Annotated in this window: 55 protein-coding genes, 1 tRNA gene, 3 pseudogenes and 1 other annotated feature (2 of these 60 only partly in view); of the genes and pseudogenes, 19 read left to right on the top strand and 40 right to left on the bottom strand. The window is 67.1% G+C overall.

Annotated features, from left to right (window positions below; genetic code table 11):
* The 5 genes in view from MRB58_RS10860 to MRB58_RS10840 are tightly spaced (at most 11 nt apart) and all read right to left on the bottom strand, a layout consistent with a single transcriptional unit that may run on beyond the window.
* Positions 1–260, bottom strand: the beginning of a protein-coding gene (locus MRB58_RS10860; RefSeq protein ID WP_244781722.1) for a major capsid protein. It extends 754 nt beyond the left edge of the window; the window shows 260 of its 1014 coding nt (coding positions 1–260); it begins with the start codon at positions 258–260; the stop codon falls past the left edge of the window.
* A gap of 11 nt (positions 261–271) precedes the next feature.
* Complete coding sequence (locus tag MRB58_RS10855) at positions 272–637, bottom strand: head decoration protein (RefSeq protein WP_244781721.1); 366 nt, start codon at positions 635–637, stop codon at positions 272–274.
* Positions 638–641: 4 nt separating this feature from the next.
* A complete protein-coding gene (locus tag MRB58_RS10850; RefSeq protein ID WP_244781720.1) occupies positions 642–1646 on the bottom strand; it encodes a head maturation protease, ClpP-related in 1005 nt (334 codons plus the stop codon).
* Between the two features lie 4 nt (positions 1647–1650).
* Positions 1651–3117, bottom strand: coding sequence for a phage portal protein (locus MRB58_RS10845; protein ID WP_244781719.1), 1467 nt, complete (start codon positions 3115–3117; stop codon positions 1651–1653).
* 2 nt (positions 3118–3119) lie between these two features.
* Positions 3120–3335, bottom strand: coding sequence for a phage head-tail joining protein (locus MRB58_RS10840; RefSeq protein WP_371747264.1), 216 nt, complete (start codon positions 3333–3335; stop codon positions 3120–3122).
* A gap of 87 nt (positions 3336–3422) precedes the next feature.
* Between MRB58_RS10840 and MRB58_RS10835 the strand changes: the two genes are divergently transcribed.
* On the top strand, positions 3423–3695 hold the full coding sequence (locus MRB58_RS10835; RefSeq protein ID WP_244781717.1) for a GlsB/YeaQ/YmgE family stress response membrane protein: 273 nt from the start codon (positions 3423–3425) through the stop codon (positions 3693–3695).
* 3 nt (positions 3696–3698) lie between these two features.
* Here MRB58_RS10835 and MRB58_RS10830 read toward each other — a convergent pair whose 3' ends face one another.
* A complete protein-coding gene (locus MRB58_RS10830; protein ID WP_256461721.1) occupies positions 3699–5678 on the bottom strand; it encodes a phage terminase large subunit family protein in 1980 nt (659 codons plus the stop codon).
* Positions 5626–6204: a hypothetical protein gene (locus MRB58_RS10825; RefSeq protein WP_244781715.1), complete on the bottom strand. Its 579-nt coding sequence runs from the start codon at positions 6202–6204 to the stop codon at positions 5626–5628. The genes MRB58_RS10830 and MRB58_RS10825 overlap by 53 nt, the downstream gene beginning before the upstream one ends.
* A gap of 99 nt (positions 6205–6303) precedes the next feature.
* Here MRB58_RS10825 and MRB58_RS10820 point away from each other — a divergent pair, with 99 nt between their 5' ends.
* Both MRB58_RS10820 and MRB58_RS10815 read left to right on the top strand, forming a co-directional pair.
* The gene (locus tag MRB58_RS10820; RefSeq protein ID WP_244781714.1) at positions 6304–6681 is read left to right on the top strand and encodes a hypothetical protein; all 378 of its coding nucleotides are present in this window, start codon (positions 6304–6306) and stop codon (positions 6679–6681) included.
* A 98-nt stretch (positions 6682–6779) separates the two neighbouring features.
* Positions 6780–7265, top strand: a complete 486-nt coding sequence (locus MRB58_RS10815) for a DUF3489 domain-containing protein (RefSeq protein ID WP_244781713.1) — start codon at positions 6780–6782, stop codon at positions 7263–7265.
* A 32-nt stretch (positions 7266–7297) separates the two neighbouring features.
* On the opposite strand, the gene MRB58_RS10810 is transcribed toward MRB58_RS10815, so the two are convergent.
* The 18 genes from MRB58_RS10810 to MRB58_RS10725 form a co-directional block, all read right to left on the bottom strand.
* A complete protein-coding gene (locus tag MRB58_RS10810; RefSeq protein WP_244781712.1) occupies positions 7298–7537 on the bottom strand; it encodes a hypothetical protein in 240 nt (79 codons plus the stop codon).
* A complete protein-coding gene (locus MRB58_RS10805; RefSeq protein ID WP_244781711.1) occupies positions 7534–8907 on the bottom strand; it encodes a site-specific DNA-methyltransferase in 1374 nt (457 codons plus the stop codon). The genes MRB58_RS10810 and MRB58_RS10805 overlap by 4 nt, the downstream gene beginning before the upstream one ends.
* Before the next feature lie 43 nt (positions 8908–8950).
* The gene (locus tag MRB58_RS10800; RefSeq protein ID WP_244781710.1) at positions 8951–9196 is read right to left on the bottom strand and encodes a hypothetical protein; all 246 of its coding nucleotides are present in this window, start codon (positions 9194–9196) and stop codon (positions 8951–8953) included.
* A gap of 549 nt (positions 9197–9745) precedes the next feature.
* Positions 9746–10174 carry a DUF6362 family protein gene (locus MRB58_RS10795; protein WP_244781709.1) on the bottom strand — a complete coding sequence of 143 codons (429 nt, stop codon included), beginning with the start codon at positions 10172–10174 and terminating at the stop codon, positions 9746–9748.
* Positions 10167–10370, bottom strand: coding sequence for a hypothetical protein (locus MRB58_RS10790; RefSeq protein ID WP_244781708.1), 204 nt, complete (start codon positions 10368–10370; stop codon positions 10167–10169). The genes MRB58_RS10795 and MRB58_RS10790 overlap by 8 nt, the downstream gene beginning before the upstream one ends.
* Positions 10367–10900: a crossover junction endodeoxyribonuclease RuvC gene (locus tag MRB58_RS10785; protein ID WP_244781707.1), complete on the bottom strand. Its 534-nt coding sequence runs from the start codon at positions 10898–10900 to the stop codon at positions 10367–10369. The genes MRB58_RS10790 and MRB58_RS10785 overlap by 4 nt, the downstream gene beginning before the upstream one ends.
* Before the next feature lie 323 nt (positions 10901–11223).
* Positions 11224–13608, bottom strand: a complete 2385-nt coding sequence (locus MRB58_RS10780; protein WP_244781706.1) for an AAA family ATPase — start codon at positions 13606–13608, stop codon at positions 11224–11226.
* Positions 13605–14366, bottom strand: a complete 762-nt coding sequence (locus tag MRB58_RS10775; protein ID WP_244781705.1) for a hypothetical protein — start codon at positions 14364–14366, stop codon at positions 13605–13607. The genes MRB58_RS10780 and MRB58_RS10775 overlap by 4 nt, the downstream gene beginning before the upstream one ends.
* Complete coding sequence (locus MRB58_RS10770) at positions 14366–14569, bottom strand: DUF6511 domain-containing protein (RefSeq protein WP_244781704.1); 204 nt, start codon at positions 14567–14569, stop codon at positions 14366–14368. The genes MRB58_RS10775 and MRB58_RS10770 overlap by 1 nt, the downstream gene beginning before the upstream one ends.
* A gap of 198 nt (positions 14570–14767) precedes the next feature.
* Entirely contained in the window at positions 14768–16477 is a 1710-nt protein-coding gene (locus MRB58_RS10765) for a DEAD/DEAH box helicase (RefSeq protein ID WP_244781703.1), read from the bottom strand.
* Between the two features lie 12 nt (positions 16478–16489).
* Complete coding sequence (locus tag MRB58_RS10760; protein ID WP_244781702.1) at positions 16490–17074, bottom strand: hypothetical protein; 585 nt, start codon at positions 17072–17074, stop codon at positions 16490–16492.
* The gene (locus MRB58_RS10755) at positions 17071–17934 is read right to left on the bottom strand and encodes an ATP-binding protein (protein WP_244781701.1); all 864 of its coding nucleotides are present in this window, start codon (positions 17932–17934) and stop codon (positions 17071–17073) included. The genes MRB58_RS10760 and MRB58_RS10755 overlap by 4 nt, the downstream gene beginning before the upstream one ends.
* On the bottom strand, positions 17934–18215 hold the full coding sequence (locus MRB58_RS10750; protein ID WP_244781700.1) for a hypothetical protein: 282 nt from the start codon (positions 18213–18215) through the stop codon (positions 17934–17936). Before MRB58_RS10750 ends, MRB58_RS10755 begins: the two co-directional genes overlap by 1 nt.
* Positions 18212–18733, bottom strand: a complete 522-nt coding sequence (locus tag MRB58_RS10745; RefSeq protein WP_244781699.1) for a hypothetical protein — start codon at positions 18731–18733, stop codon at positions 18212–18214. The genes MRB58_RS10750 and MRB58_RS10745 overlap by 4 nt, the downstream gene beginning before the upstream one ends.
* The gene (locus MRB58_RS10740) at positions 18733–19077 is read right to left on the bottom strand and encodes a hypothetical protein (RefSeq protein ID WP_244781698.1); all 345 of its coding nucleotides are present in this window, start codon (positions 19075–19077) and stop codon (positions 18733–18735) included. The genes MRB58_RS10745 and MRB58_RS10740 overlap by 1 nt, the downstream gene beginning before the upstream one ends.
* A 13-nt stretch (positions 19078–19090) precedes the next feature.
* The gene (locus tag MRB58_RS10735) at positions 19091–19687 is read right to left on the bottom strand and encodes a sigma factor (protein WP_244781697.1); all 597 of its coding nucleotides are present in this window, start codon (positions 19685–19687) and stop codon (positions 19091–19093) included.
* A 115-nt stretch (positions 19688–19802) separates the two neighbouring features.
* Entirely contained in the window at positions 19803–20798 is a 996-nt protein-coding gene (locus MRB58_RS10730) for a hypothetical protein (RefSeq protein WP_244781696.1), read from the bottom strand.
* On the bottom strand, positions 20746–21936 hold the full coding sequence (locus MRB58_RS10725) for a hypothetical protein (RefSeq protein WP_244781695.1): 1191 nt from the start codon (positions 21934–21936) through the stop codon (positions 20746–20748). The genes MRB58_RS10730 and MRB58_RS10725 overlap by 53 nt, the downstream gene beginning before the upstream one ends.
* A gap of 524 nt (positions 21937–22460) precedes the next feature.
* On the opposite strand from MRB58_RS10725, the gene MRB58_RS10720 reads away from it, so the two are divergent.
* The 5 genes from MRB58_RS10720 to MRB58_RS10700 all read left to right on the top strand — a co-directional run bounded on the left by MRB58_RS10720 (position 22461) and on the right by MRB58_RS10700 (position 31053).
* The gene (locus MRB58_RS10720) at positions 22461–22919 is read left to right on the top strand and encodes a DUF2924 domain-containing protein (RefSeq protein ID WP_244781694.1); all 459 of its coding nucleotides are present in this window, start codon (positions 22461–22463) and stop codon (positions 22917–22919) included.
* Positions 22916–24226 (top strand): recombinase family protein, encoded by a 1311-nt coding sequence (locus MRB58_RS10715; RefSeq protein WP_244781693.1) that lies wholly within the window; start codon positions 22916–22918, stop codon positions 24224–24226. The genes MRB58_RS10720 and MRB58_RS10715 overlap by 4 nt, the downstream gene beginning before the upstream one ends.
* Entirely contained in the window at positions 24223–24606 is a 384-nt protein-coding gene (locus MRB58_RS10710; protein ID WP_244781692.1) for a hypothetical protein, read from the top strand. The genes MRB58_RS10715 and MRB58_RS10710 overlap by 4 nt, the downstream gene beginning before the upstream one ends.
* A gap of 141 nt (positions 24607–24747) precedes the next feature.
* Positions 24748–26811, top strand: coding sequence for a hypothetical protein (locus MRB58_RS10705; protein ID WP_244781691.1), 2064 nt, complete (start codon positions 24748–24750; stop codon positions 26809–26811).
* Positions 26812–26967: 156 nt separating this feature from the next.
* On the top strand, positions 26968–31053 hold the full coding sequence (locus MRB58_RS10700) for a DEAD/DEAH box helicase (RefSeq protein WP_244781690.1): 4086 nt from the start codon (positions 26968–26970) through the stop codon (positions 31051–31053).
* 503 nt (positions 31054–31556) lie between these two features.
* On the opposite strand, the gene MRB58_RS10695 is transcribed toward MRB58_RS10700, so the two are convergent.
* Positions 31557–31646 (bottom strand) — tRNA-Ser (locus MRB58_RS10695).
* A 173-nt stretch (positions 31647–31819) separates the two neighbouring features.
* On the opposite strand from MRB58_RS10695, the gene MRB58_RS10690 reads away from it, so the two are divergent.
* Positions 31820–33048, top strand: a protein-coding gene (locus tag MRB58_RS10690; RefSeq protein ID WP_244777129.1) for an IS3 family transposase whose coding sequence is annotated in 2 segments (ribosomal slippage) — positions 31820–32114 and positions 32114–33048 — 1230 coding nt in all. Because the reading frame shifts where the segments join, the coding sequence is not laid out codon by codon here.
* Positions 32101–32217 (top strand) — a sequence feature (AL1L pseudoknot). It overlaps the preceding gene by 117 nt.
* Positions 33049–33091: 43 nt before the next feature.
* On the opposite strand, the pseudogene MRB58_RS10685 reads toward MRB58_RS10690, so the two are convergent.
* Both MRB58_RS10685 and MRB58_RS10680 read right to left on the bottom strand, forming a co-directional pair.
* Positions 33092–33615 (bottom strand): annotated as a pseudogene (locus MRB58_RS10685) (alpha/beta fold hydrolase); the annotation flags it as partial.
* Between the two features lie 209 nt (positions 33616–33824).
* The gene (locus MRB58_RS10680; protein ID WP_244781689.1) at positions 33825–34574 is read right to left on the bottom strand and encodes an SDR family NAD(P)-dependent oxidoreductase; all 750 of its coding nucleotides are present in this window, start codon (positions 34572–34574) and stop codon (positions 33825–33827) included.
* Between the two features lie 498 nt (positions 34575–35072).
* Between MRB58_RS10680 and MRB58_RS10675 the strand changes: the two genes are divergently transcribed.
* From MRB58_RS10675 to MRB58_RS10640, 8 genes are all read left to right on the top strand, one after another.
* A complete protein-coding gene (locus MRB58_RS10675; protein WP_244781688.1) occupies positions 35073–38831 on the top strand; it encodes a PAS domain-containing protein in 3759 nt (1252 codons plus the stop codon).
* Complete coding sequence (locus MRB58_RS10670; RefSeq protein ID WP_244781687.1) at positions 38828–39466, top strand: response regulator transcription factor; 639 nt, start codon at positions 38828–38830, stop codon at positions 39464–39466. Before MRB58_RS10675 ends, MRB58_RS10670 begins: the two co-directional genes overlap by 4 nt.
* Positions 39463–39840 carry a response regulator transcription factor gene (locus MRB58_RS10665; protein WP_244781686.1) on the top strand — a complete coding sequence of 126 codons (378 nt, stop codon included), beginning with the start codon at positions 39463–39465 and terminating at the stop codon, positions 39838–39840. Before MRB58_RS10670 ends, MRB58_RS10665 begins: the two co-directional genes overlap by 4 nt.
* A 2-nt stretch (positions 39841–39842) precedes the next feature.
* Positions 39843–40526: a response regulator transcription factor gene (locus MRB58_RS10660; protein WP_244781685.1), complete on the top strand. Its 684-nt coding sequence runs from the start codon at positions 39843–39845 to the stop codon at positions 40524–40526.
* Between the two features lie 267 nt (positions 40527–40793).
* Positions 40794–41591: an SDR family oxidoreductase gene (locus MRB58_RS10655; protein WP_244781684.1), complete on the top strand. Its 798-nt coding sequence runs from the start codon at positions 40794–40796 to the stop codon at positions 41589–41591.
* Positions 41592–41612: 21 nt separating this feature from the next.
* Entirely contained in the window at positions 41613–42020 is a 408-nt protein-coding gene (locus tag MRB58_RS10650; protein ID WP_244781683.1) for a cupin domain-containing protein, read from the top strand.
* Positions 42021–42042: 22 nt separating this feature from the next.
* Positions 42043–42570, top strand: a complete 528-nt coding sequence (locus MRB58_RS10645) for a carboxymuconolactone decarboxylase family protein (RefSeq protein ID WP_244781682.1) — start codon at positions 42043–42045, stop codon at positions 42568–42570.
* 12 nt (positions 42571–42582) lie between these two features.
* A complete protein-coding gene (locus tag MRB58_RS10640) occupies positions 42583–43089 on the top strand; it encodes a CBS domain-containing protein (protein WP_244781681.1) in 507 nt (168 codons plus the stop codon).
* 785 nt (positions 43090–43874) lie between these two features.
* Here MRB58_RS10640 and MRB58_RS10635 read toward each other — a convergent pair.
* Both MRB58_RS10635 and MRB58_RS10630 read right to left on the bottom strand, forming a co-directional pair.
* Positions 43875–44051, bottom strand: a complete 177-nt coding sequence (locus tag MRB58_RS10635; RefSeq protein WP_244781680.1) for a biotin/lipoyl-binding protein — start codon at positions 44049–44051, stop codon at positions 43875–43877.
* Positions 44052–44270: 219 nt separating this feature from the next.
* On the bottom strand, positions 44271–45185 hold the full coding sequence (locus MRB58_RS10630; protein ID WP_244781679.1) for an MBL fold metallo-hydrolase: 915 nt from the start codon (positions 45183–45185) through the stop codon (positions 44271–44273).
* A 188-nt stretch (positions 45186–45373) separates the two neighbouring features.
* Between MRB58_RS10630 and MRB58_RS10625 the strand changes: the two are divergent.
* Positions 45374–45914, top strand: a pseudogene (locus MRB58_RS10625) (transposase); the annotation flags it as partial.
* Between the two features lie 2 nt (positions 45915–45916).
* On the opposite strand, the gene MRB58_RS10620 reads toward MRB58_RS10625, so the two are convergent.
* Positions 45917–46863, bottom strand: a protein-coding gene (locus MRB58_RS10620; RefSeq protein ID WP_244781858.1) for an IS630 family transposase whose coding sequence is annotated in 2 segments (ribosomal slippage) — positions 45917–46527 and positions 46527–46863 — 948 coding nt in all. Because the reading frame shifts where the segments join, the coding sequence is not laid out codon by codon here.
* Between the two features lie 88 nt (positions 46864–46951).
* Here MRB58_RS10620 and MRB58_RS10615 point away from each other — a divergent pair.
* Positions 46952–47599: pseudogene (locus MRB58_RS10615) on the top strand (IS3 family transposase); the annotation flags it as partial.
* 229 nt (positions 47600–47828) lie between these two features.
* Here MRB58_RS10615 and MRB58_RS10610 read toward each other — a convergent pair.
* From MRB58_RS10610 to MRB58_RS10570, 9 genes are all read right to left on the bottom strand, one after another.
* On the bottom strand, positions 47829–48245 hold the full coding sequence (locus tag MRB58_RS10610) for a DUF302 domain-containing protein (RefSeq protein WP_244781678.1): 417 nt from the start codon (positions 48243–48245) through the stop codon (positions 47829–47831).
* 252 nt (positions 48246–48497) lie between these two features.
* Entirely contained in the window at positions 48498–48836 is a 339-nt protein-coding gene (locus MRB58_RS10605; protein WP_244781677.1) for an SH3-like domain-containing protein, read from the bottom strand.
* On the bottom strand, positions 48833–49483 hold the full coding sequence (nthA, locus tag MRB58_RS10600; protein ID WP_244781676.1) for a nitrile hydratase subunit alpha: 651 nt from the start codon (positions 49481–49483) through the stop codon (positions 48833–48835). The genes MRB58_RS10605 and nthA overlap by 4 nt, the downstream gene beginning before the upstream one ends.
* 2 nt (positions 49484–49485) lie before the next feature.
* Positions 49486–49827 (bottom strand): SH3-like domain-containing protein, encoded by a 342-nt coding sequence (locus tag MRB58_RS10595; RefSeq protein ID WP_244781675.1) that lies wholly within the window; start codon positions 49825–49827, stop codon positions 49486–49488.
* An 18-nt stretch (positions 49828–49845) separates the two neighbouring features.
* Positions 49846–50799, bottom strand: coding sequence for an MBL fold metallo-hydrolase (locus MRB58_RS10590; RefSeq protein ID WP_244781674.1), 954 nt, complete (start codon positions 50797–50799; stop codon positions 49846–49848).
* A gap of 14 nt (positions 50800–50813) precedes the next feature.
* Entirely contained in the window at positions 50814–51197 is a 384-nt protein-coding gene (locus MRB58_RS10585; protein WP_244781673.1) for a cytochrome c family protein, read from the bottom strand.
* A gap of 69 nt (positions 51198–51266) precedes the next feature.
* Positions 51267–53489: a molybdopterin cofactor-binding domain-containing protein gene (locus MRB58_RS10580; RefSeq protein WP_244781672.1), complete on the bottom strand. Its 2223-nt coding sequence runs from the start codon at positions 53487–53489 to the stop codon at positions 51267–51269.
* A gap of 8 nt (positions 53490–53497) precedes the next feature.
* Positions 53498–53947 carry a (2Fe-2S)-binding protein gene (locus tag MRB58_RS10575; RefSeq protein WP_244781671.1) on the bottom strand — a complete coding sequence of 150 codons (450 nt, stop codon included), beginning with the start codon at positions 53945–53947 and terminating at the stop codon, positions 53498–53500.
* 88 nt (positions 53948–54035) lie between these two features.
* On the bottom strand, positions 54036–54805 hold the 3' portion of the coding sequence (locus MRB58_RS10570; RefSeq protein ID WP_244781670.1) for a GlxA family transcriptional regulator. Its footprint extends 175 nt past the window's final position; the window shows 770 of its 945 coding nt (coding positions 176–945); its start codon lies beyond the right edge, outside the window; its stop codon occupies positions 54036–54038.

Below are 54805 nucleotides of genomic sequence, written 5' to 3'. Positions count from 1 at the left end.
TTGAACTGCCGGCAGACGAAGGCGCGCACGTCACGGCGCTCGGGGACCTGCTGCTCGTAGGCCGATCCGCGCTCGGAGAACGGGATCAGCGAGAGCGTGCCATCGCGGCTTTCGATGACGACTGTGCGGGAGCGCACGCCGCGGTCCGCGAAAAGCCCCGATCCGGACAGCGTCGCCGGCTTGAATGGAATGTTGTCGAGCGCGCGGGTGAGCTCGATGATGGAGAAGGCATCGCCTTCGAAGATGTCCATGGCGGCCATCAGGGGCTCCTTCAGCGCACGATGATGCCGGCCGCGGCGAGCGCGGTGTAAGCGGCGGCGATCTCGCCGGCCGACGGCGTGCCGGCGAAGACGAGATCGTGCTGGTTGACGATGGCGGGGCCACGGACGAGCGCCACGGCGAGCGTGTCGCCGCCGCTGGCGTCGGCATGGCCCCAGAGGACGGCAACGGCAGTTTCGGTGCCGTCGGAGGCGTCGGGATCATGGGCGGCGTATTTGCCCGACGCGGTGATCTTGCCGAGCACGGTGCCGGGCTCGAGCGTGCCGGAGGCCACCGTCACCACCTCGTGGCAGTAGTCGCGGAACGCCTCCCAGACGAGAAAGCCGCCGGGATGGCGGCCTTCGGTCAGTACGGTCATCGGTTCATCCTTTGGGCTTGAAGGTGGAGGCGATCACCTCGCCCCAGGGTCGTGCGCCGACCGTGCGGCCGGGCTGGGTGTGGTGCGCATCGATCTCCACTCCAGCGTCGGCGCGGGCGGCAAGCAACGCGGCGCGAACCTCGTCGATGGGCACGCCGTCGGCAAGAAAGCGGCTCGCCATCTGCGGCAGACCGGCGAGCGTGCAGAGGTCAACGACGGCACGGGCTTGCGCCATCGCCTCCGAACGGATGGCCGCAGCGGATGGATGTGGGGACGGCATCGGCGGATCGGGCTCGGTCGGCGCCGCTGCGGACTCCGGCTCGGTCTCGGCCTTCGCACGGGCGGTATCGCCGTCTTCCTCATCTGACGCCGCCGCGCCATCATCGTCGGACGCTTCGATGGCCTCCACTTGCCCCACCTCCTCAACCAGCTCGGGCGGCGCATTGCGGAAGCGGCCAACGTCGAACCGCGCCGCGATTCGAACCGGCTCGGCCACACGGTCCACGAACCCCAGCGCGACCGCCTCCTCGGCGTCGAACCAAGTCTCCCTGCGCATGAGCTCGGCAATGTCCGCGTCGGTCCCGCCAGACTTTGCGGCGTAGCCCGCCACCAGGCTCGTCTTGATCTTGTCCAGCGCCTCGGCCATCGCGCGCATGTCGCCGGCGGTGCCGAGCACCATGCCACTCGGATCGTGGATCATCAGGAACGCGTTCGCCGGCATGACGACCTCGTCGCCGGCCATGGCGATGTACGACGCGGCCGAAGCGGCGATGCCGTCGATCCAGACGGTCACGCCGGCCGGGTGCCGCTTCAGCGCGTTGTGGATCGCGACCGCGTCGAAGACCGAGCCGCCGGGGCTGTTGATGCGCAGCGTGATGCGCTGCTCATCGGGCAGTCCGCCGAGCTCGTCCAGGAATGCCTTCGCCGAGACGCCGAAGGCGCCGATCTCGTCATAGATCGCGACCTCCGCGCTCTCGGCGAGGGCGCGGATCGTGTACCAAGACCGCATGCGGTCACTCCTCGTTGGGGTCCGGGGTCTGCTGGGGCGTCGCCCGCGCCCCCTGCGTCTCGCCGGGGCTGGTGCGGTAGGCGAGGCCGAGATCCGCGGCGCGAGTGGCGTCGGCCGCGTTCTCCCGGTCGATCTCTTCGATGTCGTAGCCGGTCGCCTCGACCGCCTTGCGGCGCGACAGCAGGCCGGACTCGATGGCGAGCACCTGCGCCTGGATGTCCTTCAGCGGATCGACCCAGTCCCACCTTGGCGGGATCCACTGCACCGGGCGAAGCTCGGCCGGCGTCTCGGTCGACCTCAACGCGCCGGCGAGCACCGCGGTGTCGAGCCATCGCTGCCAGACGGGGCGACACAGCTGGAAGGCGATGACGCCGTGCTGCAGCTGCTCGACTCGCCGACGGAACTCGACCAGCTCCGCGCGCAGACTTGAGTAGTTTGCCTGCCGGACGTCGCCGGTGACCAGGTGGTACGGCAGACCGAGCGAGGCCGAGACCGCCAGCAGTGTCCGGTACTGGAACGCCTCGAAACCGCCGCCGACGTCTGCGGGCGACGAGAACTTCACGTCCTCGCCGGGGAGCAGCACTTGCAGCGTGCCCGGCTCCAGGCTGACCGTACCAGTGCCGTCCTCCGCGACCTCGACACCGCCGAGCAGTGCCTCTTCCGGCGCGGTCTTCGTGATGAAGCCGGCGAACATCGCCGCCGTCTTTTTCCGGTCGAGCTCGGCGTCGTCGTACTGGTCGAGCAGGAACAGCCGCACCATCGCAGGCGCAACGTGCGGAAGGCCGCGCAACTGGCCCGCGTCGATCGGCCGGTAGATGTGCAGCACATCGGACGCCGGCACCCGCACCGTCTCGAACGTGCCGACACGGTGATCGGTGCTGTCGCCGGGGTGGCTCCGGCGGAAGTGGTAGGCCGTTCTCCGTCCGATGGCATCGAACTCGATCCCGCAGCGAATGCGCCGCCCGCCCTCCAGCGCCTCAGTCATCTCGAACGGCAGCATCTCCGATTGAAGTAGCTGCAGTTGCAGCGGGACCGACAGTTCGTCCTCGAGCCGGCGCGGCCGGATCCGGACGAAGCACTCACCGGCCACGAACATCTCGCGAGCGACCATCGCCTGCAGGCCGTAGAAGTCGGTCAGGCCGTCGACGTCCGCCTCGTCGGTCCAAGCGAGCCACAGCCGCTGGACCTCGTCGCGAAGCGCCGGATCGGTGATCAGCGATGATGGTTTGATGCCGTCGCCGACGAGGTTGGAGGCGAATGCCTCACACGCGTTGGCCGCGTAGCCGTTCGTCACAACCAGCTCGCGGGCTCGCGCGAGCAAACGCGGACCGCCCGACGCGACCAGCGAGTTGATGTTCTCCAGCGGCGGCTGCCATCCGCGGAGCCGTCGCTGCGCCATGGCACCTTCAAGGCGTGACCGCGCAGTCGTCGGCCCGCCGAGCCGGCGCCGAAGCCCATCCAGCAGCGGCAAGCTCAGAGCCCCTTGTCGCTCACGACGCGGAGGTGGCGCAGGATCCTCCGCCCCTCGGCCGCCGCGATCTCGCGATCCAGCGCCTCGATGGCGCGGTCGATCTCGGCGAGGCTGCGATAGTCTACGGTCTTGCCGTCGTAGCTGACGCGCGCGACGCCGCTCGCACGCGAGGCCAACAGAGCCTCGCGGCGCGTCCTCAATTCTTCAAGAGTGGCCATGGTGGTCCATTCGTCCGGAGCCTGTGCAGCGAGGTCAGCCCGTGCGACGGTCAGCTGGATTAAGACCTCAAGCTGACGGAGTCGGGATTGGAAGAGTTCTTTCAGGCGCTGGGAACGATCGGGCTGATCTTCCTCGTTGTGGTCGGCGTGCTCGCGGGGTTCCTCGCATCGGCAGTCCAAGGCGGCCGCAACAAGGTCCGCAACATCGTGGTCGGCGTGGTCGGCGCGCTGCTGCTCCCCTTGATCGTGGCGGTGCTAGCGACCGGCGTGCTCGCCGCGGGCGGGCTGGTCCTGATCCTGCTCGTTGCTCTCGTCGGAGCCGTGGCGGTGCTTGCCATCGTCCGCCTGATCTTTCGCTGAGCCTCACCGCATGTAGCTCGATTGGACCGTTCGCCGCCGCGCCATGGGACGCGGGATCGTGTTCGCGGGCGCCGCCTGCTCATCGCCTTCGGGTGCCGCGACGTGCCGCTCCAGCTCACGCCAATGCGCGTCCGACCATCGATCCGCGCCCGCGATCCATGCGGCGGCGCGGGCGTAGACACGGCAGTCCAGCGCCTCGTTGCGCTCGCGCAGCTTTTGCCATTCGAGCCGGGCGAAACCGCGCTTGTTCCTCACCGTGACGAGCTGCTCGGCGACGAGCTGCTTCAGCCACTCGCTGTCCGCCCAGCGCGGGAGGTGGACGGTGCCCGGCGCGAACGATGCACTGCCCTCGACGTCATCGGCCGCGGGGCGATCGAGCCGCAGGAAGCGGTAGGTCTCCGCCTTGAAGGTCGAAGAGGCGACGGTCCAGAGACGTGCGCCTCTGCGCAGCCGCTTGCCACCGACGGTCGCATCGACGAACGTCGGTCCCGTGACGGGGCTCGCCCTGTTGAACCCCTCGACGCCCTTCACCGGCGCCACCTGTGCGAAGCCAACCTGCCGCGCCCACGCGTACACCGCCGGCGTCTCGTAGCCCGTGTCGATGGCGAGCCGGACGATCGTCAGCGACGATCCGTTCTCGTGCGGCCAGGCCCGGCCGAGCAGCTCGTTCAGACCGTGCCAACACGCTTCCGAGCCGGGGCCGCCCTCGATCACAACGTGCTCGACGAGCCAGCTCTCTAGCCCGCGCCCCCACGCCCAGACGTCGACCTCGATGCGGTCCTTCTGGACGTCCGCGCCGGCCGTCAGGAACAGGCCGCCGGCGGGCACGATCCCCGCAGTCCCGTGCTCCCGCCGGTCGGCGAGCCGCTGCCAATCGGGCGCGTCCCCGGTCTCGACCCACGTCTCGCCGAGCACGGTGTTGCGGAACACGCGCTCTGCCTCGTCCGACCCGGCGACCATCTCTTTGTCCCGCGCGATGTCCGCCCAGGACTTCCATCCCGGCGGCGAATAAAGCGCCGACAGGTGGAAGCCGATCGTCCGCGGATCCTGGCTCGTGCCCGTTGCCCGCCATTCGCCAGCGCCGAGCATCGCCGCCTTGTGATGCTCGGCGAACGCCTGCTCGCAGTCCTCGCAGTGGTACGCCGCCGTCTCCGGCCGACCCTTCTCCCACCGCAGACGCTCGAAGCGCAGCCACTGCATGTGGCCGCACAGCGGGCACGGCATAAAGAACCGCCGCTGGTCGCTCGCCTCGTACTCCCGCTCGATCCGGCTGACGCCGCGAATGGTCGGCGTCGACACCAGGAACACCTTGCGCCGGTGCGCGAAGGTCAGCGAACGGGCCTCGGCAAGGGCCACGGGATCGCCTTCCTCATCGGCGGACGCCGGGTAGGCGTCGACCTCGTCGAGGACGACGTACCGCGCCGGCATCGAGCGCAGGCCGACCGCCGAGTTCGCGCCGGTCATCACAAGCACGCCGCCCGGAAAGTCCTTCGAAAGCTGCGTGTTGCCAGCGTCCCGCGATCGCGCCGGCTGCACCCGCTCGCGCAGCGCCGGGCTCTCCTCGATTAGCGCGTCGATCCGCTGCCGCGAATTGCGCTTCGCCAGCTCAACCGTCGGCTGCACCGCCAGCATCGGGCCGGGCGCGTGATGCATCACGAACCCGATGAAGCAGTTGCCGGCCTCCGTCGCGCCGACTTGCGCCGCCTTCATGAACACGACCCGCTGCGCCGGGTGGCTCGGGCTCAGCGCGTCCATGATGGCGCGCATGTATGGCGTCCGGTCGGTCCGATAGCGACCCGGCTCCGCCGATGCTCGCGACGAGAGCCAACGATGCCGGTCCGCCCATTCGGAGACCGTGAATGCCGGATCCGGTGTGAGACCCTGGCGCCAGGCCTTCGCGAGATCTTCCGCGCCATCAAAGGTCTCGATCTCAACGGAAAGCGACGCGGAGCTCCGCAAGCTCCTCGAGGTGGGCGCGGACATGGCTCTCCAGAACCCTCTGCGTGGCGCCGACGTCGGTTCCCAGCTCGGCCGCCATCAGCGCCGCCACGCGTGCCGGCCACGTCACCCAGGCATCGCGCTCCTCCCGCGCCAGCTTGAACACCATCGCCTTCGCCCGGTCCCGGTCAACCAGGTCGCCCTTGAGCTTCGACAGCCGGATCCGGCGCTCCTGGGCCTTCAGCACCTCGTGCGCCGTCTTCGCCTGCAGGAACGTCGTGCCGCCCGTGGACGGTGGCGCCGCCAGCCCGTTCTCCTTCAGCGTCTCGCTCACGCCCGACAGCGCGGCCTCCGGGACCGCTCGCATGCCGGCCGGGCGCTTCATCGTCGACCGCTCCGCCGGCCGGCTCTTCGACACGTCCGTGGTGTCAGCGCGGAGCGCGTCCGACCGATCCGGGTCAATCGAGCCATCGTCGTGCAGGACGAGCCGGCCGGCCGACTTCGCCTTCTGCACGGCTCCGCGCGAGAGCCCGATCCGGGCTGCGTACTGACGCTCGCTCAATCCCTTCATCGGATCAGAAAGAGCAATGATCTGATCGGGTTATCCGCTTGGCTTCGACGGCAATCAGAGCGTGTATAGCGCTCACGAGCCGCGCTGGAGCCGACGCCGATGACCATCGAAACGACCCTTTCGACCAACAACGAAGCGTGGGGCTTCTGGGGCACGATCGAACGCTGTGAGCACGCGACCGACACCGCCGCCGCATGGACGATCGCCTCCGAGACGATCGCCAGGGCCACCACGTGCTCGCCCGAGGGCGTGCGGGACTTCCTCGACTCCCGCCACGGCCGGCACTTCGCCGATGACGTCGTCAGCGAGCTGGTCCGCGGGCTTCCGCTCGGCGAAGCGATCAACGCTGCGACCCAGCGCTGGATGGGTTGGCGCATCGGCCGCCGTATGAGCCGCGAGACCGGGATCCCGCATGGGTTGCCGTATTTGACGGGCCTCGTGGCCGACTACGCCATCATGGCCGAGCTTCCCTACTGACCGCGGCGCCTCGCGCCGCCGGCTGCGCTCCCACCCGGGACGCGCGGCTCGCGGTCGTAGGAGCGCCCGATCGTCCGGGCGCGGAAGGAGACCCGACCATGACCGAACTCACCAATACCCAGCGCGCCGTCCTCACCGCCGCCGCTGAGCGGCCCGGCCTTCAGATCCTGCCCCTGCCGGAGCACATCAAGGGCGGTGCCGCGAAGAAGGTCACGACCGCGCTCCTCGCGCGAGGCCTCGTCCGCGAGGACGGCGAAACACTCGTCGCGACGGACGCGGGGCTCCGCGCGATCGGCATCGCCCCGACGCCGAAAGAGCCGAGCGCCAGCATCGCCGGCCCGGAGGAACCGGGCGCGCCCAAGAACACCACTCCGAAGACCCGGCCCGGCACCAAGCAGGCCGCGCTGATCGCTATGCTCGAAGCGCGGGAGGGTGCCACCATTCCCGAGATCGCCGAGGCGACCGGCTGGCAGCATCACACCGTTCGAGGCGCCATCGCTGGCGCGCTCAAGAAGCGGCTTGGGCTCGACGTCACGTCCGAGAAGGACGAGCGCCGGGGTCGGGTCTACCGCCTGGCTCGCTGAAAGACGTCCACCATCACTCAACGCCGCTGGGGTCAGCCTCCGGCGGCGTTGCTCGTTCGCCGGATACGGATCGCCTCGAACAGGCGGCGCAGCGCGAAGCTGCGCGCGAGGCTCACGAGGGTGAAGATCGCTCCGATCCCGAGAGCGTCGGCGACGCGCGCGGGCAACCCGAACCAAGGGAAGACGGCGAGCTGCGCGGCCACCGCGACGCCGTAGCCGACCACGACATTCGTGATCGCCTCGACCAGCGACATCAGGCGAGACTGCTTCAAGCCGCCTTCCTTCGCCGGCGCCCGATGCGCGGCTCCTCACCGGCGTCGTCGACAGGCGCATCGGCCGCTTCGCCGAGTCGTTCCTTCCGCACTTCCGCGAACGTCCGGCCGTCGTCATCGAGAACGGCGTCCCGGCCGGTCTCGGCCTGCCAGCGCTCCACAGCAACGTCGACATAGGCCGGGCTTATCTCCATCGCGAAGACGCGCCGGCCGTTGGCCTCGCCCGCCATGATCTGCGAGCCGGACCCTGAGAACGGCTCGTAGCAGAGACCGCCGCGGGCGACATGCTGGCGCATCGGGATCCCGAACGCGTCGAGCGGCTTCGGGGTCGGATGATCCGGCCGCTCGTCCTTCGCAAAGCTCGGCATCACCCACGTCGACGGCAGCGTCTCCTCCGCCACTTTCGGCGGGCGGTTCGGACGACGCCAGCCCATGAAGCACGGCTCGTGCTTCCAGAGGTAGTGCGATCGCGTGAGGACCCCGCGATCCTTCACCCAGATGATCTGCTGGTGGACGAAAGCGCCCACTTTCTCCCAGCACGCCTCGAGCATCGCCTGACGGCGGGAGGCGTGCCAGCAATACCAGGCGGCGTCCTCCGTGATCGCCTCTGCGACGGCGGCGCTGATGAAGCCGTCGTAGAGCTCGGCTCCCTGCGAGCTGTCGTCCCAGGTCGTGCCGTAGGAGGCGGACCAATCCTTGTTGCGCGTCGGGTGGTTCGAGCCGTCATAGTCGACCAGATACGGCGGATCGGTCGCAAAGAGCACCGCCCGCTCGCCGTTCATGAGCCGGCGCACGTCGGCGGCGCTGGTGCTGTCGCCGCACAGCAGCCGGTGGTCGCCGAGGATCCAGAGATCGCCGGTGCGCGACGCCGGATTGCGCGGCGGCTCCGGGACCGTGACCGGCGGCGTGGAGCCTTCGCCACTCCCACCCGCTGCGCCGTCCTCGTCCGGGACCGCGGCCAGCAGCTTGTCGAGCTCGCCGTCGGAGAAGCCGATGAGCGAGAGGTCGAACTCGTCCGCGAGCAGATCCTTCAGCTCGGCGGAGAGGAGCGCATCATCCCAGGCTCCGAGTTCAGTTAGCCTATTGTCCGCAATCCGGTAGGCGCGCCGCTGCTCGTCCGTGAGATGGCCCAGCACGATCACCGGCGCTTCGCTCAGCCCGAGCTTCTGCGCCGCGAGAATGCGGCCATGCCCGGCGATCACTTCGCCGTCCTCGCCGACGAGCACCGGCACCGTCCAGCCGAACTCGGCGATGCTCGCGGCGATCTTCGCAACTTGGTCCTCGCCGTGCAGCTTGGCGTTCTTCGCGTACGGCTGCAGCCGCTCGAGCGGCCACAGCTCGATCGTCTCCGGCGCGAAGCCGAGGGTCATGCGGTTCGTCCTGTTGTCGGATGATGGCGGCGCGCGGTCCGCGCTACCAGAGCGCGATGATGTTTGTCGCTGTCGTGTCCGTCGCCCGGACCCGTAGCGGCGACACCGGGAGGATCTGGCCGCCGACGACGGACCAGACGGCGATCGATCCAGTGCGGTCTTCCAGAGCGACGTTGCCGGTGCCGCCGACGAACAGCGCACGCGGCATCGGGTCGAACGTCTCCACGTCGTCGGGCGTCACCGCGCTCCAGCGGATCGCTGGCGCGGTCGCTTCGGCGAAGACGGACATGGCTTCCTCGCTTGCGAGCGGCGCGGATGGTGCGTGGTGGATGCGGAGTCGGGTGGACTCCGCCGAGATGGTTCGAGCTGGACCCCGCGAGGGTGGATCCCTACCGGATCCAGGTGGACTACAGATCCACCGTCGGATCCACCTGCCGGGGGTCAGACCGCCCGGAAACTCTGGCGTTTCGGCTCGTCAGGTGGATCCCGGCTTCCGGGTGGCTTCCCAAAAAATCGCGGCTGTCGCTAGCGGACCGTCGCGCCACGCCCTCCCGTATACGTTTGCGGGCAGAAGGGACCCGTACAACTGCGGGCGAGCACAGTATCGCTCAAGGATCGTCGGCGGGGATAACTTTCTCCGTTGCCGCTGTTTCTGCCCGCTTTTCGGCGAAGAGCGCTTCGGGCTAAGCCATTACGCTCACGTCTCGCGAGCATGCTCGGAACATAGCCGCCAGCCCGGCCAATGTCACCACGTTGCGGCGTCTCACCGAAAAGTGTCTCACGATGGAAAGAATACTTGACAGCGGGGCCGGAAGTTTTCCCGCCGGCCCCATGCCTGCTACTCCGCCTGGGCCCCGTCGATCACGTACTGCTTCGACCGCTTCGTCGGCACGCGCCGCCCGTTGAGTCGCCACACGATCACGCTGAGCGCGTAGAGGTGCCGTCGCACCGCCGTCGCCCGGCTGATCCCGTGCTGCCAGCAGATGGGCTTCCAAGCCGTCCGCTCGGCCCGCGCCCAGACGATCCGCGCATCGTCGACGTCAAGCCAGCGCAGCCACAGCATCGCCTCCTCAGCCTCGCTGATCGCCCGCGGAGACGGCGTGGGCCTTCGCGTTTCGGGCTTCTGACCGACCTTGTCGGCGAAGTCGTGGAAGTACGCCGGCCACGCGTTGAACGTGCCCCTGGGGCCATCGGACGGCTGCGACCGCATCACCCGTGCGGCGCTTTCCAGACGCGCCTCGACATCGGCCCTGGTCCACTCAGCCATGGCGCGCCTCCACCGTCCGCTTGCCGTAGAGCTTCTCGCCGAGCTGGCGGACGAGCTCTCGCTCGGGCCACGTGAGCCGCTCGTCGTCGGCCGCAACGGCGAGGATGCCCTGCTCGCGCCAGCCGTCCCGCTTGACCGCGTCAGGGCTGCGACGACGCCCGCCAAACCCTCTCGGCGTGAACCGCATGCCGCTCATGCGACGCCTCCCGCGGTCTCAAGTGCCCAGTGCAGGATCGCGATGGCGTCAGCCTCATTGTCGTCGGCGGGCTCGAACCCGCGGGCGCGGGCCGCTGCGATCATCGCGTCCTTGCTGGCGTTGCCCTTCCCGGTGGCGTGCCGTTTGATCGTGCCGACGGGGACGCCCTGATACGGCACCCCCGCGGTCTCCGCCCAAGCGGTCAGCGTGGCGAGGAGCCCGCCGAAGACGTGGGCGGCGTCCGTGCCGACATGCCGGCGCACTTCCTCGAAGTGGATGGCGCCGATCGGACCGGCGTCGGCCGCCAGCCGCTCCAGCCAGGCGCGGAAGCGGACGTAGCGCATGCCGCCGCCGTCGTAGCGGCTCGGGCGGAACGACACCGTCCCGCTCGTGATGAGCCCGTCCGTATTCCGCAGCGCCCAGCCCGTCGTGGTGCCGAGGTCGAGTGCGAGGACCACATAGGCTTCGCCGCGGATCGGATCGGCCGATGCGGAGGTGTGCGGTTCACGCGCACGATTGATCACGGGCATGGAATGCTCCCGATGGACATGGTGGGTGAGTGGCGACCCAGTCCCGAGGGGGAGCGCGGCGCCCCATGGGCGCGCTCCCCCTTTAGGGGGGATCTGTCTAGCAACTGGCAACTGGACTAAGCGATTGAAAACAGGGCGCTTTTGCAGATGCCAAAATTTCAGCAACTGAGTTGTCATTGGCAACTGGAAAACTGTGCCTAAGGCTATGTTCCGACGGGCGTTTTGCAGATGCCAATCCAGTTGCCAGCCGGCAGTTGCCAATGACAACTGGCCAGTTGCCAACGCGATTTGGCAACTGGAATGGTGGGCGTTGGGCGCTCCGATCACGCGGCGTCCTCCTCGCGGTGAACCCAAACGGACGGGTTCTCGACCGGTAGCGCGGCGCCGGTCTGTGCGCATTTATGGTGGCTCGGGAGGACCGGGCGGCCACCCCGAAAGACTTCGCCGGTTTCCTCATCGACGGCGTCCTCCAGGGGACCCAAGACCATCCCTTCGGCGCACAGGAAGCCGAACTTCAGTCGCGCGCTGTCGAGACCGAGCGCTCGCGCAGCCTCGTCTTTCACGAACTTCACGTAGCCCTTCGTGGCGAGCACGCTGAGGCGCTCGCGGATCGTCGAGAGGCCACCGAGCCCGGCCTTGTTCTCGAAGGTCTCCGCGAACTGATAGGCGCTGTACATGCGCCCCTCGGCGGCCTCGCTGAGCAGCAGCTCCAGGATGGCGTCGCGCTTCCGGAGACGTTCGGCATCGAGTTGCGCTCCATACTCGGCGCGAACCAGACGCTCTCCCTGCTGGCGGATCTCCACCCATCGCCCGCCGCGCTTGTCGACGAGCATGGCCGGCATTGCTGGACCGTTGCGCAGCTCAATCTCAAGCCGCCGCTCGGTTCGCTCCTCGTCCGGCCGATGCATGATGATGCCGGACGTGTAGAAGCCCCGCAGGGAGCTCGCGCCGGAGAGCGCCAGGAAGGGATCCTCCTTGACCTGTTGCTTGGCGAGCTTCTTCGTGTGGTGGGCGAGGATTACGCCGCAGTCGGGGTTCACCGCCTCGCGGAGGAGCTCGACCCGCTCCCGCAGGAAGAACATCATGGCATCGTTGTCGTTCTCGCCGCCGCCATCCGTGCCGCCGTCGAAGACGTTGCGGATGGGGTCGATGCAGAGGACGTCGACCGGTTCGTCCGGGAAGGCGTGGCGGATCGCTTCCGCGACGCCTGTCTGACCGTCCGAGTCGAGGAGGAGCCGCAGCTTCGGTGTCGCCACGAATGTCCCTCGCGCCCTCGCGATGACATCCGGATCGAGCGCAATCGACTGCAGCCGCTCACGAAGATAGTCGTATTGGATCTCCGCCTGCAGGTAGAACACGCGCAGAGGGCGCGGCGGTGCGAAGCCCAGGAATGGCTCCCCCGCGGCCATGTGGACCAGCCAGCTGATCAGGAAGTCGGACTTGCCGACCTTCGGCGCACCGCCGAGCACGAGCAGCCCGCCCGGAGTGAGCACTCGCGGCGCGATCAGATCCTCCGGCATGGGGCTGCGGTCGTCGAGTAGCGCTCCAAGCGAGAACGCGTCCACTTGGATCGGCCCGGGAGCGCGCAACGAGACGCTGAGCGCCGGCGGGCCGTTCTTCTCGACGTGCAGCGCCCAGATGCGCTCGGACTCGCGCTGAAGCCGCTCCACGGACCACGAGGGGCGCAGCATGGCGGCGTTGTACTGGCAGATGCCCTCCCAGCCCTCGTCCTTCGTCATGCGGCCCTCGTGGACCATGCGGATGAAGTGGCCGATGGCGGCGGAGGCGCCCTCGAAGCGCGACCAGCCGTCCTGCGCGCCCTCGCGGACGGGTCTGGTGAGAACGTCCTCGACGAGCGGCTTGTCGTCCTGCGCGAAGCTAGGCTCGAACGTGATGCCCGGCGCGGGCGGCATGTCCAGCACCGCCTCCTCGAGCTCGGTCAGGTCGTGGTCGAGGTACGGGTCGACTTCGACGATGCGCACGAGCGTCTTGAAGTTGTTTTTGTAGTAGACGCTGCCGGCGACGCGGATCGGCTGATGCGCCGAGCGGAAGTGCTTGTCGCCGCCGACCTTCACGGCAATCTCGCCGCGCAGACGGCAGACACGGGCGATTTCCTCGCCCTCGGCCGGCTCGCTGAGCTTCCACCAGACATGGCACTTCTGCTGGCCGTCGCCGGTCACGCCACCGCTTTCGACGATCATCGTCGGCTGACCGAGATGGCGCGCCAGGTGGGCGAGCTTGGCGTCGATGTCGCCGCAGTCGAGATCGACGACGACCGTCTGCATGCCGACGATGTCCGTGGCCTTCGCCTGGCCCTGCTCAGCCACCACGCCGGGGATGACGTAGACGGCCGCCCCCTCGCGCCACGCCCAGCGGGCGAAGGTCGTCATCTTCTCGGGCGCAGCCTCGTTGGCGTCGACCCAGATGTTGTGGGGCCGGCCGTCGAACCCCTGGCCCTTGTCGATGAAGCTGCGGACCGGGATCAGCCCCTCGCTGTAGCCGAAGACCACGCCCATGAACGTCGCGATCTGCTCGGCATCGGGCTCATCGCCGAATACGTCGATCCGGCGCGGCGCATCGCTGAAGTCGCGCCATGGGTTGAAGTGGACGAGGTTGTCGTCCGCCTGCTCGACTCGCTTCTCGACCGGCTCCTGCGTGTCCTTGTCGGCGGGGGCGTCGTGCGTCTCGGGATCGCGGTCGTCGGTCATGGGGCAAGCTCCCAGCAGCGCTCCGCCCAGGGGCAGAACCGGCACTCGAAGTGGTCGCGGGTGGTGGCCATCCGGGGCAGCAGCTCGCCGGCGTCGGTGGCCTGCAGGATCCGCACGGCTCGGTCGCTCATGCGCTGGGCGAGCGCGCCGTCGAACGGGACGAGCTCGTGGTGAAGCTCGGCCGTGTCCTTGTTGACGGCGGTGAAGAGCGCCGGTGCCTCGGAGATACCGGGGACGCTCGGCTCCATGTACGCCTGGTAGAGCGCGATCTGAGCGGCGTAGACCGGTTTGGCGATCACGACGCCCTTGGCGACCGTATCCCGCCAGTTCTTCGCGCTCATGGTCTTGCACTCCCAGAGGGCGGGGACAGCAAGACCGAGTGGCTCGGGCGCACCGGCGACGATGCCGTCCACGTGGCCCTGGATGCGCCCGTTGGCGACGGAGAAGCCGAACTGTCCGCCGTCCGGCCGGTCGCCCTTGCGCGTGTAAAGATCGACACCGGCGTCGCGCAGCCACCGGACCGCGAGATCCTCCAGCGCGTGTCCGATGGCGAAGATGCGCAGGGTGCGGCCGTCGAAGCCGGCGCCGTCGTCGACCGGCGCACGCGCGAACTCGAACTGGAGCGCGCGCTCGCACGAGACCCCGAGCCGCGAGGCGCCGAGGTAGTCCCGTGGCAGCGTAGCGGACCGCTCGGCTTCGAGCGCGTCGTCGACCAGCCCATTCAGCCGGTCGGCGAAGGATGGGTTGAAGGTGAGCATCAGAATGGGACCTCCGGCATCTCCGCAGCGGTCTCGGCCATTGCCTCGCGGAAGCCCTCGACGGACTCGGCGATGAGGGCGCGGACCTCGGCCTCGGAGAGGTCGGCGAAGCGGGTGTCCCAGCCGATCTCCCCCATCAGCGCTCCAAGGCGGCGTATGGTGACGCCGATGGCGGCGTGCTCCTGCTCGGTCAGATCAACCATGCCGAACTCCCTGAGACGCTCGCTCCAGAAGCGCTGGCACGCGTGCGAGCAGAACCAGCGAGGCGGTCGCGGGACGCGCGACGGCCAGGGGTCGGTCCAGCCGAACCCGCGGGCCGGCCGGGCGCAGACGGCGCACAGCCGCCAGCGTGGGTGCCAGAGGCGAATGCGGTCGGTGACGGTGCTGTTGGGCATGGAGCATCACGCTGCCTCCGCGATCGACGCCGGCGTCGCCTCGGACGCGGCCCTCACGAGGTCCTGGATGCCGCGCCGATTGAACCGGAACGTGAGCAGTGCGGAGGCGCGGTAGCGGGTCAGCCCGAAGTCGAGCCGATGCTCGGCGGGCAGGTATGCGAGCTGCTTTTGTGTCGCCGGCTCGTCGAGCCAGCGCCTTGTCTTGTGCGCGCTCTCGTCCGTCTCGTGCTCGTTAAGCCAGTCGTCGGCCGCCGCGACGCAGACCGCGCGCTCGCCGACGGCGAGGAGCTTCGGGCGACGCTGCGACCGTCCGCCCACGCCGTACCAGCGGCCCTCGAGGAAGAAGGCGCCGCCCCAGGCGGAGAAGCCGTTGGCTACCAGCGCGCCGTCGTCGCCGAAGAGGTCGACCCAGGCAAAGCTGGAGCGCTTCAGGAGGTCGACCTCTGACATGATGAAGTCGGAGAGCGTGCCGTCGGCGTGCTCCTCCGTCTTCCCTTCGTCCGCCCCGACCAGCACCTCGCCGCAGAGCGGGCAGTCGAGAGCGAAGAGCGGGACCGTCCCGCTGCAGCTCGGACACGTCTTCGTCGGCGCCTCGCCCTCGTCCTCGCGCTCGCGGTGCTCGAGCGTCACGTCCTGCTCCAGCGAACCGTGGATGCGCGTGGACGTGCCGAAGTCGAGGACGATGCAGTCCGTCTTCACGACGCGGGGGTGCTCCTCCGGTGAGACCGTCCGGAGCCCGCGGCCGACCATCTGGATCAGCGTCGACTTGTAGGAGCTGGGCCGCAGCAGGACGACGCAGCTCGTCGGCGGGTGGTCCCAGCCTTCCGTCAGCACAGCGACGTTGACAACGACACGTAGGCGGCCGGCTCCGTAGGCGGTCAGTACCGCTTCACGATCGGCGGTCGGCATATCGCCTTCGACGACACCCGCGGCGACGCCCTCCGCGCGAAACGCCTCAGCGACGTTCCTGCTGTGCGCGACCGTCGAGGCGAAGACGACGGTCTGACGATCGCCGGCCTTCTCCTTCCAGTGCCGAATGATCGCCTCGGTGACGGGAGCCTTGTTCATGATCGCGTCGACCGCGCTCATGTCGAAGTCCTCAGCCGTGCGGCGGACCTTGCCGAGGTCGTCCTGCACGCCGACGTCGATGACGAACGTCCGCGGCGGGACGAGATGGCCGGACGCGATCAGCTCGCGGATGCGGATTTGGTCCGCGACGTTCGAGAAGACGTCGCGGAGTCCTTTCCGGTCGCCCCGGCTCGGGGTCGCCGTGACGCCGTAGACCCGACACATCGGATTGCGGCGCAGCGCGTGGTCGATGATGCGGCGGTAGCTGGAGGCGACGGCGTGATGCGCCTCGTCGATGACGAGGAGGTCGAGCGCCGGCATTGCGTCGAGGTTCGCAGGCCGCGCGAGCGTCGGCACCATCGCGAATGTCGCCTGTCCGTCCCAGGACTTATCGGCGGCATCGACGACCGACGTTGTGATGTTCGGATTGACCCGCGCGAACTTCGACCGGTTCTGGTCCGTGAGCTCGTCGCGATGGGCGAGCACGCACGCCTTCGCGTCCGTGGCGCCGATCATGCTGCCGGCGACGGCCGACAGCATGACGGTTTTTCCGGCCCCGGTCGGGGCCACCCCGAGGGTGTTTCCGTGCTCGCCGAGCGCGCTCACGCTGCGCTCGACGAACACCTTCTGTCGCGGACGAAGCAGCATCGGGTAGCTCCGTCACTGCGCCCACTGCGGGCGACCCGTGGCCGGACGGCTCGACGAGGCCCCGGTCTGACCGCCAGCCCCGGGACGCGGCGCGGGCACGCGCCCCATCAGCTCCGCGTAGTCGCGGTGGTCCGGCGTGATGGGCGTACGGATCTCGTTCTTGTCCTGGCCCTCGGTGTCGGTGCCGACTTCGATGCGCGCGATGAACTCGAGCCCATCGAGATCGTGGAAGCCGGCGATGTGCAGCGCCTTGTTCGCGGCCGGCGTCTTGTCCTTCGCGGACACGCCGCGGGCCGAGCACAGCATGTTGCGCACGAAGCTGCGGCCCATTTCCGACCACGTGGGGCCCTTCTCGCTGTGGAGCCCGATCAGCGACCAGATCTTCCGGCCGGCGTACTCGCCTTCGAGCACGGTGTACTCGGCGTTGAGGTAGACAGACCCCGTCGAGCCCATCGTGGCATAGCCGCCGGTCCAGCCCTTCTCGGCATTGTCGTGGCCGCCGGGACGGATGGTGAGGCGTACCTTCGCCAGCGTGCCCTTCGGGATGATGTTCACGTTGGACGGGGCGTCGGAAAAATCGAACCAGGACCCGGTCATCGGGGAGCTCCTTCGTTGGCGTCGGTGATGGGGCGGTCGTAGGAGAGGCGTTCGGGCGCGGGCGGTGCCGGCGCGCGGATCTTGTCCATGAGCCGGCCGAGGTGCGGTTCCTCGCTGACGTCGAGGCGGCCGGAGCGATCCTTCGCAGGGAAGCCCCATGGGTTGAGCGTGTGGCAGACGAAGGCGCGGGTCGGCCGGTCCTCGGCATCCTTCAGCTCGGCCATCGTGATGACCTCGTCGACGATGCCGGGGAGCTCGAGCCCGGTCTTCGAGCCGTCGATCTGCGGCTGGAAGACCTTGCGGTTGAAGTCGTCGAGCCGCTCGTCGAGGATCCCGACGAACCAGACATTCTTCGCCCGCGTGTGCTGGAGGTGCGTGAGCCAGCCGATCATCTCGCGGCCGTGAAGGCCGTAGGCACCGCGCACGTCCGGCTTGCCGGTCCGCTCGGAGACCGCGTCCGGCTGGCCCTTGCACCACTGGAAGCAGAGCCGGCCGGCAACGGTGATCGAGTCGACGAACACCGTCGTGTAGCGGTCGAGCGCGGCGGGATCGCCGAACTCCTCGCAGACAGCATCGTAGTGCGCCGGGCCGTAGACCTGGTCGTCTCGCAGCGCCGGGTTCGGGCCGCCGATGAAGACGGCGAAGTCCCGGCACTCAGTCCAGGTGCGCGGCCGGATGGTGTCGCCCGGCCAGCCCTCGATGGCGAGATCGCCCGCTTCGAGGTCCATGAACAGCGTCTCGGCGGGGTCGAGCGTCCACAAGAGGCTCGTCTTGCCGATGCCGGACTTGCCGAAGATGCAGCCCTTGATGCCGCGCGGCTCCGCGAGGCGCTGGTCGGCGGTGATGATCGGGAGACTCATCAGCGGTCACCCGTCACGATGTCGGCCGGGCGGTCCGTGCCAATCGCACCGGCCTCGCGGGCGAGCCGCAGCAGCCGGCGCAGCGCGTAGAGGCGATCGCTGGCGGCGTTCAGCTCGTCCTCGGCGACGGTCAGGCTGAAGGCGAGCTCGTCGACCGTGGCATCGACCAGTGGCTTGGCGGCCGGCTCGGCGCGCGCCGGCGGCTGCACCGGCACACGGATGGTCTCGGGCAGCGACTGGAGCGCGTAGTTCGACGCGCGCAGCTTGGCGAGATCGGTCATCGGGACACCTCGGTGTTCAGGAAAAGGCGGAAGGTTTGCTTGCCCGTGCGCACGGTGCGGGCAGGCTCGAAGGTCTCGGCGATCGCGGGCGGCCACGCGCCGTAGCGGCGCTCGGGGACTTTCAAGGTTGTTTCGACGTAGTCGGCGGGCTCATCGCCGGCCTCGCGGATCCGCTCCACGATCCCGGCGAGCGCGTCCTGGTCCCAATCGATGCGCTTCGGGAGATCGGCGACGACCGTCACCTGACCCTCCTCGAAGCGGACGGTGCCGGTGTCCTTGCCGTCGGAGAGGCGGGCGACGTTGGCCCGCTCGGCGAAGCGCATCGCGATGGCGCTCTCGAGCCACTCCTTCGTGCGCTTCGCGGCCTCGAAGGCGGTCGTCGCCTCGTCCTGCAGGAGCGCGAGGTCCTCGGCGGGCAGCGCGGCGATGTCGCCGATCTGCATCCGGTCGAGACCCTCGAGCCGGACATGGTTGGCGTGCGCGTCCGCACGGACGGACGCTGTGCTTGCAGCGGTCATCAGGCAGCCTCTTGGGTGATGAGTTGGGATAGGGACACGCGCTCCTGTCGGAGCTTCGGGCGCGCGATCGCGAGGTAGGAGAAGCAGTCCGGCTCGAGCCGGCGCTGCACGAGGTGGACGAGGCCCTGCTCGGACGCCCACATGGCGCGGCGGGACATGCGCAGCAGCTCTTCGCGCTGGTCGTTCGGCAGCCGCGCAGCGGCCGCAACCGTGTCCAGCGCGAGGAAGCCGCGATGGTACTCGAGCGCCGCGCCGGGCGCCGCCTGGCCGATCCAGCCGCACAGCTCGATCTCGCTAAGCGGCGCCGCCGGCCGGGTGAAGTGGAGGATGTTTGAGAGGGGCATGACTAGCCTCTACTCACGCGGCTCGGAAAACGTCCCACCCCGGCCGCAGGCCATGGGCGGCGAACGTCATCCGGAGCTCACGGACCCGGCGGTAGAGGGACGTGCGGGCGCCGAAGCCGGCGTTCGCCAGGCGATCGACGGACCGGTCCGCGAGCGCCGCGCAGAGCGGACGGTCGCGCATGGCAATGCCGGCGATGGCGCGTTCGACGTCGAGTCGCCCGTCGACCTGATCGAAGTGGTCGATCCGCTGGCCGTGCCAGGCGGCGAGCCCATCCGCCTCCGAGAGCTCATCGCCGAGGGAAGCGCGATCAGCGTCGACCGCCGGAGCGTCGAGGGACATCGGCCCACCGGCGGCGAGGCGCCGCTGGCGAGCGACCATCTCCGCGATCCGCACCGACCGGTTGCGCATCACCAAGCCGGCGAACGCGCCGAGGCTGCCGCGCTCAGGGTCAAACCCCGGCATCCGGGCGATCAGGTCGGTGAGGAGGTCCTGCCGGAGGTCATCGAGATCGGCTGCCGGAAGTCGCAGCTTGCGGTGCAGCCGACGCGCGGCTGCGTCCGCTTCGCGGATCAGGGTATGTAGGTCGTCGGGGGAAACCGGGTACTGCATGTCGTTCGGTCCTGGTCGTTTCCGTCACGACCCGACCTTCCAACATGCTGAAATTGTTTACCTCTCGGACTGCTCCTGAAAACCTCCTGAAAACCTCCCGGCGCTGCGTTTCAGGCTACGCGATGAACGAGATCTCCGAAGAATCGAGGTCGAGGCGAGCGCCAACCTTGGACTTTCGCTCGATGAACCCGTTTCTGGGGACGCCTTTCAGCCGCGTGTCTTTACGGAAGGAATCGCGCAGCCGGTTTATGCAACGGTCGGCCTGTTCAGGATTGCCCACCCGTCTCGTGCTGGCCTGCAGCGTGGCCGATAGGCCTTCCCTCGGCACCCAGCCTCCGGCAGCTACGGCTTCCTCGGCAAGCAGGACGAGCGAGTCGAAGTCTCGCGGCTCGACGTCGAGTTCGACACCGTCGAAGAGCGCACGGCGACCGATGCGGTCGATTTGGAGGCGGGAAGTTTTAGATTGCGGTGCCGTGGGCACACGGATGCGATCAAGATCAAGCGCAAAAGGACGATCCGGGCAGTCACCCAAGAGATCTTCGGCGCGGGCCACTGCAATGCGAAGAACCTCGAGTTGGCGGGTGACCGCCGTCGGCATGTTGGAGCTCCCGAGGCCGATCAGAGCGATCGGGACTTCACCATCGATGGCCCCGCGCAGGTGATCCACAATTTCCTGCGCGGTGTCCTCACGCAGCCGCCTGACCAAGCAGATCTCCGCACTGCGTCCATGGCGGTCGTGTCGGCCGAGCCGCCAGACCCTCGAGGACATCAGCGTCGGGCCAGGTCCGACCAACTCAGACTGCTCACGGATCGCGCGGCACAGCGCAGCGATGTCGATATCGAAGGTCCTGACGTCGAGCGTATCCTCGTGGCGTTCGCACTCGCCTGTCTCCGCATCGACGGTAACCAGTGCATCGCCGACGAGGTGAAAGATGTTCAAGCCGTCGTCACGCAGATCCTCCCGCTCGATGAGGATCCCCAGGTTGCGGAAGGAACGGACGATGGTTGGGTCGTAGGACCCCAGCTCGGTAGCGCCGATGGCACGGATCGGGTGACGATCACTCTGCCGCAGCAGCAACCTGACCAAGTCTGCGGCGGATGCGAATGCCATTGTCTTCCAGCATCTCGAGAATGAGCCGTTCGTGCGAGTGGTCGCGCATACTGACGGTGCGCGGGGGACGGATGGTCACCGGTACCACGATGTCGCTGCCCTCCACTTCGATGGTCACGTCGATCTTAGCGTGCACAATCCGGAGGTCGGCTATATCGAGGTCGGCGGCAACGTCCTTGAGGCGTTTCAGGGCGTTCTGCGAATCCCCGAGCGTCAGGAACCACGGCGAGCGACGTAGACGGCCCGTCGTCGTGATTTGTGCTTCGTCGACGCGAACCTCGCGCAAAGCGACATGGGAGATGTCCTCCTCGGCATCGAAGTGGAACTTGAAAGCGGCGCCTTGCCTTTGCAGCGGCGAGAGCGTGTAGAGCTGCTCTTTCGCCGACGCTTCAAATATATCTCCGTCACCGAGAACGTAGTCTCCGAACAGCTTGACCAGCTTCTTGGCGTCTGCTGGCGATCTCGAGCCGACTGAGACGGAACCTCGCCGCGGGTCGTACTCTATGGTGGATTGGATGATCTCCCGGAACTTGAGGGTGTCCTCGGCGCCCTCCTGATCGACGTTCTTCGTCTCCGGCTTGGAGCCGTGCAAGATAAGGACCCGGATCAGATCCTCTTCTTCGAACCATCGCACGTCGCAGTAGTGCCCGTTGTAGCGACTGGCGAAGTGTCGTCTAACCGCCTCAGCGAAAGCTTCTTGCACACCGGCTTCGTGATGCCGCGGATCGACATCTTCACGGTCCGCATCGCGCTCGAGCTTGGTGGAATGGGCGAGAAAAGCGGCAGCGCTGAGCGCGCGCTCGAAAATGGCACGATGGTCCAGCCACGCAACCAGAGCCATGAAGCGCGGGGTGAAGCGCAGATCGGCGTCGCTGCCATCGGCGCGATGACGGGCCAAGATGTCGACGCCAGCCTCTGTGGCGATCTCCTGAATAATCCGGGCACCGGCGTCGGTGGACAGAGTGGAGATGTTGAATAGGGCAAATTGTAGTTTGGCCGGAAACCGCATGTCCGCCTTCGCAAAGAGATCGAAGATCGCTTCGCGCCGCTTGCCTTCATCACCGGGAAGATCTTCCCAATCGAAATCTATCTGCTCAAGATACGGTCTCAGCAGACGCTGGAGCAATTCGAGGTCCACGGTCCTCGAGAAGGCGCGATCGACGAAATTCTTGATTCTATTCGGCACACGAACTCCTTTCGGTCCGGAGGCTCATTCGGTCGGATAGAATCCGAACCGCGCCGGCGATCCGCTTCAGCTCGCGCGAAATCTTGCGCTGCAGAACGTGGCCGGCCACAAACCGGCTCTCTCGGACACATTCGATTGTTCCGATTGTGTTCTACCGAAGACGGCAACCAAGAGTCGAGTCCGCGTCTGGCCGCAATCCACACCCTCCACGGGAGTGGGACGTTTTCCTGCACGGATGCGTAGAGGCAGTGGGCACCCCGAATTCGAGGCCGCCTGATGTACCGAGCCCCAAATCCTCTCCCTCCGGATCGCTTGACTGCCGCCGAGCGCCGCCGCGAGGTGTGCGCCATCCTCGCACGCGGCGTCATCCGCCTCCGCCAGCGCGACGCCCAAGCACATGCAGATGAAGGAGAAATTGGCCTTCACTTCTCGCCCGTCGAGAGCGTGCATGCGAACCGTCCTGACCGGAGCACCGCATGAACCAGACCGACAGCATCCCGGCCCGCCTTGCCGCGCTGAAGACGACGCCGACACCCGAGTTGAAGAAACAGTGGCGTGAACTTTTTGAGAGCGAGCCGCCGGCCTTCAATCGCCGCTACCTCGAGAGCCGGCTGGCGTACCGCATCCAGGAGTTGGCCTATGGCGGCCTGAAGCCGGAGACGGTCAAGCGCTTAGAGCGACTTGGCGAGGAGCTCGATGGAGGGGACCGCGCGAAGAGCCGCAAGCGGGCCGACCACAGCGACAAGCCGATCACCGGGACGCGCCTGCTGCGGGAGTGGAAGGGCGTGGAGCATGTCGTGACCGTACTCGTCGACGGCTACGAGTGGCAGGGGCGGCCGTACAAATCGCTGTCGGCGATTGCCCGGGCGATCACCGGCACGCGGTGGAATGGCCGCGTCTTCTTCGGCCTTAAGAACCAACGGCGGTCGGCATGAAGGACGCGACGAAGCCGAAGCGCCGCTGTGCGGTCTATACGCGCAAGTCCTCCGAGGAAGGCCTCCAGCAGGAGTTCAACTCACTCCACGCCCAGCGGGAGGCGTGCGAAGCGTATGCCGCGAGCCAGAAGTCCGAGGGCTGGGTGCTGCTCCGCGGCCAGTACGACGACGGCGGGTTCTCCGGTGGGACGCTGGAGCGGCCGGGCCTTCAGGCGTTGATCGCCGACATCGAGGACGGGCTTGTCGACGTCGTGGTCGTCTACAAGATCGACCGCCTGTCCCGCTCTCTCGCCGACTTCGCCAAGTTGGTGGAGGTGTTCGATCGTAACGGGGTGACGTTCGTGTCCATCACCCAGTCGTTCAACACCACGACGTCGATGGGCCGGCTGACGCTTAACATCCTGCTGTCGTTTGCACAGTTCGAGCGGGAGGTCACCGCCGAGCGGATTCGGGACAAGTTCGCTGCCTCTCGGGCCAAGGGGATGTGGATGGGCGGTTGGGCGCCGCTCGGCTACGATGTGAAGGACCGCAAGCTCGTCGTGAACCTTTCCGAGGCGAAGGCGGTGCGCATGATCTTTGAGCGGTTCGTCGGGATCGGTTCGGCGACGGTGCTGGCGAAGGCGCTGCGAACGGAGGGCATCACGACGAAGCGCGGTAGCCCGATCGACAAGAAGTATCTTTACCGGATGCTGAACAACTCAGCCTACATCGGCGAGACGGTCCACAAAGGCGTGAGCCACCCGGGCGAGCACGAGCCGATCGTGGATCAAGAGCTTTGGGGGAAGGTTCGGACGATCCTTCAGGAGAGCCCGCGCAAGCGCGCTGCACGAACGCGCGCAGAAACTCCAGCACTGCTGAAGGGGCTGCTCTTCGGACCGGACGGCGCCGCCTTCTCGCCGACCCATACCCGCAGGGGCGATCGGCTCTACCGATACTACGTGAGCCAGACGGTGCTGCGGCATGGCGCGGGGTCGTGCCCCGTCGGCCGCGTGCCTGCGGGCGACATTGAAGCTGCCGTCATCGACCAGCTGCGGGCCGTGTTCCGCCAGCCCGAGATCGTGGCGGACACGTGGAAGGTGGCGCGCCTTGAGGACCACGAGATCACCGAGTCAGATGTCCATGCCGCTCTGCACCAGCTGGACCCGACTTGGGATGAGCTGTTTCCCGCCGAGCAGGTGCGCATCGTGGCGCTTCTTGTCGAGCGGATCGACATCGGCACCGAAGGTCTGAACGTCCAGCTGCGCGTCGATGGCTTGGTCGGGCTCGCGCGCGAGATGCTAGCGGGCGACATGGACCGCGCCGCATGACGCGCGCGACGACGATCCCCGACACCGTTATGGTGCACGTCCCGTTTCGGGTGAAGAAGCGCGGCGGGCGTAAGGAGATTCGGCTGCCGGAGGGTGCACCATCGCGGCCGGAGCTGGACAACGCGCTGGTCAAAGCGCTGGCGCGCGCCTTCCGATGGGAGCGCATGATGCGGGCGGGAGAAGTCGCAACGATCGCCGAACTGGCCGAGCGTGAAAAGATCGCGCCGTCCTACATGACGCGGGTCCTGCGCCTGACGCTGCTCTCGCCGGACATCGTGGAGGCGATCATGGACGGGCGGCAGGGGCCGGACGTGACGTTGGCGCGGGTGCTGGAGCCGCTTCCATTCGCGTGGGCAGAGCATGCTGCTCGCTTTGACTAACTGGTTGAGGGGCGGTTTGGTAAAGCTGCTGTTACGCAGCAGTGGCGGTCAACGAATGAGGCTGGACGCAAACAAGTCACCACCTTTACATCCCTTTCTTATCACTGGGGATTTCAGAGGGAGCGTCCAGGAGTAATGAAGATGCCTACTGCCCCCCAGCAAAACGAAAAAATGTCGCGTAAAGGCGCTCGGGTCCACCGACATTCCCTCTTGGAGGCCGGGCGGCTTCCGGTCGAACAGCTCGTCACATTCGCCATTCGCGAGGGGCGTCGGCCTCGCCCCATCTACACCGCACATAAATGGTTCGCACGGAGACTTGGGTCGGTCTTTCGTAGCCTCCTTATCGGCGTTACGTCCGGGCCGGATGCCGATTTCAGCGAGCTATACTACGGAAGTGCGGACCTCACCGGCCTGAAGGTACTGGATCCGTTTGTCGGCGGTGGCACGTCGGTGTTCGAGGCGTCCCGACTCGGTGCCACGGCATATGGCTGCGATGTGGATCCCGTAGCCTGTGCCGTAAGCCGCTTGGAGTTGGGGGCCGCCGACCTCCCAGATCTCGGTCCGGCCCTCGCCGAGCTGAAGGCGAAGGTCGGGAGCCGCCTGGCCGAGTTTCACCGCCGAGACGACGACTTGGTGCTGCACCATTTCTGGGTGCAAGTCGTGGAATGCGCCGGCTGCGGGAGCCATTTTGACGCGCAACCCAATCATGTGCTAGCCGACCATGGCACCACGCGCCACGCCTTCTGCTCCGCCTGCGGCACGATTCACGAGCTACCGGCGCGCACTGCGTCTTTCGAATGTGTCAACTGCGGACACCATACCGACTGCGATCGCGGTTCCGCCCTGCGGGGTCGGGCTACATGCCCGCAATGCAAGCATTGCGACCAGCTGATCAAGTATGGGCGTAGAGGCGGAGCCCCGCGCTGGCGGCTGTTCGCGGTGGAGACAGTCGCGCGTGGAGTTGGTACGCGCATGGTTCCTATGTCAGAGCGAATGTTCCGGAAGGCTACTGACGAGGACGTAAGCCAGTACGAGCGTGCTGAGGCAGCGCTGGTGGATGCAGAACTAGCTGGAGATGTACTGATCCCGGACGACCGGATCGACACATCCGGCTGGTCTGACGAGCGGCTGAGCGCCTATGGCTATGGCCGCTGGCGTGACCTCTTTAATGCGAGGCAATTGCTGCACCTCGGTCTGCTTGCCAAGGAAATCGCGCTTCTCGACCAGCCCCTGCGCGGCGCCGTAGCGATGGCGTTCAGCGACCATCTGACCACGAACTGCATGATGGCGTCCTACGCCGCGGGCTGGCGGCGTCTTACGCCACTGTTCTCGCTCCGGGCGTTCCGGCACATCCAGCGCCCGGTTGAACTTAATCCTTGGATCGAGCGCGCGGGTCGCGGCACGTTTCCGAATGCGGTCCGCAAGCTCACCGCTGCGGCCGCCTACGCGCGTAGCCCCAAGGAGCCGATGGGAGCGAAGTCCTTCGTCGACGTGCCAACCCGGTCCCGTCGGCGAAAGAACCAGATACACATGGGAACGGCAGGCAATCTTGCCTTTCTTGCGAGCGGATCAATCGACGTTGTCATGACGGATCCTCCCTACTTCGACAACATCGCCTATTCCGAACTCGCGAGCTTCTTCGGCCCTTGGCTGAGATGTCTAGAAGTGCTCGATGCGCGCGAGCAGCACGATATTCTGGCCAACAGCCTCGTCGCTAACAGATCCCGTGTCGGGAGCGTACAACGCTACACCGAGGGTCTTGGTCAGGCTTTCGAGGAGATCTCCCGGGTGCTCAAGCGCAACGGGATCGTGGCGTTCTCCTACCGGCATACCGACGCTTCTGCCTGGCAAGCGCTTGCGGAAGCTATAGCCCGCACGGATTTGCGGATCACAAGCGTCCTTCCAATGCCCGGTGAGGCAGGCGCTGGCCTTCATGCGCAAGGCGAGCGCGGGCTGTGGGACGCGCTGTTCGTCCTTCGTCACGGAGCTGGGCCTACGCCCGTCTTGCAGGTTGGCGAGCTAGAGGTCGCCGATGTCGAAGCGGAGGTCGAGGGGTGGCTCGGGCGGTATGGTGAACTGACGCTACCGTTCAACGCGATCGACGCAGCCGCGCTGCGTAGAGCCGCGCTTGTGGGCAAGGCTCTGGCCCCGCGGCGAAAACTGGGGAGGTCAAAACGGATCGCCCTTGAGGAAGCACTGCGCTGAACTTAGATCGCATTGACGTTTTTTGGGGGGAAGTCGTTGCCGTATCTAAGCAAGCGTGTCATCAGCAATTACTTTCGGACAGACTGTCCTCGTCAACTTCGTCTCCTCCTCTCTCCAGAAAACCAGCAGTACCAGCCGGAGCGCGATGCGCAGGGCATGCCGCCGAAGACCGTCGCACGCGCCGGAATGGCGGCGTTAACTCAGGAGGGCAGCCGCTGGGAACAGGAGAAGCTTAAGGACCTTCAGAGCACCTTCGGTGGTACGTCGGTCATCGGCACCATGACTGGAACGGAGTTTCAGGATCAGAAGCTTCAGAACGTGATGTCCAGTGCGCAGCCTGGCGCTTTCTTGGTGAGGCCCGAGTTCGATGTCGGCGCAAGCTTCCGGACGGCGATCGGCATCGATGCGCTGGTGGCCACGCACTCGCTGGGCTTTGCCAAGCTAGTCCCCGATCTGATCCAAGTGCTTTCCCCCGCAGACGTGGGTCGGATCGTGGAGGCGAACGGTTCCGTCCACGACGCGGACGGCCGAATCGGCCTGCGGGTGATCGACATTAAGATGACTGCGGAGCCGAGCGCGTCTTACTTCGCCGAGATCACATATTATTCGCTCGCACTGGCAGGATGGCTTCACGACAACGGTTACGCTGACCGGTTTGCCGTCGTCGCCGAGGCAGCTATCTGGCCGGGATCGCACGACGCTGCAGCGATCGTCCGGCTCAAGGCAGAGCGAAGCAAAGCAGGGTTTACGCCGACAGCCGACGAGTTGGCCGCCGCCTTGACAGATGACATTGAGACGCTCGAAATCGACGTTTTCTCGCCGCGCCTCAGGCACTTCTTCAACGTGGAACTTGCCGAGGCACTGGCCAGCCCTTGGAGGGATCTCGACTGGCACGTGGGCACTGGCTGCAGCGGGTGCGAGTACCTAGGCTATGCGTGGAGCGCGAGCACCCCTGAGCATCCGGATCATTGCATGCCAATGGCGAAGGCGCAGGGGCATCTCAGCTCTATCGCCTTCCTGCCTCGCGGCGCTCGGCGCGCGCTTGGCGACCGCAAGATCAATACTACCGCCTCGCTGGCACCATTGAAGTCCGACGACTTGGCCTTTGACTGCCATCCTAAGCTGCGCGCCACACGGACGGTAGTTGCGGGACGTGCGCAGTCGCTGGCGACCGGCAGCAGCGACATTCCCGCGGGTTCGGGCACGTCGGCCGTCATCCCGAACTGGGCTGACCTCAACCTCTATCTTTCGGCCGACTTCGACATCGGGAGCGGCCTGACGCTCGCCTTTGGCGTCGGCGGCTACTCGAATGCGAGTGGACAGCGGGAGAAGATCGACGCGCAGGTCTTTGTAAATGACAACCGCAGCGTCCAGAGCGAGAGCCGAGAACTCCTGAGCTTCCTTGCCTATGTTGAGAAGGCGCTCTCCGACGCGACCAAAGACAAGGCGGACGCAACGGTACAAATCTACATTTGGGACAGCGTCACCTACGACCACATTCTGCGCGTAATTGGTCGCAACCTCCATCACATTCTTGCCGACGGCAGCCTGAAGAAGCTTGCATGGCTGTTTCCGCCCGAAGAGATTATCGAAAATGCCAAGCTGCGCTCGGTTAGCGCGCCGATCACCATTGTCCGCAACGCGGTCCAGGCGCTCGTAGCGGCGCCCATCCCCCATTATTACTCGCTGCTTGGACTGGCACGGGCCTATGCACCTCCACCAAAGCAGGGCGCGACACCGTTTGAGTTCCGTGTGCCGGTGATCTTCGAGGATCCGCTATCTGATCAGGTACCCTCGGAGCGGGCGCACGAGATCTGGACCCGTATGGGTCAGCCTCGTCCATGGAGTCAGCAGGTCACCCAACTGCGTTCGACGGTAACGATGAAGCTGCACGCGCTTCATTCCATCTTGTGGCGACTTCGCCTCGACCTTAAGGGCCAACTACGCAGCCGCGCTCCCAAGATCACGGACATCAAACCGCCGGCGATGCTGCGCAGCGTGAGTGCTGACGGGCAGATCTGGTACGCCTTCGCTCGGCTCAACGCGCAAGTCGTGGGCTTAGAGCACGGCATATCTTTGGCCATGCCCGTCCACGAGCGAGAGGCGAAATACCTCGCCGCGCGGCTTGAGGCGGAGCTCACGGGAGTTGACTTGGCGAGTGCCGCGCGGACGCTTGGAGTCACGCTGCGTCCTGGGTTACGGATTTACACGCTTGCGGAAGGATCACGCGAAGCCAAGTTCGAGGAAGGGGACTTCCTCTGCGCACTTTCCCCGGATTCAGTGCCAGACTTCTATTCTCGGCGGCTCAGCGACTTCACTGGCGGCGTGCCGCTTGCTCCGGATCTACCAAGCTGGATCAACGAATTCCGATCCCCAGGAACACTGACGGCGACGCAGCTGCTCGCCATCGACCGCGACGCCAGGCTTGTCGCAGTATATTTCAGGCCCGAGGTCGATGCCTATCTGCGACGGATCGAATTCACGCTTGACCTGAGCCGCGACGTCGTCCTCGACCGCCAGGTGCAAGACTTCCTGACGGGAAGGCTCGAGATCGCGCTTAAGGCCATCGGCAACCCGCCCCTGGCGATTAGCGCCGGCACCCCGACAGCCAACGTCATCGGGAAGTCGGCTCCCAAGACCGCTACCGCCCATGTGCCCGTGGCGGACGTGCTCTGGGATACACAAAAGACGGCGCTTGCTCTCACTGGCAGGAATGCCGCCGCGACTCGGACGACGCTAGAGGCGCTCGGCACCGAGCTCAACGACAGCCAGTGGGACGCATGGCGGGAAGCGATGGAGAAGCGCCTCGCCCTCATCTGGGGTCCGCCTGGGACAGGTAAGTCGCAGACGCTACGGGCCATTCTGCTCGGGCTGCTGCTGGAAGCTCACGCCGCCGGAAAGGCGATCCGGATCCTGGTGACGAGCAATACCTACGACGCGGCCGACAACATTGTGCTGCGCACCTTCCGACAGATCGCTTCGCTCGGAGAGGCGACGACCGGCAAAGTGCGGTTGGCCCGTCTGCGTTCCGGCTCGAAGGAGGATGCTCCGGGCATGCCGGCGGGCGTCAACCTCCTCAACGATAAGGATGCGCCTGGCATCCGCGACCTGCACGATCTGTTGACCGCCGGGACGACGTCCGCGATCGTATCGGCGCCGCCGCAGCAGGTAACCAAATTCGCCGGCCTAAAGGGCAACTTCGCGCCTCCTCTCTTCGACGTGGTCCTGATCGACGAGGCGTCCCAGATGGACATGGCCAACGCCGTACTTGCCCTGGCGCCGCTCGCCGAAGGCGGCTCAACGATCGTCGTCGGGGATCCCAAGCAGTTGCCGCCCATTCACGCGGTGCAGGCGCCGCTCGGCCTCGAGAAGCTCGTTGGATCCGTCTATGACTTTGTCGCGGACCATCGGGGAGTGACCTCGAAGGATCTGCTGGAAAACTACCGTTCGAACAGCACGATCGTCGGCCTCGGGCGCTTCGCTGGCTATCCGGCTGGTCTTACCGCCCACTTCCCGGATCTGCGCATGCGGCTGGAGACACCTCTCCCTGCGGCGGTACCGGCGAACTGGCCTCGGAATCTCGCGTTCGGCACCGAGTATGCCCGGCTGCTGGAGCCTAGCCAGCCCATTTCTGCCTTCATCTATCCGGAAGGACGCAGCAGTCAGTGGAACGACTTTGAGGCCCAAGCTGTGGCGGCGCTGCTCTGGATGCTTCGGGGCCACCTAGGCACCGGTCTCCATGGAGACCCGCAGGCGAGCAGTGCGGGGCTACATAATCTGAGCAGCTTTTGGACGGACGCCGTTGGCGTGGTGACGCCGCACCGCGCACACAAGGCGCTGATAGTGTCCAAGCTGCAAGCCCTATTTGAACCGCTCGGCGACGATGGCAGGCTCATCCGCGACGCGGTGAACACCGTGGAACGCTTCCAAGGACAGCAGCGTGACGTGATCATCGCCAGCTACGCTCTGGGCGATCCCGATGCGATCGCCGACGAGGATGAGTTCCTCCTGTCGCTCAATCGGTTCAATGTCATGGCCTCACGGCCACGCGCCAAGCTCGTAGTTTTGGCAAGCCAAGAGGTAATAAATCATCTACCCGGCGATTTAGAGGTAATGCGAGATTCGCGACTTCTGAAGTACTTCGCCGAGACATTTCTCGACGATCGCACCGACTGCGATATCCCGTTCATGGAGGGACATAGTGTTGTCCGGAAAAGCGGCTCGTTCAGGGTTCGCAACTAGATGGTAGGCCGACAACAACTTAAAATCCCACTTTGACTCTCTGCGACAAGGGACTATGAACATAAAGGTTCTCCATCAGGAGAAAGCGCGGCCGCAACTTTCCGCCGCTCCGCCCCGTCAGGGTCGACTGGGATCACTTACCGTGACGTTCGGTAGCGTGGTCGCTCCCGGCGAACGCGGCGAACGACACCTTCGGGCTTGAACCGTTTTGATCTGAGGCCGGTCTCATTTCTTTGCAAATGTTCGATTTCTGGTCCATTGGATCGGCTGCCACTGACGTCGAAGCGTTCAGCCTACCGGCGTCGAAATACCCTAAGTTTGAATGACTTGCGAACAATTCACCAATCGGCGCAGTCATCAGGTCTGGAGAATGTCGGCCCTGAGAGACCGTCTTCGGTCCGCCTGGCGTCCGGGCCGGTGCTCAGCCCCAACCGCATAACCCTCGAAAACAACGAGAAAATCCGGCCGCAGCCGGATCGGGAGAACACTTTCGCGAGGGCTGATGGCGGAGGGAGAGGGATTCGAACCCTCGAGACGGTTTCCCGCCTACACACTTTCCAGGCGTGCGCCTTCGACCACTCGGCCACCCCTCCGGGAGAGCACCCGACTAGCAGAAGAGATCCGCCGCGTTAAGAGGGTTCCGACATCAATGTTCCAGACGGCATGTTCGGCGCCAGATCCGTCATCTGTTGCGACCGTGGTCCGGTTCAATCTGACCCGCGCCGGGTCTGCCGGAGGCTCCAACTCCTGAGTAGGATGGAGCCCGATGAGCAGGACGACGAACAAATATTCACCGGAAGTACGCGAGCGCGCGGTTCGGATGGTGTTGGACAATGAACACCAGCACGTGTCCCGCTGGGCGGCGATCCTGTCGATCTCCTCGAAGGTCGGCTGCGCTGCACAGACGTTGAACGAGTGGGTGAAAAAGGTCGAGGTTGACAACGGCAGGCGCGCGGGTGTGCCGAGCGACATGGCCGAGAGGATGAAGGCGCTGGAGCGGGAGAACCGCGAGTTGCGCCAGGCCAACGAGATCCTGCGCAAAGCATCGGCGTATTTCGCGCAGGCGGAGCTCGACCGCCGGTCGAAGACATGATCGCGTTCATCGACGATCACCGGGCCGAGCACGGGGTCGAGCCGATCTGCAAGGCTCTGCCGATCGCCCCGTCCACCTACCATGATCATGTGATGAAGCGGGCCGATCCGACGCGCCGCTCACCGCGGGCGCGCCGCGATGCCGAACTGCGGCCCGAGATCCGGCGCGTGTTCGACGCCAACTTTCAGGTCTACGGGGTGCGCAAGGTCTGGCGGCAGATGCGTCGAGAAGGCTTCCAAGTCGCGCGCTGCACCGTCGCCAGGCTGATGAAGGAGATGGGGATCGAAGGCATTGTTCGGGGTAAACGGGTGCGAACGTCGATTCCCGACAAGGCCGCGCCATGCCCGCTCGACCGCGTCAATCGCCAGTTCCGGGTGCCGGCTCCGAACATGCTCTGGGTGAGCGACTTCACCTACGTGGCGACGTGGCAGGGCTTCGTCCACGTCGCCTTCGTCATCGACGCATACGCCCGCCGCATCGTCGGCTGGCGGGTCAGTCGGACCGCCCATACCGGCTTCGTCCTCGATGCCCTGGAGCAGGCCGTTCACCAGCGTCGGCCGGTAAGGGGAAAAGGCCTGGTGCATCATTCCGACAGGGGGTCGCAGTACCTGGCGATCCGCTACACCGAGCGCCTGGCCGAGGCAGGCATCGAGCCCTCGGTCGGTAGCGTCGGCGACAGCTACGACAACGCGCTGGCGGAGACCATCAACGGCCTCTTCAAGGCAGAGGTCATCCACCGGCGCGGCCCATGGCGCAGCTTCGAGGCCGTCGAGTACGCGACCCTCGAATGGGTCGATTGGTACAACAACCGCCGCCTTCTCGAGCCGATCGGAAACATCTCGCCTGCCGAGGCCGAAGCTCACTACCACGCAGCGCTGGAACTAACGCCCATGGCCGCGTAGCTAAGACAAACTGGCCTCCGGAATTCCCGGTGCAGTTCAGGGTCCCGGCGCGGTTGAACCCGTAGAACGGGCCGCTCGCGAACTCGAGATAGAACCGGGCACGGTTGGCGGCGAGCGCAGTGCGGGATGCGTCGAACACCTCGATCGGCGTGCCACCCGGATTTGCCTCGGTCTTCACCATGAGGGGCGGTACGGCAGCGATGAGGACGAGTTTCGCCGCACGGCCGGACAGCTGTCCGTACCGGGCGACATAACGTGTCGCTTCGCCCCCGCCGGTCGAATGGCCAATGTGGACCGCGTTCCGAAGGTCGAGGTGTTCGACCACGGCGGCAGCGTCCGCTGCGTAGCGGTCCATGTCGTGGCCACCTGCGACTTGCGTCGAGCGGCCATGGCCACGCCGGTCGTGCGCGACGACGCGAAAGCCCTTGCTGAGGAAGAAGAGCATCTGGTTGTCCCACTCGTCGGCGCTGAGCGGCCAGCCGTGGTGGAAGACGATGGGGGGCGCGTCGCGCGGCCCCCATCCTTGTAGAAGATCTGCACGCCGTCGCGCGTGGTTACGAAGCTCATGTCGCTGTTCCTGGCGAAATTGGATGTGGTGCTGTCTTGCGGCTGTCCCGCCGCGGAGGCGGGAAGCACCGCGAGCAAGCCGGCCGAGGTGGCTGCCGTCAGCGCATCCCTCCGGGTCAATGCGAGCGTCCGCTCCGACGTGGACGGCGCAGCGCGCGCGTCGTCGTCTTTGTTCGTCACGTTGGTCTCCTTGTCGAGGAATGGTGGTGTCAGGAGAGGCTCAGGCCGCCGTCCACCGAGACGACCTGCCCGGTGACCCAGTCGGCGGCCGGATGGGCGAGGTGGACGATCCAACGCGCGACATCGTTCGGCTGGCCGCGCCGCTTGAGCGGTATGACTTCGCGCTCGTCCGCCTCGATCGCGGCGGCCTGGTCCTCGGAGAGGCCCATCATCCCCGTCAGAGCGCCGGAGTCCGTCGGACCGGCGGCGACGGCGTTGACTCGGACCTTGAGCGGGGCCAGCTCCAAGGCCCAGCAGCGGGTCAGGTGCTCCAGCGCCGCCTTGCTGGCGGCGTAGTGCGAGAGCGCCGCCGCCGCCTTGTGGCCGAAGGTGCTGGAGACGTTGACGACAGATCCACCGACGGCCGAAAGATGCGGCAGTGCTGCTCGTACCATGAGGCTCGGCCCGACGACGTTGACGGAGAGGATGTCCGCGATCCGGTCCGTGGTGGCTTCGGAGAGCGGCAGGATTGCACCCGCACCGGCGTTGTTGACGAGAACGTCCACGCGCCCCCACCGGGAGACCGCCGACTGGACGGTCTTCTCAACATCGGCAGGCCGGGCGACGTCGGCGGCGCAGACGGCGATTTCGGGATGCTCGGCGCGGACGCGCTCGAGCGGCTCGGGCCGACGCCCGGTGACGAGAACCCGCGCCCCGAGGGCGGCGAGTTGAAGAGCAGTGGCCCGGCCGATCCCCGAGCTGCCGCCGGTAACAATGGCAACCTTATTCTTGAACTCCACGGATACTGCTCCTTCCATTACAGAATCTCTAGTGTTTCTCACCAATTTTTAAGCAAAATTTGGTACGAATCTGCCCTTGCGTCTGAGCTGATTGGCACTGACGGAATCAATACAAGATCAGCGGGATGCTTCTGCTGTATTATTCGTTCTGCGGCGCAATATTTCGGCGGGATATCCCGTCCCATCAACCTGTCCCGAGGTATTGGATCCGCCAAGCGAAACGACACGTCGGATGAGACGCAGCCATGGCCTTCGCCATTCCGGCGGTCCGGCGGGACCCGAAGACCGTGATCGATAAACCCGCACCCCAACCGCGCAGTGGGCGGTCCAAATCGCGTCGACCTCGGAGGACGCTGCGGCCGATGCATGGATTTCCATGAGGTGCGGCCGCGTATGGTCGCCGCTAGAGTGTCGGCGAGGCCGCAAGCCCCGCTTCGGGCCCGCCCGCGAGCGAATCGGCGCCCGTATCAAATCGGTTTCCGGCAGGAGCAGCCGCGCATGAGAGCTGTGATCCCCCATCGGCGCGAGACACTGGCGCTGCTATCCATCCTCGTCGCAATTGCCGCATGGCAGGCGACCGGAACGATGCTGGGCCTGCTCGCACCGTTCTCGGCCGCCTTCCTCTACATGCGCGAGGTGACGGCCAGTCTCGTCAACGGCGCCCTTGCGGTTGTGGCGGTCCTGCTGGCGGCGATGGCCGGACTTGCGCTCGGCGGCAATCGTGAACCCGCGCTCGACTGGGCCGCGCTCTGCGCGGTTGCGTTCTCCATCGGCGCGACGGCCATCGCGCTCGCCGCGCGGACTCCCGACATGCGTGCGGTGCTCGCCCGCAGGATCATCGAGGCGATGCCCGCCTATGCATGGTCGGCCGATCCGACCGGCCGCTTCACCTACGTCAGTCCGAATACGCTCGACTATGTCGGTTTTTCGGCCGAGGCGTTGGCACAGCCGCCGGACGTGGACGGGTTCAGCTGGCGCGCTGTGGTGCACCCCGAAGACTACACCCGAATCGCCGACGCCTGGCGCCACTGTCTCGCGACCGGCTCGCCCTATGACACGGAGCACCGCATCCGGCGCCACGACGGCGTCTACCGCTGGTTCCGCAATGCCGGGCTGGCGCAGCGCGACGACGAGGGTCGCATCGTCGCCTGGCACGGCACCACGATGGACATCGACGACGAGAAGCGCGCCGAGGCCACGCTCATCGAGCGCGAGCGGGAGCTGTCGCAGCTCGTCGACATGGTGCCGAGCCATCTGTGGCGGCTCACCCCGGACGGCGAGACGATCTTCTTCAACCGGCGCATGGCCGACTTCCTTGGCTTCGATGTCGACGGCATGGCGTCAACCGGGGTCAGTCGGCTCGAAGCTTTGGCGGACCGGGTGCATCCGGACGACCGGGCGAGATTCCGCAGCGCGCTCGGGATGTCACTTGCCATCGGCGAGAGCTTTTCCCTCAACTACCGCCTCCGCCGCGCCGATGGCGTATACCGCTGGATGTCGAGCCGCGCGGAACCGCTTCGGCGCGACGACGGCGCGATTTCCGGCTGGTACGGCCTCTGCGTCGACGTCGACGACCAGATGCGCGCGGACGAGGCGCTCCGGAGCCACCAGCGGCAGCTGCAGCAGCTCATCGACACCGTGCCGGTGCAGATCTGGTGCACCACGCCGGCCGGCGAGCCCGACTACGTCAACCGGGCGATGGTCGATTTCCTCGGCCTCGCGCTCGGCGACTTCGACGAAGGGCTGCCGAAGGCGATCGCCACCATCGTCCACCCGGACGACCGCGAACGGCTGCACGCTGCGCTCACCCGGTCTTTTACCACCGGCGAACCATTCGAGCTCCACTTCCGCAACCTGCGTCACGACGGGACGTGGCGCTGGATGGAAGGGCGCGCCAATCCACTGCGCGACGAAAGCGGGCGGATCATCCGCTGGTACGGGGCCAACGTCGACATCGACGACCTCGTACGGGCGCAGGAGGAGGTGCGCGCACGCGAGGCGAGGATCCGGCGGCTTGTCGATTCGGACGTCATCGGCATCGTGATTTGGGACCTCGACGGAACGCTGATCGACGCCAATGACGCATTTCTGCGCATGGTCCAGTACGACCGGGCGGAGGTGGAGGCGGGACTCGACTGGTTCGCCATGACGCCTCCCGACTGGCAGGACGTCCATGCCCGCCAGGAAGCCGAGGAGCTCCTCACCACCGGCAGGATGCAGCCGCGCGAGAAGGAGTACTTCAGGAAGGACGGCAGCCGGGTGCCCGTGCTGATCGGCGCCGCCTGCTTCGAAGGCCAGTCCCGGCAAGGCGTCGCCTACATCCTCGACCTGACCGAGATCAAGCGCGTGGAAGCGTCGTTGCGGGACCGGGAACGCGAGCTGTCGCAGCTCGTCGACATGGTGCCGAGCTACCTGTGGCGCATCACGCCGGAGGGCGTGCCGGTATTCTTCAACCGGCGGCTCGTCGATTTCCTGAACCTCGATGTTTCCGGCGCCGATCAGCCCGGGCGGACCCGGCTCGCCGCCATCATCGCCTCCATCATCCATCCCGACGACGCCGCCAGCGTGGCGCGTGCGTTCGAGCACTCGCTGGCCACGGGCGAGGGCCTCGTCATGAAGTGGCGCATGCGTCGCGCCGATGGCGTTTATCGCTGGATGTCGGCGAGCGCCGAAGCGCTTCGCGACGAGAACGGCTGCATCGTGCAGTGGTACGGCCTGTGCCACGACATCGACGATCAGGTTCTCACCGAGGCGGCGCTGCGGCGCAGCAAGCAGCAGCTCGAGCTGATGATCGACGCGATCCCCGTAAACGTTCTGAGCTTCGATCCGGCGCAGCGGCTGACCTACGCGAGCCAGCGATATCTCGACACCGTGGGCGCACCGCCGGAGGACATCGTGGACTTCGCCGCGCTGGCGCGCGAGGTCGCGCACCCGGACGATTTCCCGATCATGTTCGCCCGCGCGTGCGCGGGGTTCGCGGCCGGCGAGGCGTTCGTGAACCGCTTCCGCCGGCTGTGCAGCGATGGCGTCTATCGCTGGATCGAGGCCCGCGCGCAGGCGCTGCGCGATGCCGAGGGGGCGATCGTGCAATGGTACATCGCCTCGATCGATATCGAGGAGGAGATGCAGGCGCAGGAGGCGCTGCGCGAGCGTGAGCGCTTCCTCTGGCAGCTCGTCGAGACGCTACCGGCCATGATTGTCTGCGCCGACCCTGCGGGCGAGCCGGTCTACCGCAGCGAGCAGCTGCGGGCCTATCTCGGCTTCGGCGTCGACGCGCTCGACGGATCCGGCAAGACCCGACTCGACGGCACGCTCGATGCGGCGATCCATCCGGACGACCTGCCCGCGGTCAGGGCGGATTACGCCCATTCGCTCGGCACCGGCGAGCCTTACCTGCGCAAGCACCGCCTGCGCCGGGCCGACGGCGAATATCGCTGGGTCGAAACCCGCGCCGCGCCGATGCGCGACAAGGCGGGTGCCATCGTCCAGTGGAACCTGATCTGCCTCGACATCGAGGGGGAAGTGCAGGCACAGCAGGCGCTGCGGCTCGCGCAGGAGCGGCTCGCGCGGGCGAGCCAGGCGGCGAGCCTCGCGGAGCTGTCCGCCTCCATCGCGCACGAGGTGAATCAGCCGCTCGCCGCGGTGGTGGCGAACAGCCAAGCCTGTCACCGCTGGCTGTCGGCGACGCCGCCGAACCTCGACCGCGCCAAGATCACCGCCGAGCGCATCACCCGCGACGCCAACGCGGCGGCGGACGTCGTCGGCCGCATCCGCGCCCTCTTCCGCCAATCCATCGAGACCCGGACGAGCACCAATCTCGCCGACGTCATCGCCGAAGCCCGTGATCTGATGGCGGAGGAGGCGATGCGGCGGCGTATCCGCTTGCGTGTCGAGGCCGAAGCCATTCCGCCGACCATGGTGGACCGCGTCCAGATCCAGCAGGTGCTCGTCAATCTCATCCGCAACGGAATGGACGCGCTGGAAACTGTCCCGCACCAGCGCGAGGTCCGGATCACCGCGCGCCCGTGCGAGGACGCGGTCCGGGTCGAGGTCGCCGACGGCGGTCCGGGCATCGAGGCGCCCGAGAAGATCTTCGAGCCCTTCTTCACCACGAAGGCGAAGGGCATGGGGATGGGCCTCGCCATCTGCCGCTCGATCGTCGAGGCGCACGGCGGCCGGTTGTGGGCTGAGGCGAACGATGCCCGCGGCGCGACCTTCGTCTTCACGCTGCCGGCGGTGACGAAAGTCGCGGCATGACCGAGCATGTCGTCTACGTCGTCGACGACGACTCCCGCATCCGCGAGGCACTCGACGAGCTGTTCGCCTCGCACGGGATGCGGGCGATCGCTTTCGCCTCGGCAGGCGCCTATGTCGCCGCAGAAAAGCCCGACCTGCCGGCCTGCCTAATCCTCGACGTGGAGCTTCCCGACATCAACGGCCTCGAGCTACAGCGGCGGATCGCAGCCGGCGAACATCCGCCGGTGGTCTTCATAACCGGCCACGGCGACATCCCGTCCTCTGTGAGGGCGATCAAGGATGGCGCTGTCGACTTCCTGACCAAGCCGTTCAGGGACGCCGACCTCATCACCGCCGTCGAGACCGCCGTCGCGCTCGACCGAACGCGCCGCGCCGCCCGCGCCGAGCGCGACACGCTGCGCCTGCGCTACGAGGCGCTGACCCCTCGCGAGCGCGAAGTGCTCCCGCTCGTGGTCAGCGGCCTCCTCAACAAGCAGGCGGCCGCCGAGCTCGGCATCAGCGAGGTCACGCTTCAGATCCATAGAAGGAACGTCATGAGTAAGTTGGCGGCCGCGTCCCTGGCCGATCTCGTCCGCATTGCGGAGCGGCTCAACATTCCGGTCACCCATTCACGCCGGCACGGAGGGACGTCGTGAACGCGCTACGGCCCGTAGTGGCGATCGTCGACGACGACCCACGCCTGCGAGAATCGGTCGAGGAGCTGCTGGAGTCGGCCGGATATGCCGCCCGGAGCTACACGTCGGCGGCCGCGCTGCTAGACGGCGGGCTCGCCAACCTCGACCTCCTCATCACGGACATCGGTATGCCGAACATGGACGGTTTCGATCTTCGCGACCACGTGCGAGCGGCGCGCCCGGACCTGCCCGTCTTCCTCATCACCGGCCGCCACGAGATCGCCGACCAGAGCCGGGCCCACGGGACGGCCGGCTTCTTCCGCAAGCCATTCGACGGCGACGAACTGCTTGCCGCGATCGACAATGCCTTGCGACGAGAGACAAACGGAGGGTGACGATGGAGCGCGAACGAACGATCCATGACCGGCGGCCCGCCTCACTGGCACGGTCCAGCGAGGCGCCTTGCGTCTTCATCGTCGACGACGATCCGGCTGTCCGCGAGGGCATCACCGAACTGATCCTGTCGGCGGGCTTTCAGACCATCGCGTTCGGCTCGACCCAGGAGCTCTTCGACGCCGGGGTTCGCGATGTTCCGGGCTGTCTGATCCTCGACGTTCGGATGCCGGGCACCAGCGGGCTCGACCTGCAGAACCGGCTCGCGGAGAGCGGCGACCGCAAGCCCGTCATCTTCCTGACCGGGCACGGCGATATCCCGATGACGGTGCAGGCGATGAAGTGCGGCGCCGTCGACTTTCTCACGAAGCCGGTGCGCGATCAGGCGTTGCTCGACGCCGTGCTGGCCGCGATCGCCATCGACACGGCACGCCGCGCGGAGGCAGCGGTGGTACAATGCCATGTCAGCCGCATCGAAACCCTGACGCGGCGCGAGCGCCAGGTTCTGCGAGAGGTCGCACGTGGGCGCCTGAACAAGCAGATCGCGTTCGATCTCGGCATCAGCGAGGTCACGGTCAAGCTGCATCGTGGCAACGCGATGCGGAAGATGGAGGTCCCGTCCCTCGCCGCTTTGATCCGCCTGTGGGAGACGCTCCCGCCCGACCTGCGTGACTTAGAGCCGCGCTAAACCCGGCAGCCCGCCCCGCGCCCCAACAGCCCGCAGCAGCGCTCGGCATAACGCCTCTGTCCTGCCGGCGCGGCATGCGACGCGCGTGCCGAGGTCGGCCGAGCAACACAGCGACCCTGTACTTTCGGCGAGGTCCGGCACGCCGTCCGTCCGATGGTTCGCCCCCCGGAACCACAGCATTCTCGAACGCAGCCGAACGCCTCGATCGGGGCGTCAGCCGGACCACTCCGGCGGCTGAATGCTCGCAAAAAACCGAGGGACAATTCCATGAAGATCGTCGTCATCGGCGGCACGGGCCTCATCGGGTCCAGGACCGTGGAGCGCCTGCGCCGCAAGGGGCACGAGGTGCTCGTCGCCTCGCCCGACAGGGGAGTCGATACCGTCACCGGCGAAGGCCTCGCCGACGCGCTCGAGGGCGCGTCCGTGGTGATCGACCTCGCCAACTCGCCCTCCTTCGAAGACCGGGCCGTGATGGACTTCTTCCGGACGGCCGGGCGTAACCTCCTCGCCGCCGAAGCCGCCGCCGGCGTCACCCATCACATCGCGCTCTCCGTCGTGGGGACCGAGCGACTGCAGGGGAGCGGCTACTTCCGCGGCAAGCTCGCGCAGGAGGAGCTGATCCGCGCCTCGCCCATCCCCTACACGATCGTCCACTCGACGCAGTTCTTCGAGTTCATGGGCGCGATTGCCAAGGCCGGCAACGTTGACGGGACCTTCCGCGTCTCGCCCGCCGCCGTTCAGCCGATCGCGGCCGACGACGTCGCCGACGCGGTGGCGGATTTCGCGCTCGCGGCACCTCTGGGCGGCATCGTCGAGATCGCCGGGCCGGACCGTCTTTCGCTCAGCGAAGCCGTCGCTGCGTATCTCGCCGCGATCGAAGATCCGCGCCGTGTCGTGGCCGACGCCGACGCCCCGTATTTCGGCGTGGTGCTGAACGACGGTTCGCTCGTGCCGGGGCCGGACGCGCGCATCGGCGTCACGAACTTCGCCGACTGGCTGGCCGGACTGGCGAAGACGTCCCGGCCGCAAATCACGCGGCGCACCGCCGCGCAGCAGCCGGCCTGACCGCCAACCGGGAGACCAGCCATGATCAAGACCTTCATCGTCGGCGCCGGCGTCCTGCTTTTCCCGCTGCCCGCGGCGGCGCACGATCCCGAAAGCGCCGCCGTCACGCTCGTCTACGATCAGCCGCTCCCCAACGTGCCGGGGATGAGCATCAGAGGCGTCCTCGTCGACTACGCGCCGGGCGGAACCTCGCCCGCCCACACGCATCCGAATTCCGCCTTCATCTACGCCACCGTGCTCGAGGGCGCGATCCGCAGCGCGGTCAACGGTGGGCCGGTCAGGGTCTACGGGGCCGGCGAGAGCTGGTCGGAGTTCCCAGGTGACCATCACTCCGTCAGCGAGAATGCGAGCGCGACGGAGCCGGCCCGCCTTCTCGCGGTCTTCGTCCTCGACACGGACGAAACCGAACTCGCCACCTACGAAGACTGATCCCCCAAGCAAAGGCAATCCTATGGACACGCACGCGAATACCAAAGTGGACGAGACCGCACCGACCGGCCCCGCCCAACGCCTCGACTACGCCGCCCTGGCGCCGCAGCTTCTGAAGAAGCTGACGGAGCTCAACGTCGCGGTCGCCGACAGCGCGATCGAACAGCCGATCCGCGACCTCGTCGAGATCCGCGCCTCGCAGATGAACGGCTGCACCTTCTGCATCGACATGCATGTGAAGATGGCGAAAATCCACGGCGAGCGGGAGCTGCGCCTGCACCACGTCGCCGGGTGGCGCGAATCGCACCTCTTCACCCCACGCGAGCGCGCTTGCCTCGCCTGGACGGAGGTGCTCACCCGGATCTCCGATGGCGGCGTCCCGGACGCGGTCTACGAGCGCGTCCGGAGCCAGTTATCGGAGAAGGAGATCGCCGATCTCACCTTCGTCATCGTCGCCATCAACGCGTGGAACCGTCTCAATGTCGGTTTCCGACCGGTGCCCGGCGCCCTGGACAAGACGTACGGCCTGACGAGGGCCGGCCTCAACTGAGCGCATCGGCCGATGCGGCGCTGCTCCGGCAGCGTCGCTCGGCCACAGCGCAGCACCACACCAATCCTTCCGGAGAACGACATGCGCGTTTCGCAACTCGAATCGAAGACGCTCGCCCGACTCGTCACGATGGATGTCGGTGCTCCTGCGCATGTCGCGGCGCGTGCCCTCATGCGCCCCGGTGCCGGGCTCGCCGTGATTTGCCGCACCACCGGCCATGCGGCCGGCGTTCTCTCGAAGTCGGACCTCGTGCGCCATCTGGCCGACGGCAGACCACACGACACCACCGTCGCAGCGCTCATGACCCAGCCGTTCGTCTCATGTTCGGCGCATGACGATATCGCTGCCGCCTTGCAGACGATGGTGCTGCGCGGAGTCCAGAACGTTCCCGTCCTGGACGAAGCTCTGCGACCGATCGGCATCCTCGACGCACGAGACGCCATGCAGGCCCTGATCGACGAGGACGCGATCCAGGAACGTCTGCTGACCGATTATATTGCCGGCGTCGGCTATCGCTGACCCGCCGCTCGCCTCCGACGCACAAGCTCGGCGATGGGTCCCACGGACATTCCATTCGAGGGCGGTGCGACACCGCTCGTCCTCTCCGCCCTCATCGGGATGGCCGGTATCGTCGTATGGCACGCCATACCGAGTCGCCGTGCAAACTCGTCCGGCGTCGCATGGATAACCGGTGCGGATCGCCACACGCGCCGAGAGGCCCGGCACGAGGCGGGCGGGTGGCCGGACGTGCGTCAACCGGATCGTGACCGGCACGCGCTGGACGACACGCACGAAATTGCCTGTCGCGTTATCTGCGGGGATCAAGCTGAACGCCGCGCCGCTCCCCGGCGCGAGGCTGTCGACGACACCACGAATCTCGTCGTGCCCGAACCCGTCGACGGGGACACGCACCGGGGCGCCTTCACCATCGTGTATTCGAGATCGATCTGGGCGAGGTCACGGGCAGCCTCGGCTTGCGAAAGCACTGCCTGCGCCGCCTGACGTCGTGCGGCCAGAACGTCCAGCTTCCGGCGCTGAGCGCGCAGCGCGGCCGCGGCGGCATCGGCCTGGGCGCCGGCGGCTCCGGCCTCCTCGAGCTGAGCCTGGTTTATCGTGCTCTTGCCGACCAGCGAGCGGCAGCGTCCGAGACTTCCGTGCGCAAAGGTCCGGGCGGCCTCCGTCGATCTCGGTTACGCCTCGCTCTGGGCGATCACCGCGCGCTGAAGCTCTGTTTCGGCATCGAGGTTCACGAGCGCCGCTTCGGCCGAAGCCACGGCGGCATCGGCCGAAGCCAGGCGAGCGCGTTAGTCCCGATCATCGATCCGGAACAGCACGTCTCCGACCTCTATCGTCGCGTTGTCCGTAACGTTCGTCGAGACGATGTAGCCGTTGACCCGCGGCGCGATGGAGGTCACGTCAGCGCGCACATAGGCATTGTCGGTGGCGACTTCGAAGCGGCCGTGGCCGAGCCCCGGCACCACTCGAGCCCCGACGATCGTGCGACCAGGCCAGCGAGTGCGACAAGGAGAAAGCGTTTCAGATGTCGTCGCATCTCAGATCTCAATGAGTGGTACTGATCGTTACCGAGATTTGGCACGTGTGGTAACGCATCGTACCGCGCAAGAGGGTGCCTGGAGAAGGCGGCCGCCAGGATATTCCTCGACGGAATTCGAGTGGACGCCCCGCCCTGACCTGACCGATCAGTAGTCCCAGAACGCAGGGACCCAGCGGAACGCGTCGCCGGCGACCGCCACCCGTCCGACGGACGGGAACGGCAGATGTGTCGCCACCAGCTGCTCGCCGCTCGCCGCCAGCTCCATGAGCAGACGGCGCCGGACGCGGACCGCCTCCTCCGGGTCGTGCTCGAAGCCGTTGTGCCAGTCGGGATGCTCGAACCCGACCGCGAACACGGCGTCGCCGGCAAACGTCAGCCCGTCGCCCCCGGACGCCATGCGAACCACGCTATGGCCCGGAGTGTGACCGCCGGTGCGGCGGACGACCACACCCGGCGCCACCACATGCTCGTCGTCGAACAGGTTCAGCTGATTGCGGTATTCGCCGGCGAATCGCTTCGCGGTCGCACGAAGCGCGTCCGGGAACCCAGGCGGCATCGAGACCCGGGTGAAGTCGGGCGCCTCCCAGAACTTCACCTCGGCGGCCGCCACGTGTATTTTGAGATCCGGACGCAGTCGCTGCTTGACCCCGTCGACCAGCAGCCCGCCGACATGGTCCATGTGCATGTGGGTCAGCACCACGTCCGTCACCGAACCGAGATCGATCCCGGCGGACTCCAGCCGCCTGATCGTCTGCCCGGCGCGCGGCAGGTTGAGATCGGGGTCCAGCCCCAGCCCGGCGTCGACCAGGATGGTCTGCCCGCCGCTGCGCACCATGACGACGTTCAGCGACCAGTCGAAGGCGTCCGGCGGCAGGAACATATCGTCGAGCCAAGCGCCGCGGACGGCAGGATCCGCGTTGTGGGCCAGCATCTTCGTCGGGAGCGGCAGCACACCGTCGCTGACGACCAGCACGTCGATGTCGCCGATCCGCAGCGCGTAGCGGGACGGCACCAGCTCCTCCGGCTCGCCCCGGACGTTTCGTATCGTATCCAGGCTCATGTTTCGTCTCCAGATCATCGCCGCTTCGTGCGCGACGTCGGGGACGCTACCGAAAGCTCTATAGATCCTCGATTGGGTTGCGGAATAGGTCGTACTGTGCGTGGGAATAGGTTTAGGCCATGATGATCCTACCCCGTTCGAGTGGACACCGATGATAGGCTTTCGAGCCAAAGACGGAGTGTCCAAGGATGAGCGAGAGGCGACGGCGGGTCTTTCCGGAGGCGTTCAAGCGAGAGGTGGCCCTTCGTGTCGCGACGAGCGGCCAGCCGATCGTGCGCGTGGCCGAGGAGCTCGGGCTGCACGAGACGGTGCTTCGGCGTTGGATATCCAAGTACGGCGCGGAAGGGACGGCGCCGCAGCGGCGCCGCCCAACGCAGGCGGCGGCGCCGTCCCTGGCCGATCTCGCATCGGAGAATGCCCGGTTGAAACGGGAGCTTCAGAAGGCCCGGATGGAGCGCGACATCCTAAAAGAAGCCGCGCGCATCTTCGGAACTCCCGGTGACGTTCGGGTTCGTGGATGAGCATCGCGGCGTGTGGCCGGTTCGGATGATGTGCCGCGTGCTGGGGCTCTCATCGAGTGGGTACTATGCCTGGAGGGGTCGGCCGGAGAGCCGGCGCGCCGGTGAGAACAGGGTCTTGCTGCAGCGCATCCGGGTTGTCCACGAGGCAAGCGCCGGCATTTATGGCGCGCCGCGCGTTCACGCCGTGCTCCGCTCTAGAGCACTTCGCGCTCAGTCCGGGTCATAGCCGGCGGCTCGGAAGTAGGCTCGGGCTTCGTCTGGCGTGACGAGGTCGAGGACCGCGCCGATGCGGTCCCACAGGTCATCGACGGTTCGCTCCGCCGCCTTTCGAAGGAGCGCCTTGATCTTGGCGAAGGCCATCTCGATCGGGTTGAAGTCGGGGCTGTAGGGCGGGAGGAACACGAGCCTCGCCCCGGCGCTCTCGATCAGGTCGCGAACGCGCCAACCCTTGTGACTGCCGAGGTTGTCCATCACGACGACGTCGCCCGGCGACAGGCATGGTGCGAGAACCTGCTCCACGTAGGTCTCGAACCATACGCCGTTGATCGCCCGGTCGAGCACCATAGGCGCGACGATCCCGGACAGCGAGAGCCCGGCGACCAGCGTGGTCGTCTTCCAATGGCCGAACGGCAGCGGCATGCGCAGCCTTGTCCCCCGGGCGCAGCGGCCGTGGGTGCGGGCCATCTTCGTGTTGGCCCAGGTCTCGTCGATGAAGATCAGGCGCTCGGCGTCGAGCTCGTCCTGCCCGTCGAACCAGGCGTGCCGCCGGGCAAGGACATCCGCGCGGTCCTGCTCGGCCGCGTGGCCGGTCTTTTTTTGCGCGTGATCCCGTGGCGACGGAAGAAGCGCGACAGCGCCGAGATGGAGACCGTGCCGCCGCTCTCACCGAGCCTTGCCTTCAGCTCGACCAGGGTGATGTCGCCGGTGCCGTCCAGGATCGCGAGGATGCGCTCGGCGTGGGCTTCGGTGACGTGGGACCAGCGGTCGCCGCCCTGGCGCTTGGCGCGGCATGAGCCGGTGCGTTGCCAAGCCTCGTACCATCGGATCGCCGTGGACGGGGCGACCTCGAACCGCGCCGCGGCCTGCCGGCGGGACATTCCATCGTCGATGGCGCGAACCACGCGAAGGCGAAGATCCTCAGAGAGCAGCTTGGGCATCATGACTGGCCCCCCATCGCCAGCCATGATGCTGAATCAGACTTCCGCTGATTCGGGAATCCCACAGCGATTCATTCCGAGCGCGAACCGCTCTAGGGGACGCGGGGTCGGGCGCCATCGCGTCGCACGGCTCATGCGGCGGGCCGGGCTCAGAGGAAGGGCTGCCTCGCCCCGCCGGGTGCACACCACGGACAGCCGACATGCCTTCCCAATCGCACCGAGCCGGGTCGGACGGCGCTTCGTGGCGGCTCGGCCGAACCAGGTGTGGCTCGCCGATCTGACCTATGTCCCGACGGGCGAAGGCTGGCTCTTCCTCGCCGCCATCATCGACATGGCGACCCGCAAGGTGGTCGGCTGGGCAATGCGCCAGACACTGCACGCGGACATCGCCATCGACGCGCTCAGGATGGCGATCGAACGGCAACGCCCGCCGGCCGGCCTCATTCATCACAGCGACCGCGGTGTCCAATACGCTGCCGAGGCCTACCGCCAGGTCCTTGCCGCAGCGGGTATAGCCCCGTCCATTAGCCGCAGGGGCAACGGCCTCGACCACGCGCCGATGGAGAGCTTCTTCCACACGCTCAAAGTCGAGCGCGTCCACCACCAGATCTACCCGACACGTGATGCTGCTCGTCGTGATCTGTCCGGGTACATCGAAGGCTTCTATAATACCCACCGCCTTCACTCCGCGCTCGGCTATCGATCACCAGCCGAGGCCGAGCGAATGGCGGCATAACCCCGTCCACTTTTCGGGGCAGGATCGACGACGACCAGGGGCGATTCGTCGAACCGTCCAATGTCGGCGATCACCGACCGCCGCAGCGGGACGGAAACGGCGCGGGCAGTGACGCAACGGATCGTCGTCGCGTGATCGGCCTGCGGGGACCCGGAATGCGGAAGCGTGTCCATTCTCGCAATCATCTCGAAAAGCTTTGTGATCGCGACCCAAGAACAAAATCTCGATTTTACTTTTGATCGCCACCGAGGGCTGCGCCGGCAGCCGCGTCCGCCATGACGGCCTCGAGCACCGCGTGCATCCGCACCGTCATGGGGGCGACGGTCGCCGGCGCGTCGTACCGGGCCGCAGCGAGGGCAGGCTCCTCGGCAACGAGCGCCGTCGTCCCGTCGTCCCGCTCGACAACGAGAACGCGCAGCGGAAGCTCCAGGGCCAGGGTTGGTGACGCCTGCATCAGCGGCGTTCCGGCGCGTGGATCGCCGAACACCACCACCTCGGTCGGGCGAAGGGACAGCCCCACAGCGCGAGCCGCTGCCGCATGGTCGAAGCGGGCGAACACGGTCATCCCGCGCGCCTCGATCGCCGCGAGAAGTCGCAGAAGGGTCTCCTGCGGGCCAAACGCGCTCGCGCGCACCATGAGCGTCATGGCCGCATTTCCGCGTCGCGAATGCCCACGAACGCCAGGATGCCGAGCGCGACGCATCCGCCGAGCGCTTCGACGCCGGAGATGGACGCCGCGAAGAGCAGCGCCCCCAGCGTCGGGTCCGCCCTGCTCCGCTCGGCGGCGAGGCCGCCCCGGACGGCCGCCGCCGGCGGGCGCGCCGTGCCGATAGCCTCGCCCTCCGCGCGGCGCCAGAGAGTGCGAGGCGGGGGTCATCCTCGAAGAAGCAGGCCGGTGTCACGCCCCGCCCGCGCGAGCGTGCCGCGCCTCCACCTCGTCCATCTTGCGGGCGAGTTCCTCCGGCGTAAGGATGCCCTTCTGGAACAGGATGTTGCCGAAGGCGACGATCCAGCGCTCGTAGTAGGAGAGGTTGCCGATCACCGTCGCGCCGAGGGCCTCGACGCCGCGGCGTTTCTCCTCGGTGTTGATGATCTTCTTGAAGTCGAGCACGTCGGCGAGCGCGTGGCAGCGCTTCTCCCATGGCAGCAGCGTGTGCTCCGCCATGACGATCGGCCCGGCCTCGGCGCCGCCGATGTCGTTGGGGAGCTTGGCGATAAGATGAGCGCTATCGGTCATTGCACAGTCTCCGGGAGGGTGGCGGGAACGACGCCGATCATCGCGTCACGGGTGACGAGAGCGGCGAGCGCCTCTTCGCTCCACCCCTCGGTGCCGTCCGGCCGGCGGGGCAGGACGAGGTAGCGGACCATGGCGGTGGAATCCGACACGCGGATCTCCACATCGTCCGGTATGGTGGTGCCGAACTCGGCGAGCACGGCGCGTGGCTCGATCACGGCACGGGCGCGGTAGGGCTTTTCCTTGTACCAGTCCGGCGGCAGGCCCAGCACCGGGCGCGGATAGCAGGAACACAGGGTGCAGACGATGAGGTTGTGGACCTCTTGCGTGTTCTCCAGCACGATGAGCTGCGTGTCGTCGTAGAAGGAGATGCCGAGCTCCTCGCACCCGGCCCGACCGTCGGCGATGAGCCGCGCGCGGAAGCCGGGATCGACCCAGGCCCGCGCCACCACCTTGGCGCCGAGCGCGGGGGTGCGGGAATCCAGCACCTCGATCTGCCGGCGGATCTCGGCCGGGCCGATCAGCCCCTTCTCGGCCAGGAGCTCGCGCACGGCGGTTTCCATGATCTCGTAGTATCCGGCCGCCTCGGCGGTAATCTCGGCGTGCGGATGATCGTGTTCGTGCTCGTGGGTATGTTCGTGGGCGGACATCCTCAGATCCTTTCCAACCATGTCTCGAAGATTTCGATCCGGAGCCCGTCGCGCGGCGAGCCGACATAGTCGGGCCAGATCTCGGTAAGCGGGATGGCGATGCGGTAGTAGTGGCGCTTGGATCCGGCGTTGCGGCCGAACCCCTCCTGCTCGTTGTCGAGCCCGGCCGGCTCGATCACCGATTCGACAGTGCCGGACTTGCCGCGCAGGTACGTCGGCACGCGGTAGTGGCCGATGGGCGTGCGCGTCAGGATGCGCACCGCCTCGCCTGGCGCGAACGCCGGGGCTTCATTCAGCGCCCAGACGACGCCCTCGAACGTCCCGGCGGCTGAAGTGACGGACATGGCGGGTTCCTCCATGGCTCAGACGCCCTCGAAGACAAGGCGCGTGAAGAAGTCGGGGGTGATGACGAACTGGCCCCACTTCGCGTCGAAGGGGGCGGTCGGCCGCGCCGCGATGGTCTCGGCGAGAGAGCGGCCCTCGGCCTTCAGCGCCGCGACAGCCTCGCGGGTGGCGACCAGCATCTCGCGGAAGACGGCGAGCTCGGCGCGGTTCGACACCGGGTTGCCGTGGCCGGGGATGACGATGGTCGCCTCGCTCGTGGTGGCGAGGTTGGCATCGGCGGCGGCGATCATTCCGTCGATGCTGCCGCCGGTGGAATAGTCGATGAACGGGTAGATGCCGTTCCAGTAGGTGTCGCCGGTGTGGAGGATGTCCGGCTCCACGAAGCGCACGGCGATGTCGCTGTCGGTGTGCGCCGGGGCGTAGGACGTCAGCGCCAGGATGGTGCCGTTCAGGGCGCGGGAGGTGTCGCCGGTGAAGGTTTCCGAAGGGATCGCGGCCGGCGGGGCGGGCGGGAAGTCGAAGTTCCAGTCCTCCACCCGCTGGGCCGAGGCGAGGTGTTTCGCCGTGTTGGCGTGGGCGAGGATCGCCGCGCCCTCTCCGGCGAGCCACTCGTTGCCGTCGGCATGATCGAAGTGCCAATGGGTGTTGACGAGGTGGGTGATGGGCTCCGGCCCGAGCCCGTCCGCCGCCGCCTGAATGCGCGGCCGCGTGGCGGTAATGCCCGCGTCGACAAAGACCTTGCCGTCCGCCCCGGTAAGCACCGCGATGTTCCCGCCGGAGCCTTCCAGCACCGCCACGTTGCCGCGGAGGCGATGGACGGTGATCTCGGCGTCCGCGGCGGCGGCGCGCATCCTATCGACGATGCTCGCCGCTTCGGCCCACGCCTCAGCCGGGGAAAGCCAGCCGCGGCCGGCGACGGCGGCGGCCGTGCAGCACAGGCAGAAGCCGCGCCGCGTGAGATGGTGGTGCATGACGGGTTCTCCTGTCACTGCGCCGCGCCGCCGTCGGCGGCGAACGTCGCGAGGTAGGCGATGAGGTTGTCGACGTCGGCCGGCTTCAGCGGCGGGGCCGGCGGCATCCGCGTGCCCTTCGCGACGGCCTGTGGTTTCGCCACGAACGCTGCGATCGTGTCATGGTCCCATGTGATCGCCGCATCCTTGAGGGCCGGCGAATAGGCATAACCGGCGACCGTCCCGCTGGTGCGGCCGATGACGCCGTTCAGCTCCGGGCCGACGAGGTTGCGGGCCTTCTCGCCGACCTGGTGGCAGCTCTGGCAGCGAGCGAAGACGCGCTTGCCCGCGGCAGGATCGCCGTCGGCATGTGCCGCCCCGGCCGAGAGGACCGTCGCCAAGACCGGAGCCAGACACACGGCCGCACGCCATCCTTCGCGCGACCGCCGCCGCGCGCCGTTCCGTTCATTCGTCATGAGTCTGTTCCCTTATGCGCCCGAAAGCTGCGTGTTGGCGAGCGGCAGGCTGCGCGCCCGGACGCCGGTCAGCGCCGCGACGGCGTTGACCACCGCGCCCGGTACGCCGGGCAGCCCAGGCTCGCCGACGCCGCCCATCGGCGCGCCGCTCTCGACGATGGAGACGGTGACCTGCGGCATCATCTCGCGCCGCAGCACCTGATACGTGTCGTAGTTGGCGTCGCGCCGGAGGCCGTTCTCGTAGACCGCCTGCTCGACGAGCGTCTCCGAGAGGCCCAGCGCGACGGCCGATTCGACCTGCGCCTTGACGATGGCGGGGTTCACCACGCTCCCCGGATCGAACGCGACCCAGACGTGGTGGACCTTCACGCTGCCGTCCTCGAGCGACACCTCGGCGATGGTCGCGGTCTCCGAGCCGAACGGCGAGGCCATGGCGAGACCGCGCGCGCGCCGGTTGCCGTCCACCTCGTAGGGCCCGCGCTTCCAGCCGCCGGAGATGTTCGCGACCTCGTCCAGCAACGTCAGGTGACGGGGGGAGTGCGCCAGCAACGCCTTGCGCAATTCGAACGGGTCTCTGCCGCCCGCCTCGGCGATTTCGTCGAGAAAGCCCTCGTAGAAGAAGTCGTTCATGGAGTGGCCGACGGAGCGCCAGAAGGCGATGTTCACCGGATGCGGAAGCTTCACGTATTCCATCGAACGGTTCGGGACGGCGTAGGACTTCTCGGTAATGCCCTCCACCGCCGACGAGTCGGGGGTAAGACCGAAGTAGCGCCCCAGCGGTCCTTCGCCGACCGTGCGGGTGGTGATCGCCGTGGGCATGCCGTCCGCGCCGATCGCGGCCTTCAGCCGAGTGAAGGAGAGCGGGCGCATGGCGTCCATCCTGAACTCCTCCTCCCGCGACCAGACGAGTTTGACCGGCCGGCCCGTCGCCTTCGCGAGCGCGATCGCCTGCGGGAATGGATTGCCGGTCCCGTAGGTGAAATGCCGGCCGAAGAAGCCGCCGAGGATGGGCGAGTGAATGCGCACCTTGTCCGGCTCGACCCCGCCCGCGTCCGCACACAGCTTCTGGAACGCCTCGGGCATCTGGTTGGGAAGCCACACCTCCAGCGTGCCGTCCTCGTTGAAACGGGCGATGGCGGACGGCGGCTCGAGCTGAGCGTGGTTGAGGTACGGCGCGTGGTACTCGGCTTCGATGGTCGTCGCCGCGGCGGCAAAGGCGGCGTCGGTGTCGCCCTCCGCCTCCACGGAGACGCCTTCCTCGGTGGATCCCCGCAACGCGGCGAGCATTCCGTCCGAGGAAAAGTCCGCCGCGACGGTGGCGATGCCGGTCGGCTCGGGAGCGGTCCAGGTGACGTCGAGCGCCTCGACCGCCTTGCGGGCACGCCACCACGAGTCCGCCGTCACCGCCACCGCGCCGGGCAGCGTATGGACCGAGTGGACGCCGGGCATCGCCTTCACGTCCGCCTCTTTGGCGAGGGATTTCGGCTCTGTCCGATAGTGCGGGGCGTGAACGACGGCGGCGAACAGCATGCCGTCCACGGCGAGGTCGATCGTGTACTTCGCCAGGCCGCGCGACTTGTCGGCGACGTCGATCCGGCCGACCGGCTTGCCGATCCAGCGGAAGGTCGCCGGATCGCGCAGGGCCACGTCCTCGCGCGGGGTCAACGCCAATGCCTCTTCGGCGAGGACGCCGTAGCTGAGCGTGCGGCCGGACGGGGCGTGGACGACCGTACCGTCGTGCGTGGTGAGGCTGCCCGCGTCGACCTCGAGCCGGGCGGCGGCGGCGCGCACCAGCATGTCGCGCGCGGTGGCCCCGAGGCGGCGCACGATCGGGAACGACGAACGGGTGGAGAAGCTGCCGCCGGTGAGGCGCATGCCGTTCACCACCATGTAGTCGGGCCCGGGCGGGGCGCACTCCACGGCGATGCGGGCGGGGTCGACGTCGAGCTCCTCGCCCACCGTCTGGGCCATGCCGGTGGCGATGCCCTGCCCGCCCTCCACGAACGGAGACAGGAAGCGCACCGAATTGTCGGCGCCGATTTCGATGAAGGCGGCGACGCGGGTGCCGGGCGCCGGGGCGATGGCGGCCGCGCCCTCACCTGCGCCTGCCACGTCGGCGAGGACACGGGTGGGGAGCGCTGCGCCGAGCACGAAGGCGCCGGAGCGGAGAATGAAGGCGCGGCGGGAGAGGCCGCCAGTCGCAAGTTCGAGGGCGGACGCGGGGGCGAGGATCATGGCGCCCCTCACGCCTTGGCGGCCTGCCGCACGGCGGCGGCGATGGCGTTGTAGGTCCCGCAGCGGCAGATGTTGGACATGCCGTAGAGGATGTCGTCGTCGCCGGGCTCGGGCGTCTCTTTCAGCAACGCGGTCGCGGCCATCACCTGCCCGGACTGGCAGTAGCCGCACTGGGGCACCTGCCCCTCGATCCACGCCGCGACGACGCGCTTGCCGACGTCGTCCGCCTCGACGGCCTCGATCGTCGTGACCTCCGACGTGCCGACACTCTCCACCGGGAGCTGGCAAGAGCGCATCGCCGACCCGTCCAGGAGCACCGTGCAGGCGCCGCACTGGGCGATGCCGCAGCCATACTTGGTTCCGGTCATCCCGAGCGTGTCGCGCAGGACGAAGAGGAGCGGCGTGCCCTCGTCGGCGTCGACGTCGCGCGCCTCGCCGTTGATGGTCAGGGTGAACATGGCGGATTGCCTCCAATGGTTGGGCAGAGGGCTCCCCTCGGCGCGCGCGGCGCCGGTCCGGGGGCCGGTCGATGTCGTGGGGTGGGGGTCAGGCGGCTGCGAGTTCGCGTGCGGTGCGCCTGAGATCCTGTGGGGGTCGGCCGTGGACGCGCAGGAACGCCCGGCGCATGCGCTCGCGATCGGCAAAGCCGGTCTCGGCGGCGATGGTGTCGAGCGAGTGACGCGAGGCGACGATCATCGCATGCGCCGCCTCCACCCGCAGCCGCTCGACCACCTTGGCGGGGGACTGGCCGGTCGCTGCGTGAAAGGACCGGCTGAACTGGCGGGGCGACAGATGCGCGACGTCGGCAAGCTGCGACACGGTCAGCCGCGTTTTGAGGTTCTTCTTGGCGAAGGTCAGAACGGCTTCGATCCGATCCGTCTTGGGGTTGAGCGTCAGGAGGCTGGACACCTGCATTCCGCCGCCCGGCCGCCGCCGCTCCATGATCATGCGCTCGGCGATCGCCCGCGCCGCCTCCTCGCCGAGATCGGCCTCGACGAAGGCGAGCATCATGTCGATCCCGGCGGTCATCCCGGCGGCGGTCCAAAACTTCCCGTCGTTGACGTAGAGCCGATCTCGCAACAGGCGGACACGGGGAAAGGCCCGCTCCAGCCTGGAGAGTTGGCGCCAGTGCGTCGTCGCGCGACGCCCGTCGAGGAGCCCCGCTTCGGCGAGTACGAACGCTCCGGTGCAGAAGGACCCCACCCGCCGCGCATCGGCGGCCAGCCGCCCGACGGACGCGGCCAGAGAGGGCGAGGGGGCCTGCGTGCCGGCGAACGCGCTGACCAGTACGGTGTCGAAGCGAGCGTCTCCGATGG

The sequence above is a fragment of the Acuticoccus sp. I52.16.1 genome, assembly GCF_022865125.1.
GTDB lineage: Bacteria > Pseudomonadota > Alphaproteobacteria > Rhizobiales > Amorphaceae > Acuticoccus.
Note: the sequence above shows the minus strand (reverse complement) of the source record. Positions and strands in the feature narration are given on the sequence as shown.

What these genes read in the sequence shown, in the direction of transcription:
- nthA (WP_244781676.1), bottom strand. Translation starts at nt 49,483, where the DNA reads ATGTCCGCCCACGAACATACCCACGAGCACGAACACGATCATCCGCAC.
- MRB58_RS10780 (WP_244781706.1), bottom strand. Translation starts at nt 13,608, where the DNA reads ATGACCGACGACCGCGATCCCGAGACGCACGACGCCCCCGCCGACAAG.
- MRB58_RS10775 (WP_244781705.1), bottom strand. Translation starts at nt 14,366, where the DNA reads ATGCTCACCTTCAACCCATCCTTCGCCGACCGGCTGAATGGGCTGGTC.
- MRB58_RS10590 (WP_244781674.1), bottom strand. Translation starts at nt 50,799, where the DNA reads ATGCACCACCATCTCACGCGGCGCGGCTTCTGCCTGTGCTGCACGGCC.
- MRB58_RS10800 (WP_244781710.1), bottom strand. Translation starts at nt 9,196, where the DNA reads ATGTCCGTCTTCGCCGAAGCGACCGCGCCAGCGATCCGCTGGAGCGCG.
- MRB58_RS10700 (WP_244781690.1), top strand. Translation starts at nt 26,968, where the DNA reads ATGCCGCCGAAGACCGTCGCACGCGCCGGAATGGCGGCGTTAACTCAG.
- MRB58_RS10640 (WP_244781681.1), top strand. Translation starts at nt 42,583, where the DNA reads ATGCGGCGCTGCTCCGGCAGCGTCGCTCGGCCACAGCGCAGCACCACA.
- MRB58_RS10720 (WP_244781694.1), top strand. Translation starts at nt 22,461, where the DNA reads ATGAACCAGACCGACAGCATCCCGGCCCGCCTTGCCGCGCTGAAGACG.
- MRB58_RS10840 (WP_371747264.1), bottom strand. Translation starts at nt 3,335, where the DNA reads ATGGCCACTCTTGAAGAATTGAGGACGCGCCGCGAGGCTCTGTTGGCC.
- MRB58_RS10645 (WP_244781682.1), top strand. Translation starts at nt 42,043, where the DNA reads ATGGACACGCACGCGAATACCAAAGTGGACGAGACCGCACCGACCGGC.
- MRB58_RS10605 (WP_244781677.1), bottom strand. Translation starts at nt 48,836, where the DNA reads ATGACCGATAGCGCTCATCTTATCGCCAAGCTCCCCAACGACATCGGC.
- MRB58_RS10705 (WP_244781691.1), top strand. Translation starts at nt 24,748, where the DNA reads ATGCCTACTGCCCCCCAGCAAAACGAAAAAATGTCGCGTAAAGGCGCT.
- MRB58_RS10740 (WP_244781698.1), bottom strand. Translation starts at nt 19,077, where the DNA reads ATGCCCCTCTCAAACATCCTCCACTTCACCCGGCCGGCGGCGCCGCTT.
- MRB58_RS10850 (WP_244781720.1), bottom strand. Translation starts at nt 1,646, where the DNA reads ATGCGGTCTTGGTACACGATCCGCGCCCTCGCCGAGAGCGCGGAGGTC.
- MRB58_RS10715 (WP_244781693.1), top strand. Translation starts at nt 22,916, where the DNA reads ATGAAGGACGCGACGAAGCCGAAGCGCCGCTGTGCGGTCTATACGCGC.
- MRB58_RS10785 (WP_244781707.1), bottom strand. Translation starts at nt 10,900, where the DNA reads ATGCCCGTGATCAATCGTGCGCGTGAACCGCACACCTCCGCATCGGCC.
- MRB58_RS10630 (WP_244781679.1), bottom strand. Translation starts at nt 45,185, where the DNA reads ATGAGCCTGGATACGATACGAAACGTCCGGGGCGAGCCGGAGGAGCTG.
- MRB58_RS10730 (WP_244781696.1), bottom strand. Translation starts at nt 20,798, where the DNA reads ATGGCATTCGCATCCGCCGCAGACTTGGTCAGGTTGCTGCTGCGGCAG.
- MRB58_RS10580 (WP_244781672.1), bottom strand. Translation starts at nt 53,489, where the DNA reads ATGATCCTCGCCCCCGCGTCCGCCCTCGAACTTGCGACTGGCGGCCTC.
- MRB58_RS10855 (WP_244781721.1), bottom strand. Translation starts at nt 637, where the DNA reads ATGACCGTACTGACCGAAGGCCGCCATCCCGGCGGCTTTCTCGTCTGG.
- MRB58_RS10750 (WP_244781700.1), bottom strand. Translation starts at nt 18,215, where the DNA reads ATGACCGATCTCGCCAAGCTGCGCGCGTCGAACTACGCGCTCCAGTCG.
- MRB58_RS10830 (WP_256461721.1), bottom strand. Translation starts at nt 5,678, where the DNA reads ATGTCCGCGCCCACCTCGAGGAGCTTGCGGAGCTCCGCGTCGCTTTCC.
- MRB58_RS10675 (WP_244781688.1), top strand. Translation starts at nt 35,073, where the DNA reads ATGAGAGCTGTGATCCCCCATCGGCGCGAGACACTGGCGCTGCTATCC.
- MRB58_RS10755 (WP_244781701.1), bottom strand. Translation starts at nt 17,934, where the DNA reads ATGAGTCTCCCGATCATCACCGCCGACCAGCGCCTCGCGGAGCCGCGC.
- MRB58_RS10765 (WP_244781703.1), bottom strand. Translation starts at nt 16,477, where the DNA reads ATGCTGCTTCGTCCGCGACAGAAGGTGTTCGTCGAGCGCAGCGTGAGC.
- MRB58_RS10575 (WP_244781671.1), bottom strand. Translation starts at nt 53,947, where the DNA reads ATGTTCACCCTGACCATCAACGGCGAGGCGCGCGACGTCGACGCCGAC.
- MRB58_RS10815 (WP_244781713.1), top strand. Translation starts at nt 6,780, where the DNA reads ATGACCGAACTCACCAATACCCAGCGCGCCGTCCTCACCGCCGCCGCT.
- MRB58_RS10660 (WP_244781685.1), top strand. Translation starts at nt 39,843, where the DNA reads ATGGAGCGCGAACGAACGATCCATGACCGGCGGCCCGCCTCACTGGCA.
- MRB58_RS10735 (WP_244781697.1), bottom strand. Translation starts at nt 19,687, where the DNA reads ATGCAGTACCCGGTTTCCCCCGACGACCTACATACCCTGATCCGCGAA.
- MRB58_RS10610 (WP_244781678.1), bottom strand. Translation starts at nt 48,245, where the DNA reads ATGACGCTCATGGTGCGCGCGAGCGCGTTTGGCCCGCAGGAGACCCTT.
- MRB58_RS10770 (WP_244781704.1), bottom strand. Translation starts at nt 14,569, where the DNA reads ATGGTTGATCTGACCGAGCAGGAGCACGCCGCCATCGGCGTCACCATA.
- MRB58_RS10825 (WP_244781715.1), bottom strand. Translation starts at nt 6,204, where the DNA reads ATGAAGGGATTGAGCGAGCGTCAGTACGCAGCCCGGATCGGGCTCTCG.
- MRB58_RS10790 (WP_244781708.1), bottom strand. Translation starts at nt 10,370, where the DNA reads ATGAGCGGCATGCGGTTCACGCCGAGAGGGTTTGGCGGGCGTCGTCGC.
- MRB58_RS10670 (WP_244781687.1), top strand. Translation starts at nt 38,828, where the DNA reads ATGACCGAGCATGTCGTCTACGTCGTCGACGACGACTCCCGCATCCGC.
- MRB58_RS10760 (WP_244781702.1), bottom strand. Translation starts at nt 17,074, where the DNA reads ATGACCGGGTCCTGGTTCGATTTTTCCGACGCCCCGTCCAACGTGAAC.
- MRB58_RS10745 (WP_244781699.1), bottom strand. Translation starts at nt 18,733, where the DNA reads ATGACCGCTGCAAGCACAGCGTCCGTCCGTGCGGACGCGCACGCCAAC.
- MRB58_RS10595 (WP_244781675.1), bottom strand. Translation starts at nt 49,827, where the DNA reads ATGTCCGTCACTTCAGCCGCCGGGACGTTCGAGGGCGTCGTCTGGGCG.
- MRB58_RS10710 (WP_244781692.1), top strand. Translation starts at nt 24,223, where the DNA reads ATGACGCGCGCGACGACGATCCCCGACACCGTTATGGTGCACGTCCCG.
- MRB58_RS10655 (WP_244781684.1), top strand. Translation starts at nt 40,794, where the DNA reads ATGAAGATCGTCGTCATCGGCGGCACGGGCCTCATCGGGTCCAGGACC.
- MRB58_RS10650 (WP_244781683.1), top strand. Translation starts at nt 41,613, where the DNA reads ATGATCAAGACCTTCATCGTCGGCGCCGGCGTCCTGCTTTTCCCGCTG.
- MRB58_RS10820 (WP_244781714.1), top strand. Translation starts at nt 6,304, where the DNA reads ATGACCATCGAAACGACCCTTTCGACCAACAACGAAGCGTGGGGCTTC.
- MRB58_RS10795 (WP_244781709.1), bottom strand. Translation starts at nt 10,174, where the DNA reads ATGGCTGAGTGGACCAGGGCCGATGTCGAGGCGCGTCTGGAAAGCGCC.
- MRB58_RS10805 (WP_244781711.1), bottom strand. Translation starts at nt 8,907, where the DNA reads ATGACCCTCGGCTTCGCGCCGGAGACGATCGAGCTGTGGCCGCTCGAG.